The 57,671-nt window shown below is 61.1% G+C and carries 48 protein-coding genes and 2 pseudogenes (1 of these 50 running past the window's edge); 19 read left to right on the top strand and 31 right to left on the bottom strand.

All coding sequences use genetic code 11. The annotated features are described in order from the left end of the window. Positions 1 to 445, top strand: the final stretch of a protein-coding gene (gene yegS, locus OK411_RS19685; protein WP_264365572.1) for a lipid kinase YegS. Its footprint begins 473 nt before the window's first position; 445 of the gene's 918 nt are visible here — the last part of the coding sequence; the start codon falls outside the window, past its left edge; it ends in the stop codon at positions 443 to 445. On the opposite strand, the gene OK411_RS19680 is transcribed toward yegS, so the two are convergent. The 3 genes from OK411_RS19680 to OK411_RS19670 form a co-directional block, all read right to left on the bottom strand. Then, positions 429 to 1,088 carry a response regulator transcription factor gene (locus OK411_RS19680; RefSeq protein WP_016770832.1) on the bottom strand — a complete coding sequence of 220 codons (660 nt, stop codon included), beginning with the start codon at positions 1,086 to 1,088 and terminating at the stop codon, positions 429 to 431. The genes yegS and OK411_RS19680 overlap by 17 nt on opposite strands. Then, complete coding sequence (locus tag OK411_RS19675) at positions 1,085 to 1,978, bottom strand: sensor histidine kinase (protein WP_123443514.1); 894 nt, start codon at positions 1,976 to 1,978, stop codon at positions 1,085 to 1,087. Before OK411_RS19675 ends, OK411_RS19680 begins: the two co-directional genes overlap by 4 nt. Positions 1,979 to 2,441: 463 nt before the next feature. Next, a complete protein-coding gene (locus OK411_RS19670; protein ID WP_024013689.1) occupies positions 2,442 to 2,912 on the bottom strand; it encodes a hypothetical protein in 471 nt (156 codons plus the stop codon). Positions 2,913 to 3,366: 454 nt separating this feature from the next. On the opposite strand from OK411_RS19670, the gene OK411_RS19665 reads away from it, so the two are divergent. Together OK411_RS19665 and OK411_RS19660 are read left to right on the top strand one after the other, a co-directional pair. Continuing rightward, positions 3,367 to 4,302 carry a chemotaxis protein CheV gene (locus tag OK411_RS19665; RefSeq protein ID WP_122611530.1) on the top strand — a complete coding sequence of 312 codons (936 nt, stop codon included), beginning with the start codon at positions 3,367 to 3,369 and terminating at the stop codon, positions 4,300 to 4,302. Positions 4,303 to 4,489: 187 nt separating this feature from the next. Then, a complete protein-coding gene (locus OK411_RS19660) occupies positions 4,490 to 5,296 on the top strand; it encodes an MOSC domain-containing protein (RefSeq protein WP_264365571.1) in 807 nt (268 codons plus the stop codon). Between the two features lie 72 nt (positions 5,297 to 5,368). On the opposite strand, the gene OK411_RS19655 is transcribed toward OK411_RS19660, so the two are convergent. The 9 genes and pseudogenes from OK411_RS19655 to OK411_RS19620 all read right to left on the bottom strand — a co-directional run bounded on the left by OK411_RS19655 (position 5,369) and on the right by OK411_RS19620 (position 14,700). After that, positions 5,369 to 5,653: a pyrimidine/purine nucleoside phosphorylase gene (locus tag OK411_RS19655; protein WP_264365570.1), complete on the bottom strand. Its 285-nt coding sequence runs from the start codon at positions 5,651 to 5,653 to the stop codon at positions 5,369 to 5,371. A 71-nt stretch (positions 5,654 to 5,724) separates the two neighbouring features. Beyond that, on the bottom strand, positions 5,725 to 6,267 hold the full coding sequence (locus tag OK411_RS19650) for an exonuclease domain-containing protein (RefSeq protein ID WP_024013686.1): 543 nt from the start codon (positions 6,265 to 6,267) through the stop codon (positions 5,725 to 5,727). A gap of 70 nt (positions 6,268 to 6,337) precedes the next feature. Beyond that, positions 6,338 to 6,691: pseudogene (locus OK411_RS27205) on the bottom strand (acetyl-CoA carboxylase biotin carboxyl carrier protein subunit); the annotation flags it as partial. An 86-nt stretch (positions 6,692 to 6,777) separates the two neighbouring features. Continuing rightward, positions 6,778 to 8,299: pseudogene (locus OK411_RS19645) on the bottom strand (acetyl/propionyl/methylcrotonyl-CoA carboxylase subunit alpha); the annotation flags it as partial. 120 nt (positions 8,300 to 8,419) lie between these two features. Then, positions 8,420 to 9,214 (bottom strand): enoyl-CoA hydratase/isomerase family protein, encoded by a 795-nt coding sequence (locus tag OK411_RS19640; protein WP_264365568.1) that lies wholly within the window; start codon positions 9,212 to 9,214, stop codon positions 8,420 to 8,422. Beyond that, positions 9,211 to 10,368, bottom strand: coding sequence for a citronellyl-CoA dehydrogenase (atuD, locus tag OK411_RS19635; protein ID WP_264365567.1), 1,158 nt, complete (start codon positions 10,366 to 10,368; stop codon positions 9,211 to 9,213). The genes OK411_RS19640 and atuD overlap by 4 nt, the downstream gene beginning before the upstream one ends. Before the next feature lie 33 nt (positions 10,369 to 10,401). Continuing rightward, positions 10,402 to 12,015 (bottom strand): geranyl-CoA carboxylase subunit beta, encoded by a 1,614-nt coding sequence (gene atuC, locus OK411_RS19630; protein ID WP_264365566.1) that lies wholly within the window; start codon positions 12,013 to 12,015, stop codon positions 10,402 to 10,404. 3 nt (positions 12,016 to 12,018) lie between these two features. After that, on the bottom strand, positions 12,019 to 12,903 hold the full coding sequence (locus OK411_RS19625) for an SDR family oxidoreductase (protein WP_197891366.1): 885 nt from the start codon (positions 12,901 to 12,903) through the stop codon (positions 12,019 to 12,021). A gap of 12 nt (positions 12,904 to 12,915) precedes the next feature. After that, entirely contained in the window at positions 12,916 to 14,700 is a 1,785-nt protein-coding gene (locus OK411_RS19620) for an acyclic terpene utilization AtuA family protein (protein WP_264365565.1), read from the bottom strand. Positions 14,701 to 14,884: 184 nt separating this feature from the next. Here OK411_RS19620 and OK411_RS19615 point away from each other — a divergent pair, with 184 nt between their 5' ends. From OK411_RS19615 to OK411_RS19605, 3 genes are all read left to right on the top strand, one after another. Beyond that, positions 14,885 to 15,508 carry a TetR/AcrR family transcriptional regulator gene (locus OK411_RS19615; RefSeq protein ID WP_264365564.1) on the top strand — a complete coding sequence of 208 codons (624 nt, stop codon included), beginning with the start codon at positions 14,885 to 14,887 and terminating at the stop codon, positions 15,506 to 15,508. Between the two features lie 93 nt (positions 15,509 to 15,601). After that, complete coding sequence (locus OK411_RS19610) at positions 15,602 to 16,399, top strand: substrate-binding periplasmic protein (RefSeq protein WP_130927534.1); 798 nt, start codon at positions 15,602 to 15,604, stop codon at positions 16,397 to 16,399. 85 nt (positions 16,400 to 16,484) lie between these two features. After that, positions 16,485 to 17,498, top strand: coding sequence for a GNAT family N-acetyltransferase (locus tag OK411_RS19605; protein ID WP_264365563.1), 1,014 nt, complete (start codon positions 16,485 to 16,487; stop codon positions 17,496 to 17,498). Between the two features lie 136 nt (positions 17,499 to 17,634). Here the strand turns inward: OK411_RS19605 and OK411_RS19600 are convergent, their stop codons facing one another. Beyond that, the gene (locus OK411_RS19600; RefSeq protein WP_008088195.1) at positions 17,635 to 18,189 is read right to left on the bottom strand and encodes an RNA polymerase factor sigma-70; all 555 of its coding nucleotides are present in this window, start codon (positions 18,187 to 18,189) and stop codon (positions 17,635 to 17,637) included. Between the two features lie 370 nt (positions 18,190 to 18,559). Between OK411_RS19600 and OK411_RS19595 the strand changes: the two genes are divergently transcribed. Both OK411_RS19595 and OK411_RS19590 read left to right on the top strand, forming a co-directional pair. Further along, positions 18,560 to 31,558: a non-ribosomal peptide synthetase gene (locus tag OK411_RS19595; RefSeq protein WP_264365562.1), complete on the top strand. Its 12,999-nt coding sequence runs from the start codon at positions 18,560 to 18,562 to the stop codon at positions 31,556 to 31,558. 228 nt (positions 31,559 to 31,786) lie between these two features. Next, positions 31,787 to 32,602 (top strand): alpha/beta fold hydrolase, encoded by an 816-nt coding sequence (locus OK411_RS19590; protein WP_264365561.1) that lies wholly within the window; start codon positions 31,787 to 31,789, stop codon positions 32,600 to 32,602. A gap of 122 nt (positions 32,603 to 32,724) precedes the next feature. On the opposite strand, the gene dsbG is transcribed toward OK411_RS19590, so the two are convergent. The 4 genes from dsbG to OK411_RS19570 form a co-directional block, all read right to left on the bottom strand. Beyond that, the gene (gene dsbG, locus OK411_RS19585; protein ID WP_016770816.1) at positions 32,725 to 33,495 is read right to left on the bottom strand and encodes a thiol:disulfide interchange protein DsbG; all 771 of its coding nucleotides are present in this window, start codon (positions 33,493 to 33,495) and stop codon (positions 32,725 to 32,727) included. After that, a complete protein-coding gene (locus OK411_RS19580) occupies positions 33,471 to 34,352 on the bottom strand; it encodes a TlpA disulfide reductase family protein (protein WP_125917362.1) in 882 nt (293 codons plus the stop codon). Before OK411_RS19580 ends, dsbG begins: the two co-directional genes overlap by 25 nt. Beyond that, on the bottom strand, positions 34,352 to 36,085 hold the full coding sequence (gene dsbD / locus OK411_RS19575; RefSeq protein WP_264365560.1) for a protein-disulfide reductase DsbD: 1,734 nt from the start codon (positions 36,083 to 36,085) through the stop codon (positions 34,352 to 34,354). Before dsbD ends, OK411_RS19580 begins: the two co-directional genes overlap by 1 nt. A 97-nt stretch (positions 36,086 to 36,182) precedes the next feature. Beyond that, positions 36,183 to 36,875 carry a hypothetical protein gene (locus tag OK411_RS19570; RefSeq protein WP_110601462.1) on the bottom strand — a complete coding sequence of 231 codons (693 nt, stop codon included), beginning with the start codon at positions 36,873 to 36,875 and terminating at the stop codon, positions 36,183 to 36,185. Between the two features lie 253 nt (positions 36,876 to 37,128). On the opposite strand from OK411_RS19570, the gene OK411_RS19565 reads away from it, so the two are divergent. The 5 genes from OK411_RS19565 to OK411_RS19545 all read left to right on the top strand — a co-directional run bounded on the left by OK411_RS19565 (position 37,129) and on the right by OK411_RS19545 (position 41,685). Next, positions 37,129 to 37,809, top strand: coding sequence for a response regulator (locus tag OK411_RS19565; protein ID WP_016770812.1), 681 nt, complete (start codon positions 37,129 to 37,131; stop codon positions 37,807 to 37,809). Further along, on the top strand, positions 37,809 to 39,131 hold the full coding sequence (locus OK411_RS19560; RefSeq protein ID WP_038860405.1) for an ATP-binding protein: 1,323 nt from the start codon (positions 37,809 to 37,811) through the stop codon (positions 39,129 to 39,131). The genes OK411_RS19565 and OK411_RS19560 overlap by 1 nt, the downstream gene beginning before the upstream one ends. Before the next feature lie 206 nt (positions 39,132 to 39,337). Then, positions 39,338 to 39,859: a GNAT family N-acetyltransferase gene (locus OK411_RS19555; RefSeq protein WP_052269100.1), complete on the top strand. Its 522-nt coding sequence runs from the start codon at positions 39,338 to 39,340 to the stop codon at positions 39,857 to 39,859. Positions 39,860 to 39,965: 106 nt separating this feature from the next. After that, positions 39,966 to 41,378 carry an aspartate aminotransferase family protein gene (locus tag OK411_RS19550; protein ID WP_264365559.1) on the top strand — a complete coding sequence of 471 codons (1,413 nt, stop codon included), beginning with the start codon at positions 39,966 to 39,968 and terminating at the stop codon, positions 41,376 to 41,378. An 82-nt stretch (positions 41,379 to 41,460) separates the two neighbouring features. Next, positions 41,461 to 41,685 (top strand): MbtH family protein, encoded by a 225-nt coding sequence (locus tag OK411_RS19545; protein WP_016770808.1) that lies wholly within the window; start codon positions 41,461 to 41,463, stop codon positions 41,683 to 41,685. Between the two features lie 176 nt (positions 41,686 to 41,861). On the opposite strand, the gene OK411_RS19540 is transcribed toward OK411_RS19545, so the two are convergent. From OK411_RS19540 to soxR, 10 genes are all read right to left on the bottom strand, one after another. Further along, positions 41,862 to 42,767, bottom strand: coding sequence for a metal ABC transporter substrate-binding protein (locus OK411_RS19540; protein WP_264365558.1), 906 nt, complete (start codon positions 42,765 to 42,767; stop codon positions 41,862 to 41,864). Continuing rightward, a complete protein-coding gene (locus OK411_RS19535) occupies positions 42,768 to 43,667 on the bottom strand; it encodes a metal ABC transporter permease (RefSeq protein WP_007917717.1) in 900 nt (299 codons plus the stop codon). It lies immediately after the preceding gene. Continuing rightward, complete coding sequence (locus tag OK411_RS19530) at positions 43,667 to 44,380, bottom strand: metal ABC transporter ATP-binding protein (RefSeq protein WP_163012731.1); 714 nt, start codon at positions 44,378 to 44,380, stop codon at positions 43,667 to 43,669. Before OK411_RS19530 ends, OK411_RS19535 begins: the two co-directional genes overlap by 1 nt. 134 nt (positions 44,381 to 44,514) lie before the next feature. Continuing rightward, entirely contained in the window at positions 44,515 to 45,444 is a 930-nt protein-coding gene (locus OK411_RS19525; RefSeq protein ID WP_016770804.1) for a metal ABC transporter substrate-binding protein, read from the bottom strand. Positions 45,445 to 45,479: 35 nt separating this feature from the next. Then, on the bottom strand, positions 45,480 to 46,055 hold the full coding sequence (locus OK411_RS19520; RefSeq protein WP_264365557.1) for a DUF6162 family protein: 576 nt from the start codon (positions 46,053 to 46,055) through the stop codon (positions 45,480 to 45,482). Then, positions 46,052 to 46,390: a hypothetical protein gene (locus OK411_RS19515; RefSeq protein ID WP_101155631.1), complete on the bottom strand. Its 339-nt coding sequence runs from the start codon at positions 46,388 to 46,390 to the stop codon at positions 46,052 to 46,054. The genes OK411_RS19520 and OK411_RS19515 overlap by 4 nt, the downstream gene beginning before the upstream one ends. Further along, on the bottom strand, positions 46,387 to 46,929 hold the full coding sequence (locus OK411_RS19510) for a hypothetical protein (protein WP_016770801.1): 543 nt from the start codon (positions 46,927 to 46,929) through the stop codon (positions 46,387 to 46,389). The genes OK411_RS19515 and OK411_RS19510 overlap by 4 nt, the downstream gene beginning before the upstream one ends. Further along, positions 46,926 to 48,125: a PepSY-associated TM helix domain-containing protein gene (locus OK411_RS19505; protein WP_016770800.1), complete on the bottom strand. Its 1,200-nt coding sequence runs from the start codon at positions 48,123 to 48,125 to the stop codon at positions 46,926 to 46,928. The genes OK411_RS19510 and OK411_RS19505 overlap by 4 nt, the downstream gene beginning before the upstream one ends. 215 nt (positions 48,126 to 48,340) lie before the next feature. Beyond that, positions 48,341 to 48,799, bottom strand: coding sequence for a VOC family protein (locus OK411_RS19500; protein ID WP_095182163.1), 459 nt, complete (start codon positions 48,797 to 48,799; stop codon positions 48,341 to 48,343). 112 nt (positions 48,800 to 48,911) lie between these two features. Further along, positions 48,912 to 49,364 (bottom strand): redox-sensitive transcriptional activator SoxR, encoded by a 453-nt coding sequence (gene soxR / locus OK411_RS19495; RefSeq protein WP_122507474.1) that lies wholly within the window; start codon positions 49,362 to 49,364, stop codon positions 48,912 to 48,914. A 92-nt stretch (positions 49,365 to 49,456) separates the two neighbouring features. Between soxR and OK411_RS19490 the strand changes: the two genes are divergently transcribed. From OK411_RS19490 to OK411_RS19470, 5 genes are all read left to right on the top strand, one after another. Further along, positions 49,457 to 49,819, top strand: coding sequence for an antibiotic biosynthesis monooxygenase (locus OK411_RS19490; RefSeq protein ID WP_110601450.1), 363 nt, complete (start codon positions 49,457 to 49,459; stop codon positions 49,817 to 49,819). A 101-nt stretch (positions 49,820 to 49,920) separates the two neighbouring features. Then, entirely contained in the window at positions 49,921 to 50,190 is a 270-nt protein-coding gene (locus OK411_RS19485) for a hypothetical protein (protein ID WP_016770723.1), read from the top strand. Positions 50,191 to 50,291: 101 nt separating this feature from the next. Further along, complete coding sequence (locus OK411_RS19480) at positions 50,292 to 50,906, top strand: LysE family translocator (RefSeq protein WP_024013660.1); 615 nt, start codon at positions 50,292 to 50,294, stop codon at positions 50,904 to 50,906. Between the two features lie 205 nt (positions 50,907 to 51,111). Next, on the top strand, positions 51,112 to 52,278 hold the full coding sequence (locus OK411_RS19475; RefSeq protein WP_264365556.1) for an aminotransferase class V-fold PLP-dependent enzyme: 1,167 nt from the start codon (positions 51,112 to 51,114) through the stop codon (positions 52,276 to 52,278). Positions 52,279 to 52,346: 68 nt separating this feature from the next. Then, positions 52,347 to 54,155: an aminopeptidase P family protein gene (locus OK411_RS19470; protein WP_264365555.1), complete on the top strand. Its 1,809-nt coding sequence runs from the start codon at positions 52,347 to 52,349 to the stop codon at positions 54,153 to 54,155. A gap of 44 nt (positions 54,156 to 54,199) precedes the next feature. Here OK411_RS19470 and OK411_RS19465 read toward each other — a convergent pair whose 3' ends face one another. Both OK411_RS19465 and OK411_RS19460 read right to left on the bottom strand, forming a co-directional pair. After that, positions 54,200 to 54,796 carry a 2-hydroxychromene-2-carboxylate isomerase gene (locus OK411_RS19465; RefSeq protein WP_264365554.1) on the bottom strand — a complete coding sequence of 199 codons (597 nt, stop codon included), beginning with the start codon at positions 54,794 to 54,796 and terminating at the stop codon, positions 54,200 to 54,202. A gap of 41 nt (positions 54,797 to 54,837) precedes the next feature. Beyond that, positions 54,838 to 55,566 carry an SDR family oxidoreductase gene (locus OK411_RS19460; RefSeq protein ID WP_024013656.1) on the bottom strand — a complete coding sequence of 243 codons (729 nt, stop codon included), beginning with the start codon at positions 55,564 to 55,566 and terminating at the stop codon, positions 54,838 to 54,840. Between the two features lie 91 nt (positions 55,567 to 55,657). On the opposite strand from OK411_RS19460, the gene OK411_RS19455 reads away from it, so the two are divergent. Further along, positions 55,658 to 56,227 carry a TetR/AcrR family transcriptional regulator gene (locus OK411_RS19455; protein WP_071173071.1) on the top strand — a complete coding sequence of 190 codons (570 nt, stop codon included), beginning with the start codon at positions 55,658 to 55,660 and terminating at the stop codon, positions 56,225 to 56,227. On the opposite strand, the gene OK411_RS19450 is transcribed toward OK411_RS19455, so the two are convergent. Both OK411_RS19450 and rhtA read right to left on the bottom strand, forming a co-directional pair. Further along, the gene (locus OK411_RS19450) at positions 56,228 to 56,509 is read right to left on the bottom strand and encodes a hypothetical protein (protein ID WP_039759777.1); all 282 of its coding nucleotides are present in this window, start codon (positions 56,507 to 56,509) and stop codon (positions 56,228 to 56,230) included. 169 nt (positions 56,510 to 56,678) lie between these two features. Beyond that, complete coding sequence (gene rhtA / locus OK411_RS19445; protein WP_016770790.1) at positions 56,679 to 57,566, bottom strand: threonine/homoserine exporter RhtA; 888 nt, start codon at positions 57,564 to 57,566, stop codon at positions 56,679 to 56,681. Between the last annotated feature and the right edge of the window lie 105 nt (positions 57,567 to 57,671).

Raw genomic sequence — 57,671 nt, 5'->3', positions numbered from 1 at the left:
CTACCTGTTCACCGGTTTGACCCGGTTCAGCGAGCTGCATGCCGCTTATGGCGAGTTGCAGGGGCCGGACTTTCATTGGCAGGGTGAACTGCTCGCACTGGGAATCGGCAACGGACGGCAGGCGGGTGGCGGCCATGTGCTGTGCCCCGAGGCGCGAGTCGACGATGGTTTGCTGGACATCAGCATTTTGCCGGCACCGCAGGAGCTGGTCGGCACGCTGAAGAATCTGCTGAGCGAGGGCTTCGGCCTCGACAACATGTTTGTGCGGGCACGTTTGCCGTGGGTCGAGATCAAGGTCGCCGAAGGGCTGAGCATCAATCTCGATGGCGAGCCGCTGGAAGGCGACAGTCTGCGATTTGTTGCGAAACCTGCAGCGTTGCAGGTGCATCTGCCGAAGGACTCGCCGTTATTGGGCCAACAACCGTCAATCAGTCATCAAGGCTGATGATCTGTTCACGCACAGCGAACAGTACCAGACCCGCCACGTCGTAGATTTGCAGGCGTTTCATGATCTGCGCGCGGTGGGTTTCGACGGTCTTGACGCTCAAGCCCAGACCGTTGGCAATTTCCCGGGTCGATTTGCCGCGCACGATCAGCCGAAGGATTTCCAGCTGGCGCGCGGTCAGATTGTGCGAATCGGCGACGTCCGGCTGGCTTTTCTGGTTTCGCGTCAGTGCCTGATTGATCACCGTATGGGCAATGGCCGGGCTGAGGTAGCGTTCGTTGTTGCGCAGGGCTTCCAGCGCGTGCTCGAGCTCGGTGGCCGTGGTGTCCTTGAGCAGGTAGCCATGAGCGCCGGATTCCAGTGCCTGCATGATCAGCGCCGGATCGGTGTGCATCGACAGAATCAGCACTTTGCTCTGCGGCCGCACGCGCTTGAGCCGTTGCAGCGCTTCCAGGCCACCGGTTTCTCTCATCGAGATGTCCAGCAATACGATGTCCGGGCTCAATTGCTCGACCATTTCAAGCAATTGCGAACCATCACTGGCTTCGCCGATTACCGCGTAACCGGGAATATCCAGTACCAGAGCGCGCACGCCGGCTCTGATCAGCGAGTGGTCATCCACCAGAAGTAAGTTACAAGTCAACGCATAACCTTATTCGTACTGGCCCGTTCGAGTGCCCGAGGCGCCCACGGGAATAGTGCTTCGATTCGAGTGCCTTTGCCCGGCTCGCTGATAACGCTCAATGTGCCGCCCAACTGTTCGATACGCTCGGCCATTCCGGCCATGCCGCGTTGGCCTTCTCTGGCCGGGTCGGCCGCCGGGGCGAAACCCAGGCCGTCATCACTGATCAACAGCGTCAGACCTTGCGGCAATCGCTGTACTCGAATCAACAGGTTTTTTGCCTGTGCGTGCCGGAGGATGTTGGTCACGGCTTCCTGGGCAATGCGAAACGCCGCGACGGCCATTTCCTCGGGGATGCCGTTGAGCCGTTGCTGGCAATCGAGACTCCAGTTGACCGGCGTGTTGGCCAGTGTCTTGAGCAAGTGCGCACGCAGGCTGGCTTCGAGGCCCAGGCTGGTCAATTGACGTGGATTGAGAATCGCCGAGACGTCACGCACCTTGGTCAGGGTTTCATCCAGTGTGTCGCAGAGGACCTTGCATTGTTCCTGCAGATCTTCCGGCAGGCGGCGTTTGAGCCAGTCACTTTGCAGCTTCGCGGCGGTGAGCAACTGGCCGATATCGTCGTGCAATTCACGGCTGAGGCGATGTCGTTCGTTTTCCTGGACTTGCAGCAGTCGATCAGCCAGCTCTTGTGGCTGAAACTTGATCGATTTGCGCGACAAGCGATATTGCACCCAGACGCACGCGGTGGCGGCGATGTCGAGTGCCAGCAACCCCAGTGGAATGTGCGCGGAAAAAACATAGGCCAGCAGACTGCCAATAGTCGCCAGAACACACAGCACTAGTGTGAAGCGCCGGGCGTTTTCCCGCGAGGGTGGCCATGTAATAAGTGACTTGAGACTGGCGTACATAACGGATGGAGCCAATGGATGTTCGCTGCGGGCAGACCGACCGGTGACTGGCGGATCTCTGTGTGGAAATACTGTCAATTATGTTATTGATTCATACCGCATTCGTTAAGCAATCATTGACCGGCAGTAACATTGCTAATGAAACGCTGAAGTCACTGTGCCATTAAACGGCAGGTAATTAACCGGCGGCATAATACCACTTAACATACCGTTGGTCGCGGTCGCTATATATGTCCATTCAGTCAGGAAATACCGGATCGTGGACGCAAGTTCCATATTGGAAAAAGTTGGAGTTTTTGTAGTTGGACGACTTCGATTTTGCCTGGAAGTGTCTCTGGGAGCACACAGGGAAAACCCTGATGGCGGCCTCTGGAAATCAGCCGTTGGTCGGGCAGATTATTTGACCCGGATTGTCGCTGGCAGGTATGCACTATTCAATTACGACAGTTTCGCGGCCAGTTTCTCAAGCCTGGTGCGCTATCAGGGACGCAGAGAGCAAACGTTTGCTCATCATCTTCGGTTCGAACGTGTCTTGGCCCATTTGTGCCGCAAAGGCCTCAAGCAGGGCTGTCTGCTCGCTGCCATCAAGGCTCAGTTGTCCGGTTTTATGATCGACCAGCTCAAGCTGCCATGCCATCAGGGTGAAACAGTCTCGCAAGGCATCGAGGGCCTGTTCGTGCAGGTCGACGCGATCCTGGGTCAGATTCAGCAGACTGTATATGTGCAGGGAAAACTCGGAGATTGCTTCCAGCGCCAAGGCTTCGGCGCGGCCGGCCAGCTTCAGCAGAGTGCCGAGCATGCAGTCGATGGCATCCTTGTCATTGCTGATCAGTTGCAGATGGCTCAGGCATTCTTCGGACTTGGCGAGAAGCGTTTCGGCCTCGACCAGAAATTCGGGGAAGCGTTGCGCCCAGTCTTTACGGTCGATTGGCATGTTCATCTCCACCACGTCGTGTTGGTTGACGGATGGCCGTGTGTGGCGACGATCATGAATCGTCGGCAGATCGCGCCCGGCGGTGCAGGTGCACGGACCGAGGGGTTCCAGAGGGTGGGTTGCCACTGAATTGCGATCGCACACAATAGCCTGACTCCGTTCATGCAATGAGAATGGCGTCACAGTAATGGCTATTGGAAATGGCGAATATCAGGTTGGGCCTGATTGATCCTAGGGGAATCCCTTAGGCGCGGGAACCTAACGTGCAAACCGAGGTCGCGCCGCAATGAATCTAGCAGATGAAATCACGATTGCCAGTAAAGCATGATGTCAGTGTGACATCAATGGCCGTTTATGGCATTTTTAGCGGCGCGCTTTACAGCAATCAAGATTAGCTGAATGCAGCCGATAAACCCCCATAGTGAATTCATCAGAACAAGCCCAGGAGTCATTGATGGCCGGCATTCTCGACACGGTAGACCAACGCACGCAACTGGTGGGTGAGAATCGCCTGGAAATCCTCATGTTTCGCCTGGCCGGACGCCAGCTGTTCGCGATCAACGTGTTCAAGGTTCAGGAGGTGCTGCAACTGCCGAAGCTGACCCTGATGCCGCAGCGTCATCCCTTCGTCTGCGGCGTGGTCAATCTGCGCGGGCAGACCCTGCCGGTGATCGACCTGTCCCAGGCAATCGGCATGCGCCCACTGGTGCCGGGCCCGAACAGCACTATCATCGTCACCGAATACAACCGTTCGGTGCAGGCCTTCCTCGTCGGCGGTGTCGACCGCATCGTCAACATGAACTGGGAAGCCATTCTGCCGCCGCCGACCAGTGCCGGCCGCCAGCATTATCTGACCGCGATCAGCAAGGTCGACGATCAACTGGTGGAGATCATCGACGTCGAGAAAGTCCTCGCTGAAATCGTCCCGTACAACGCCAAGGTCTCGCGCGAGAAACTCGACGACCCGGTACTGGAACGCGCCCGTGGCCGCGAAGTGTTGTTGGTGGACGACTCCAACGTAGCGCTCTCGCAATTGCGCGATACCCTCGGACAGCTCGGGGTGAAAATGCACATTGCCAGCGACGGTCTGAAAGCCTTGAACATGCTCAAGGCCTGGGCCGATACCGGCGTGCACATGACCGACAAACTGCTGATGATTTTCACCGACGCGGAAATGCCGGAAATGGACGGTTATCGCCTGACCACGGAGATCCGCAACGACCCTCGCCTGCGTGGCCTGTACGTCGTACTGCACACCTCGCTGTCCGGCAGTTTCAACGACTCGATGGTGAAGAAGGTCGGTTGCGACAACTTCCTCTCCAAATTCCAGCCGGACAAATTGGTTGATGTGGTACGCCAGCGTCTGATGCTCGACGTCGTGCCGGCCTGAAACACGCACATCTTGCTTCCTGTGCGAGCCTGCTCGCGAAAGCGCAGGGTCGGACACATTGATGGTGAATGTGCCGGCCTCTTCGCGAGCAGGCTCGCTCCCACAGAAGTGTATTTACATTAATGACGGCTTTGATTCGGTATTGAAGCTCGTATAGGGTGGCGTTTTTCCTCCAAGGAAGCTGGCCATGCTGCGTCTGCGCGCGCTTTATCGTTACCCGTTGAAATCCGGCAAGGGCGAAATCCTGCAAAGCATCGAGCTGGACAAGCTCGGGCTGGCGGGCGACCGACGCTGGATGCTGGTGGACGAGGCCAGCGGGCGCTTTCTGACCCAGCGTGCCGAAGCGAAGATGAGTCAGTTGTCGGCGTTATGGAATGCCGGCGGCGGTCTGACCCTCAGCGCTCCCGAGCAGGGTTCTATCGAAGTCGCGCTGCCCGCTGCCGACGCCGAGCTGCGCGGTGTGACGATCTGGCGTGACACCCTGCGGGTGCCGGACGCCGGTGATCAAGCCGCGCGTTTTGTCAGCGACTTCCTCGGGAGGCCGACACGTCTGGTGCAAATGCCACTCGAGCGGGCACGCACCACGCAGTCGGGTTTCGGCAAGGACGACGATCAAGTGGCGTTCGCCGACGGTTATCCATTGCTGCTGATCGGCGAAGCCTCGCGGCAGGCTCTCTCGGAAACGGTAGGGCGAGACCTGGAGATGCTGCGCTTCCGTCCGAATCTGGTGATCGAAGGCAGCGCGCCCTACGCCGAGGACCAATGGAAACGCATTCGCATCGGCGATATCGAATTCCGCGTGGTCAAGCCATGTGCGCGTTGCATCATGACCACCGTCGACCCGCAAACCGGTGAGCGCAGTGCTGATCGTGAGCCGTTCGCGACGTTACAGAAACACCGCAGCACCGCCGATGGCGCGATGTTCGGGCAGAATCTGGTCAACGACGGTAACGGTCGCCTGGAAGTCGGCATGCCGGTGGAGATTCTCGAATAGGCTGTCGCTGAAACGAAAAATGCCCGGGTCTTTTGGACGCGGGCATTTTTTTGCGCGGTGAAACCGGCGGGATCAGCCGCGGTATTCGCACAGGTAAGCGGTATCCACTTCGACTTTCAGCTGGAACTTGCTGTTGGCCGGAACGTTGAACTGGCTGCCGGCGGCGAAGGTTTCCCAGTCGCTGCTGTATGGCAGTTTTACGTTCAGCGCGCCGGACACCACGTGCATGATCTCGCGCTGGCTGGTGCCGAATTCGTATTCGCCCGGGGCCATGACGCCAATGGTCGCCGGACCTTCAGCGGTGCCAAAGGCGATCGACTTGACGGTGCCGTCGAAGTACTCGTTGACTTTAAACATGGGCGGATTCCTCGAAAAGGGCTTAAAAGGGGGCGGCCAGTATGCACAAGGCTTTTCGCGCCGTCACGCGTCTAAAGCGGCAGGACCAGCGGCAATAACCGTGCAGTATTGCGGGCATCTTCCAGCGCGCGATGTTGTTGGCCGTTGAACTGCATGCCCGCCAGTTGCAACGCGCCGTTGAGCCCCAGCGGTCGTTCCAGGCGCCGAGCCTTGGCGAAGCGCTGTTTGAGGTTCATGTGCGGGACTTTGCTCAGGCCGCTGTCGATGTTCAGGCGCTGCCACTCCTGGAGCAACTGCTGGCGATCGTAACCGCCCCAACTGGCCCAGCCTTCAAGGCGAGCCTGATGCTGCGCCAGCCAACGCTCAAAGGCCGGCCAGACTTCGCTCAGCGGTTGCGCCGAATCGATGTTGGCCTGAGTGATGTGTGTCAGCTCCCGACAGAACGGCGTCAGCAATGGCCGGCGGGTCGGTTTGACGAAGCGCTGGAAGTGATCCTGCTCGCGCCCGGCGCGGTCGACCAGGGTCGCACCGATCTCGATAATTTCCATTTCCGTGACCGGCCAGCCACCCTCGTCTGTGGTGGCTTCCAGATCTATGACCAGCCAATGGGGCATCGCAGGGTTCCTGATTTCCGCGTTCTGATTTATCAGAGCGTAGTCAAACCCCGCGCTTGTGCCCGGGCGACTACTCGACCTGCAACAGAACCTGACGATTTTTTACCTGATCGCCGACCTTCACTTGCACCCGTTTGAGCACGCCATCGATGCCGGCCTTCAACGGATGCTCCATTTTCATTGCCTCCAGTACCACCAGCAATTGACCCTTGCTGACCGTACTGCCTTCGCTGACCAGCACATCGACAATGGCACCGTCCATCGGGGCTTTCAGGGTGCCGGAGGCGACGCTGGTCTGACTGTCGATCGGCGCATGAGTTCGATCCTCCAGGTGCAGGCTGCCCGGATGGGTGAACAGCCACAGCTGCCGATCGTGCAGACGATAGGCGTGACGCTGGCGCAGACCATCGACTTCGAGGGTGATCGATTGCGCGGCGTGCTCAATGATTTTCACCGCCACAGTGCTTTCGCCAGCCTGCACGACCAACTCGCCGGGTTTGCGCGCCAGCACCGCCAGCGTCCAGTCCTGCTCGTCACTGCCCAGTCGATAGTGCAACGGCACGCTGGCGTTGTTGCGCCAGCCGTTCAGCGGGGCGCGATGGGGCAGGGCGCTGGCCTGATAGAACAACACCACGGCAATCGCCAGTTGCGCCGTCGTCGGCACATAAGTGTTGAGGCAGGCATGGCTGGAAAAATGTTCTTGGATGAAGGCGGTGCTGAAATCGCCACTGATGAACTGCGGATGTTGCAGCAGGCCTTCGAGCAAGCGTTGGTTGCTTTGCACGCCAAGCAGCACCGTGTCCTGCACCGCCCGCAACAATTTGCGCCGCGCCTCTTCGCGGGTTGCGCCGTGGGCGATCAGTTTGCCCAGCAGCGGGTCGTAGAACGGGCTCACCGACTGGCCTTCAAGCAGACCGTGATCGATCCGCGCCCCGTGATCCGAAGCCGGTTGCCATGCGGCAATTCGGCCGGTTTGCGGGAGAAAATCCGCAGCGGGATCCTCAGCGTAGAGGCGCACTTCCATGGCGTGACCGTCGAGGCGGACCTGTTCCTGCGTCAGCGGTAACGGCTGGCCCTCGGCAACCAGCAGTTGCCACGCGACCAGATCGAGGCCGGTGATCAATTCCGTCACCGGATGCTCGACCTGCAGACGGGTGTTCATCTCCAGAAAGTAGAACTGCCCGCGTGCGTCGAGGAGGAACTCCACGGTGCCGGCGCCGACATAATCCACCGCGCGCCCGGCCTTGAGCGCCGCTTCGCCCATGGCCTGGCGCAGCTCGGCGGTCATCACCGGGCACGGCGCTTCTTCGATGACTTTCTGATGGCGGCGCTGGATCGAGCAATCGCGTTCGCCGAGATAGACCAGATGGCCGTGCTGGTCGCCGAACAATTGCACTTCGACGTGGCGCGGTTCGATCAATGCCTGTTCGAGAATCAACTCGTCGCTGCCGAAACCGTTCATTGCTTCGGACCGCGCGGTGCGCAGTTGCGCCGCCAGTTCGCTGGCCTCGTGCACCAGGCGCATGCCACGTCCACCGCCACCGGCACTGGCCTTGATCATCAGCGGATAGCCGATGCGCTCGGCTTCGGCCAGCAGCGTCGCGTCGTCCTGCGCTGCGCCTTGATAGCCGGCAATGCACGGCACGCCCGCGTCGAGCATGGCGATTTTCGACAGGCGTTTGCTGCCCATCAGTTCGATCGCTTCGGCGCTGGGGCCGATGAAAATCAGCCCGGCTTCGGCGCAGGCGCGAGCGAAATCGGCGTTTTCCGAGAGGAAGCCGTAGCCCGGGTGAATCGCGTCGGCGCCGCTGCGGCGGGCGGCGTCGAGGATCGCCGCAATGTTGAGGTAGGACTGCTGCACCGGCGCCGGGCCGATACGCACGGCTTGGTCGGCCATTTGTACGTGCAGCGCATCGGCGTCGGCGTCGCTGAAAACGGCGACGGTGCGATAACCCAGCGCCTGGGCCGTGCGCTGGATGCGGCAGGCGATTTCACCGCGGTTGGCGATCAGGATTTTGTGGAGGGTGGGCATGGTGGGGTTCCTGAAATGATAGCGGTGAATGGGATGGCCGCATCGCTGGCAAGCCAGCTCCCACAGGTTATTTGAGCAAATGAGAATCCGTGTGGGAGCGGGCTTGCCCGCGATGCTTTTTCAGGCCCATCCCGGTTTGCGTTTCTGCATGAATGCCATCGTCCCCTCGATTCCTTCCTCTCCAGTCACCGCCGCGCTGAACCACTGCGCCGCCTCATCAAGCAACTCACTCGACGGCTGTCCGGCACTTGCCAGCAACAATGCTTTGGTCGCGGCATTCGCTTCCGGCGCGCAGCGCAGTACCTGTTGCAAGACCTCATCCAGTCGCTCGGCCAACGCTTGGGCATCCTGTTCAACGAAATGCACCAGCCCCAATCGCTGCGCCTCGGCGCCATCGAAACGCGCCGCCGTCAGCGCGAGCCGGCGGGTTTCGGTCAAGCCGATCCGTTGCACCACAAACGGTGCGATTTGCGCCGGGATCAGGCCGAGGCTGGTTTCCGGCAAACCGAACTGCGCCTGGTGATCGCTAATCGCAATATCGCTGACGCAGGCCAGGCCGAAGCCGCCGCCGAGCACGGCGCCTTGCAACACGCAGATCAGCACCTGCGGCGTGTGCTGGGCTTCCTCCAGTAACGCGCCAAACGCCCGGTTCAACTCGCGGTAAGCGTCCGCGCCCTGAGCCCGGGCATTGGCCATGTCCTTGATGTCGCCACCGGCGCAGAAATGCCCGCCGGCACCGCTGACCACCAAGGCCCGCACTGTGCGGTCATCGCGCACCGCCGCCAGCACCGCGCGCACCTCGGCGACCATTTGCAGGCTCATCGCGTTGCGGCTGTCCGGGCGGTTGAGGGTGATGTGCAGCACGCCGCCATGCAGTTCCAGCAACAGCGTCTGGCAATCGGGCAGGCGGCTCATTTCTTTTTCCCCGGCAGGATGCCCATCAGTTTGCAGATGATCCCCAGCATGATTTCGTCGGCGCCGCCGCCAATCGATACCAGGCGCACATCGCGATAGGCGCGGGCCACCGGGTTGTCCCACATGAAGCCCATGCCGCCCCAATATTGCAGGCAGCTGTCGCTGACTTCACGGCCGAGGCGTCCGGCCTTGAGCTTGGCCATCGATGCCAGTCGGGTGACGTCCTGACCTTTGATGTATTGCTCGGTAGCCTGATAGACCAGTGCGCGCAGGCATTCGATTTCGGTCTGCAATTCGGCGAGGCGGAAGTGGATCACCTGGTTATCGATCAGCGCATTACCGAAGGTCTTGCGCTCCTTGCAGTACTCGATGGTGCTGTCGATGCAATATTCCAGGCCCTTGATCATGTTTGCCGCGCCGAACAGGCGTTCTTCCTGGAACTGCAGCATCTGCATCATGAACCCGGCGCCTTCGTGGCCGATACGATTGCGCTGCGGCACGCGCACGTTGTCGAAGAACACCTGCGCGGTTTCCGAGCTGCGCATGCCGAGCTTGTCCAGGTGCGAACTGAGGCTGATCCCGGGGGTGTTCATCGGCACCATGATCAGCGACTTATTGATGTGCGGCTTGTCGTCCGAGGTGTTGGCGAGAAGGCAGATGAAATCGGCGCTCGGCGAGTTGGTGATCCACATTTTGCTGCCGTTGATCACGTAGTCGTCGCCGTCCTTGCGCGCCGTGGTTTTCAGCCCGGCGACATCGGAGCCGGCGCCGACTTCGGAAACGCCGATGCAACCGACCTGTTCGCCCGTGATGGCCGGCCGGAGGAATTCTTCGCGCAATTCATCGGAGCCGAAGCGGGCGAGGGCGGGTGTACACATATCGGTCTGCACGCCGATCGACATCGGAATCCCGCCGCAATGAATGGTGCCGAACTCTTCGGCGGCGACAATCGAATAGCTGTAGTCGAGGCCCATGCCGCCGAATTTTTCCGGCTTGGAAATGCCCAGCAGGCCCAGCTCACCGGCCTTGCGGAAAATTTCGTGGATGGGGAAGCTTCCGGCCTTTTCCCACTCTTCGACGTGCGGGTTGATCTCGTGCGTGACGAATTGGCGGACGGTGCGACGCAGGGCTTCGTGTTCCGGGGTGAAGATCATTGTTGTTGTTCTCCGTAGGATCCGTGGCGGTCGTCAGCGGCTGACGCCGAAGCTGTTGGGTTGCAGCGTGCGCATGTCGGCTTCGTGGCAGATATCCAGCAAGTAACCGAGCAGGGTGCGGGTGTCGCGCGGGTCGATCAGGCCGTCGTCCCACAGGTTGGCGCTGCCGTACAGTGCGGTGGACTGGCTGTCGAGTTTCTGCGCGGTCATCTGTTCGAGCATGTCGAGCATTTTCGGATCGGGCTCGATGCCGTCCTTGAGCTGTTTGGCTTCGGTAACGATGCGCAAGACCTTGCCGGCCTGTGCGCCACCCATCACTGCCGTTCGGCTGTTGGGCCAGGCGAAGATGAAGCGCGGATCGAGCCCGCGCCCGCACATGGCGTAGTTGCCGGCGCCGTAGGAACCGCCGACGACGATGGTCAGTTTAGGCACCCGTGCGTTGGCCACCGCCTGGATCAGTTTCGAGCCGTGCTTGATCACGCCTTGCTGTTCCGATTCGGTGCCGACCATGAAACCCGTGGTGTTGTGGAAAAACAGCAGCGGCGTCTGGCTCTGGTCGCACAACTGGATGAACTGCGCCGCCTTGCTCGCACCTTGCGGGGTGATCGGGCCGTTGTTGCCGATGAAGCCGCAGGCGCGGCCCTGGATTTTCAGTTGGCCGCAAAGGGTTTGCTGATCGAACTCGCCTTTGAATTCGAGAAAGTCCGACTCGTCAGCAATCCGCGCGATGATTTCGCGCACGTCGTAGGGTTTTTTCGCATCGTCGGGGATCAGCCCCAGCAGTTCGTCGATGGGGTAGAGCGGTTCGTTGTATGGCGGCTCCGGCAGCCAGGGCAGCTGCTCGTTCCATGGCAGCATGCGCATGATGTCGCGGACCTGGCGTATGCCGTCAGCGTCGTTTTCAGCGAGATATTCGGCAGTGCCGGCGACCTGCGCGTGCATCTCGGCGCCACCGAGTTCTTCATCGGTGGCCACTTCGCCGGTCGCCGCTTTGAGCAATGGCGGGCCGGCGAGGAACAGCTTGGCCTTGCCGCGCACCACCACCACGTAATCCGACAACCCCGGTTGATAGGCGCCGCCTGCGGTGGCCGAGCCGTGTACCACGGTGATCTGCGGCAAACCCATCGCTGACATGCGCGCCTGATTGGCGAAACTGCGCGCGCCTTCGACAAAAATCTCCGCCGCGTAGTTGAGATTGGCACCGCCGCTTTCAGCGAGGGTGATCATCGGCAGTTTGTTCTCCCGCGCGATCTGTTGCAGGCGCAGGGATTTTTTCAGGCCGCTCGGCGAGATCGTGCCACCCTTGATTGCGCTGTTGTTGGCGACCACCATCGCACGGATGCCGCAGACATAACCGATCCCGGCAATCAGCCCGCCACCGGCCGAGCTGCCGTCCTTGTCGTCATGCAACTTGTAGCCGGCGAGGCTGGCCAGTTCGAGGAACGGCGCGCCGGGGTCGAGCAGCAGGTTCAGGCGCTCGCGGGGCAACAGTTGCCCGCGTTTGCTGAATTTGTCTTTGGCTTCGGCGGCCTTGTTCAGCAGGTTCTGTTCGAGCTGCTGCACCTGCTCGATGGCGGCGAGCATGGCCGCGCGGTTGCGCGCGAACGCTTCGCTGTGCGGATCGAGTTGCGACTGAATCTGCGCCATGGCTTATTCCTTGTCCTTGAGCACGTCGGGACGCAACACTTCTGGTAAATACGCGCGGTGAAAACCATTGAACGATTCGCTGTGGCTGGCTTTGTGCAGCGGCCAGGCGCGGCTGCCGAGGCTGGCGGCGCCGTCGATTTTCACCGTGGTGCCGCTGATGAATGCCGCTGCCGGGCTGAGCAGAAACACGATCGCCGCACTGACTTCCGATTCGGTGCCGATACGCTTGAGCGGCACATGCTCGCGCAGGGTCGGAATCACTGCTTTGAATGCGCCCTCGTAAGTGTCCATGCCGCTGGAGGCGATCCAGCCCGGCGCCACGGCGTTGACCCGGACCCCGGCGTAACCCCACTCGAACGCAGCAGTCTTGGTGAAGTTGTCCATGCCTGAACGCGCGGCGCCCGAGTGGCCCATGCCGGGCATGCCGCCCCACATATCGGCAAGCATGTTGACGATGCTGCCGCCGTGTTTGCTCATCGACTGGTTGAACACTTCGCGGGCCATCAGAAAGCCGCCGACCAGATTGGTCCGCAGCACGGTTTCGAAGCCCTTCTGATTGATCGAGGCCAAGGGCGACGGGTATTGGCCGCCGGCGTTGTTGACCAGACCGTGGATCGGCCCGTGTTCGGCGATCAGCTCTTTGACCAGTTGCTTGACCGCTTCTTCATCGCGGATATCGCAGGCCTTCCAGTGCGCGCGGCCGCCGTCCTCGGCGATTTCGGCGGCGACCTTTTCCAGCTTTTCCGGCTTGCGCCCGACCAGCAGCACATCGGCGCCAAGGGCCGCCAGTTCATGGGCGGTGCAGCGACCGATGCCGCTGCCGCCACCGGTGACAATCAGGTTCTGGCCGCTGAACAGATCGGCGCGAAAAATCGACGCGTAAGCCATGCACACCATCCTCTAGTCGAGCTGTTCGGCGATGCTCTGCGGCACCGGGATCTGGATTTCCAATAGTTGCTGGGCGAAGGCTTTGCCTTGCGGGTCGATGCGCAGACTGGCGACACCGCCACCGCCGAGGGCGTTTTCCAAAAGAAAATTGAGGCTTTGGGTGCCGGGCAGATACCAGCGTTCGACACGCCCGAGCACCGGATCGAGGACGTGGCGCATCCAGTCGACCACCACCGAAGGGGTCAGCGCTTCGGCGATCCATGGCAGGTAATCGGGATGGCGCGGCATCACGCCGATGTTGCTGTGGTTGCCCTTGTCGCCGGAGCGCGCCACCGCCAGTTTCACCAGCGGCACACTGGCATCGGCGCGGCCCTGGGGTCTGGGGGGCTGATGGGCGAGCGGCAAATCTGCGCTGTCGAGGGCCACTGGGTCGGGGAGGGTGCACGGATGGCGCTCACCGGCCATGTCGATTTGCAGCGTGCAGGCATTTTTATCTATGAGAAATGAGAACAGGCGGATGACCGGGTACACGGTCGGACGTCCGCCGACGATGCCGGTCAGACCGGGCGCCATACCGGTCGCGGCCTGGGCGATCTCTTTGGAAAACAGCACCAGCGCGCGTTTGTCAGGATGGCGCACGGCGATTTTGATCACCACTTCACGGCTGTCGCGGCGCTGGCCGTGGGGGCCGTAGGTGGCTTCGCTGCCGAGCAGTTCGACATGGGTTTCGCTGTACGGCGCCCAGCCGCGCAGGCTGAACATCTCGGCGGTCTTGTCGATGATCGCCTGACTGACCCGCCGCGCCTTGTCCACCGCGTCGATGCCGGCCATCAGGCAACTGGCGGTGCAGCGAAAACCGTCCGGGTACGTGGCGCTGACCTTGTATTTGTCGCTGGGCGGCAGGCCTTTGGCACCGTGCACCTGCACGACGTTTTTGCCTTGTTGCTGGAGTTTGACCTCAGTGAAATCGCAGATAACGTCGGGTAACAGATAGGCCTGCGGATCGCCGATTTCGTAGAGCATCTGCTCGCCAACGGTCAGCGGCGTGACCAGGCCGCCGGAGCCTTCGGGTTTGCTGACGAGGAACTGGCCATCGGCGCTGACCTCGATGATCGGAAAACCGATGTGCTCGTAATCCGGCACCTCGCGCCAGTCGGTGAAATTACCGCCGGTGCACTGCGCGCCGCATTCGATGATGTGCCCGGCCAGCGCGGCCTGGGCGAGTTTGTCGTAGTCATGCCACGACCAACCGAATTCGTGAACCAGCGCCGCACTGACCACGGCGCTGTCGACCACCCGGCCGGTGATGACAATGTCGGCACCCAGGCGCAGCGCTTCGACAATTCCCGGCGCGCCGAGGTAGGCGTTGGTCGACACGCACATGCGCGGAAGTGGCGCGCCGCTGAACATTTCGCGGATATCGGCGGGGTTTTTGAGCTGTCCTTGCAAGTCGTCGCCGAGCAACACGGCGATCTTCAGCTGGACCCCAGCCTGGTCGCAGGCTGCTTGCAGGGCCGCCGCGCAAGCCTGCGGATTGACCCCACCGGCATTGCTGATCACGCGGATCTTCTGTTCGGCCAGTTGCGTCAGCAGCGGCGCCAGCACTTCAACGAAGTCACCCGCGAACCCGGCCTGCGGGTCTTTCAGGCGCGCGCCGGCCATCAGCGACATGGTGATTTCGGCCAGATAATCGAACACCAGATAATCCAGGTTTCCGCCGGAGACAAGCTGGGCGGCAGCAGTGGAAGTGTCGCCCCAAAAAGCACTGGCGCAGCCGATTCGCACGGTGGTTGGCATTTTTATCTCCGACTCAGGGACCTGCGACAGAAGTGTCTGGAGGCTACCAAGCAAGCGCTTGGTTTGTAAACAGGCGAAACATTCTTCTGCCCAAGCGCTTGCTTGGTGCCCGCGCGCGGCTTAAATTGCGCGCAACCCTGCGGTTACAGGGGGCAACACACTGATCGACTGTAGGAGAGAACGGGTGGACGAGCAAAAAGCCCTGCGGGTCATGCGCGAACTGGTCGACCACGGCCAGTTGACCGACCCGGACAGCGCCCGTGGCAAATTGCTGCAAGTGGCGGCTCACCTGTTTCGCAACAAAGGCTACGAGCGCACCACGGTGCGTGATCTGGCCAGCGCTGTGGGCATCCAGTCGGGCAGTATTTTTCATCACTTCAAAAGCAAGGATGAAATTCTCCGCGCGGTGATGGAAGAAACCATCCGCTACAACACCGCGCTGATGCGCGCAGCTCTGGCCGAAGCCGGTGACGTGCGCGAGAAAGTGCTGGCGCTGATTCGCTGCGAATTGCAGTCGATCATGGGCGGCAGTGGCGAGGCGATGGCAGTGCTGGTGTACGAATGGCGCTCATTGTCCGAAGACGGCCAGGCTAAAGTCCTTGCTTTACGTGACGTTTATGAAGACATCTGGCTGCAGGTTCTGGGCGAGGCCAAGGACGCCGGCTATATTCGCGGCGACGTTTTTATTACCCGACGTTTCCTTACCGGCGCACTGTCCTGGACCACCACCTGGTTCCGTGCCGGCGGCAGTTTGAGCCTCGATCAGCTCGCCGATGAAGCGCTGATTCTGGTCCTCGAAGCGCGTTGAACGGTTGTCGGACCGGCCGACAAACTGGCTAAGTCGGCGAAACCGCCTAGCTTGAATGCATTGATCGCTATTTTTTTCGGGGAGTGGGGTGTTTTGAAGTCTTCGCCAATTCGGACAGCCGCCGGGCTGATGCTCGCTGCGCTGGCTGCGTTATGGGTATTGCCCGTTCAGTCAGCGCAATTGGTCCGGGTCGGCGCCGCGCATTTCCCGCCCTACACGATTCGCCCGGAAAACGGCGCCGACACCGGCCTGTTGCCGCAATTGATCGAGGCGTTGAACCGCTCGCAGAGCGACTATCAGTTCGTCCTGGTGCCGACGTCGATCCCGCGCCGCTTCGGTGATTTCAAGCAGGGCCGCATCGATATGGCGATCTTCGAGAACCCCGAGTGGGGCTGGAAGGACATTCCCCACGATGACGTCGACATGGGCCTGGAAGACGCCGAGATTTTCGTCGCGCAACGCGAGGACGGCCGCCAGCAAAACTACTTCTCGAGCCTGTCAGGCAAACGTCTGGCGCTGTTCAGCGGTTATCACTACGAATTTGCCAACTTCAACGCCGACCCGAAATACCTCGCGCACAACTACAACGCCACGCTGACCTATTCCCACGACAGCAACCTGCTGATGGTCCTGCGCGGGCGCGCCGACATTGCCCTGGTGACCCGCTCCTATCTGTTCGATTACCTGCTGCGCAACGAGAAGGTCCGCGATGAGCTGTTGGCGTCGCAGCGTACCGATCAGATCTATCACCATTACGCGATTCTGCGGCCAAGCGCTCCGATCACCGGCGACGCCTTCGGCAATCTGTTGCAGCGTCTGCGTGACAATGGCGAATTGCTGAAGATTTTCGAGCCTTACAAGATTGCCGTAGTGCCCGTGCCGCATCACTGAAGCGCTGTTTTCGTCCCGCGCTTAAATTTCCCTTCCCGGCTCACGTCACTTCGTTGAACTGTCGACGATTACGTGAGCCCGACCCATGTCCAATCTGAATGACCTGACTGCCCTGGCGTTGCCCTCGGGCAGTCGCTTGATCGCTGATGCTACCGAGAGCCGCTTGAGCCTGAGCCTGGACGGGCAACCGCTGATTCGGCTGCGCCTGGACCGCGAGGCCAATGGCCCGATTCAGCTTGATGAACGTTTTGCCCTGCCGCCCGGGCAAGCCTTGTGGGCCGCCTGTTATTGGCTGTTCGCCCGTGATCCGGTGTGCCAGCAATTGACCTGGCAACTCGATCAGCCGCCGACCGAAGCCTTGCGCAGTGGTCTGCTGATCAATACCGAAGTCGCCGGTGAGTATCGCTGCGAGCGCACGCTGTTCTGGCAACTGCCGCAGCCGTGGCTGGGCACTTCACTGACCGGCAGCTATCCGCAGCAAATGGTCATCAGCCATGGCAAGCGCCATCCGCTGCGACCGGTGAAGCCGCGTGGTGAAGTCTATCGGCGTTTCGATGCCCGGCTCGGCGCTTGGATTTCCTTGCGAACGCTGGAAATCGAGGAAGATCTGTCGCGCTTCAATCGCTGGCAGAACAGCCCGCGCGTGGCGAGTTTCTGGCAGGAGGAGGGCAGCCTTGAGCAGCATCGCGACTATCTCAACAAGCTCGATGCCGATCCGCACACGCTGACGCTGATCGGCTGTTTCGATGATCAGCCGTTCGCTTATTTCGAAGCCTACTGGGCCAAGGAAGATCGCATCGCGCCGTTCTACGATGCCGGCGATTACGACCGTGGCATTCACATGCTGGTCGGTGAGGAAAGTCATCGCGGCCCGCATAAAGTGGCGAGTTGGTTATCGGCGCTGGTGCATTACCTGTTTCTCGATGATCCACGCACCCAGCGCGTGGTCGCCGAACCGCGTGCCGACAACGCGAAGATGATCGGGCATATGCACAACCAATGCTTTCACTGCGAGAAGGAATTCGATTTTCCGCACAAGCGCGCGGCGCTGATGATTCTGGGGCGGGAGCGGTTTTTTGATCGGTGCCGGTTGGCCTGATGTATTCGGCCTCGGAATTTCGTTGGGTCAGAGGCCGCTTTCGCGAGCAGGCTCGCTCCCACACTGGATTTGTGTCGTTAATCAAACCCTGTGGGAGCGAGCCTGCTCGCGAATGGCTTGACGCAGAATCCGGATCCTAACGACGACCCGCAATCACCGCATCACGCCGACTGCCCGAGACCTTGCGGCAGTGCACCAGCGCATCACGAATCATGAAGTTGACCAGAGTGGGCGATACACCCAATTCCTTGGCGATGTCTTTCTGCGGCACGCCGTGCAAGCGGTACATCTCGAAGGCATAACGGGTGCGGCTGGGCAGTTCGGTCAGCGCATCGGCGATGTGTTCGAGGGTCGAGAAGTTGATGTGCGAAGTTTCCGGCGAAGCGCCCTGAATCACCACGTTCAAGCCTTCCTCTTCCGGGCCTGAGTATTTCTGTTCGAGCGCCTGCTTGCGGTAGTGATCGATGGCGAGGTTGCGCACGATCTGGAACAGGTAGCTCAGCTGAGCCTTGATCGACGACGTGATCGGCGGCGCCGATTGCAGTCGGAAAAACGCATCCTGAACCACATCTTCGGCACGAGACCTGCAACCGGTAATGCGGGCTGCAATCTTGACCAGAATCAGTCGATTGTCGACGAATGCCTGAAGTAGCGGTGAATCGCACCTGCTTGTGGATACTTGTTCCGTCATGGAAATCACCTTGCTGCCAATAGGTTAGTGGGAGGGCCTCGGGGGACGGCGCCGTCCTACACATCGAGCGACAAATTATGTTGAATGATAATGATTGTCAAATGAGAAAGAGAGGTATTGCTGTAAGGCGATGTGTTTTGCCAACTGCGACACGCCGCCGCACCCCAGCCCCGCTGGTAGTCGCGCCTGCCGACTAATTATTTCCCCACTCCATCCGTTCTCATTGGTGAATGGCCCGGGTGCAGATCCCCGGCCTCAGCGCATTCCGATGCCCTGCGTGGTCGGCACAGACCGCGCCCTGCACGCCTCTCGACAGGTGTGACGCAGCCACCCGATTCCACTTGCAAGCCGAATTCAGGCAGGAAACCTCATGACCGACGCGTTCGAACTCCCCAGCACCCTGGTCTATGCCCTCAAGCGTCGCGCGGCCCTGACGCCGGACCGACTGGCCTTGCGTTTTCTCGCCGAAAACCCGGAGCAGGCTGTGGTGCTCAGCTATCGCGAACTGGATCAACGCGCGCGCACCATCGCCGCTGCGTTGCAGGCTCAGGCTGGATTCGGTGAGCGTGCGGTGCTGCTGTTTCCCAGTGGCGCGGATTACGTCGCGGCGTTTTTCGGCTGCCTGTATGCCGGTGTGATTGCGGTGCCGGCCTATCCGCCGGAATCCGCGCGTCGTCATCATCAGGAGCGATTGCTGTCGATCATCGTCGACGCCGAACCCACGCTATTGCTGACCAGCGCCGACCTGCGCGATGCCTTGCAACAAATCGACGGCGCGCCGCCGCTGTTGTGTGTCGACACCCTCGACAGCGCACTGGCCGAACAGTGGGTTGAACCGAGCCTGCCAGCCGAGCACATCGCCTTTCTGCAATACACTTCCGGCTCCACCGCGCTGCCCAAGGGCGTGCAGGTCAGCCATGGCAATCTGGTCGCCAACGAACTGCTGATCCGTCACGGTTTCGGCATCGACGTCAACCCGGACGACGTCATCGTCAGCTGGTTGCCGCTGTACCACGACATGGGGCTGATCGGCGGCCTGCTGCAACCGATTTTCAGCGGCGTGCCGTGCATTCTGATGTCGCCGGCCTACTTCCTCGGCCGGCCGTTGCGCTGGCTGGAAGCGATCGCCGAATACGGCGGCACCATCAGCGGCGGCCCGGATTTCGCCTACCGTTTGTGCAGTGAGCGGGTCAGCGAATCGGCCCTTGAGCGCCTCGATCTGAGCCGCTGGCGCGTGGCCTATTCCGGTTCCGAGCCGATCCGTCTCGATACCCTCGAGCGCTTCGCGGAAAAATTCGCTGCTTGCGGTTTCAGCGACAACAGTTTCATGGCCTCGTACGGTCTGGCCGAGGCGACCCTGTTTGTCGCTGGCACACCGCGCGGCACCGGCATCCCGGCGCTGCGCGTGGACGATCAGGCGCTGGCGCAAAACCGCGCCGAGCCGGGCGATGGCAGCGCGATCATGAGCTGCGGCATCAGCCAGCCTGAGCACGCGGTGCTGATCGTCGAACCGAATACCCTCGAAGAACTCGCCGACAACGCCGTCGGCGAAGTCTGGGCCGCCGGCCCGAGCATCGCCCACGGTTATTGGCGCAACCCCGAAGCCAGCGCCAAGACTTTTGTCCAGCACGCCGGCCGCACCTGGTTGCGCACCGGCGACCTGGGTTTTATCCGTGCGGGCGAGTTGTTCGTCACCGGGCGCCTGAAAGACATGCTCATCGTCCGCGGACACAACCTCTATCCGCAGGACATCGAGCAGACCGTCGAGCGCGAAGTCGAAGTGGTGCGCAAGGGCCGCGTGGCGGCGTTCGCGGTCACTCACGACGGCGAAGAGGGCATCGGCATCGCTGCGGAAATCAGCCGCAGCGTGCAGAAAATCCTTGCGCCAGATGCGCTGATCAAAGCCATTCGCCAAGCCGTGGCCGAGGCGTATCAGGAGGCGCCAAGCGTGGTGGTGCTGCTCAATCCGGGCGCGTTGCCGAAAACCTCCAGCGGCAAACTGCAGCGCTCGGCGTGCCGCAATCGTCTGGCTGATGGCAGCCTCGACAGTTACGCGCTGTTCCCTTCGATCACAGCCGCAACGGAAAACGCGACCAGCAGCACTTCGGACCTTGAAGCGTTGATCGGGCAAATCTGGGCCGAGCAACTCAACGTCAAGCAGGTCAGTGGCGACGACCATTTCTTTCTGCTCGGCGGCAACTCGATCGCTGCCACGCAAGTAGTGGCGCGGGTTCGCGAAGCACTCGGTGTCGAGCTGAGCCTGCGCCTGCTGTTCGAAGCGCCAACCCTCTCCGCTTTCGCCGCCGCTGTGGCGCAGCTAAAACAGGACGGCGGCAGCGCTCAAGGTCCGATCAGCACCTTGTCGCGCAGTGAGCCGATGCCGCAGTCGCTGGCACAAAACCGTCTGTGGATCACCTGGCAACTCGATCCACAGAGCAGCGCCTACAACATTCCCGGCGGCCTGCGCTTGCGTGGCGAGCTGGACGAAGACGCCGTGCGCAGCAGCTTCCAGCAACTGATCGAACGCCACGAATCCTTGCGCACACGTTTCTTCGAACGCGACGGCGTGGCATTGCAGCAAGTGCTCGCCGCTGCAGAACTCAATCTGCAACTGATCGACATCAGCGACCTGCCAATTCCCGAGCGCGAAGCCCGCGCCGAGCAGATTCGCGAAGACGAGGCGCGCACTCGGTTCGATCTGGAAAAAGGCCCGTTGCTGGCGGTGACACTGGTGCGTCTCGATGACGAAGAACATCAACTGCTGGTGACCCTGCATCACATCATCGCTGACGGCTGGTCGCTGAATATCCTGCTCGACGAATTCTCGCGTCTCTACGCGGCGGCAACCCAAGGGACGCCGGCGACACTGGCAGCGATGCCCACGCAATACGCCGATTACGGCAACTGGCAGCGGCAATGGCTGGCGCAAGGCGAGGGCGAGCGGCAACTGGCGTACTGGAAAGCGCAGTTGGGCGAAGAACATCCGCCACTGGAACTGGCCACCGATCACCCGCGCTCGGCCAGACACAACCACAGCGCCGCGCGCCACAGCGTGCGCTTGAGTACCGAACTCAGCGAGGCGATCCGCCAGACTGCGCAGGCCCACCAGGCCACGCCGTTCATGCTTCTGCTCGCTGCGTTGCAAAGTTTGCTGCACCGCTACAGTGGTCAGCGCGACATTCGCATCGGCGTGCCCAACGCCAACCGTCCGCGCCTGGAAACCCAAAGCCTGATCGGCTTCTTCATCAATACCCAGGTGTTGCGTGCGCAAATCGATTCGCGCCTGACATTTGCCGAGCTGCTGAACCAGACCCGCCAGGCCGCACTCGGCGCCCAGGCCAATCAGGATCTGCCCTTCGAACAACTGCTCGAAGCGTTCCCGCAGGCCCGCGAACAGGGACTGTTCCAGGTCATGTTCAACCATCAGCAGCGCGACCTCAGTGCGCTCAAGCGCCTGCCGGGTCTGCTCGCCGAAGAACTGCCGTGGCACAGCCGCGAAGCCAAGTTCGATCTGCAATTGCACAGCGAAGAGGATCGCAACGGTCGCCTGAGCTTGTCCTTCGACTACGCCAGCGAACTGTTCGATGCCACGACCATCGAGCGTCTGGCCGAGCATTTCCATAATCTGCTCAGCGAGGTCTGCGAACAGCCACAGCAGGCCATCGGCGATCTGCGCTTGCTGACCGCCAGCGAGCAGAATCAACAGAAGGACTGGAGCGTCGCTCCGTGCACCCCGGCGCAACACTGGCTGCCGGAACTGCTCGAGCAACAATCGCGCAACACCCCGCAACGCACCGCGCTGGTGTGGGACGGCGGTAGTCTGGATTTTGCCGAGCTGCACACGCAAGCCAACCGGCTCGCCCATTACCTGCGCGACAAAGGCGTTGGCCCGGACGTGTGCGTGGCCATCGCCGCCGAGCGTTCGCCGCAACTGCTGATCGGTCTGCTGGCGATCATCAAGGCCGGCGGCGCCTATGTGCCGCTTGATCCGGATTATCCGGCCGAACGCCTCGCGTACATGCTCCGCGACAGCGGCGTCGAACTGCTCCTGACCCAGACGCAATTGCTCGAGCGTTTGCCGGCCAGCGATGGCGTCAGCGTGATCGCCATGGATGCGCTGCACTTGGATAAATGGCCGAGCCAGGCACCGGGCCTGCGACTGCACGGCGACAACCTCGCCTACGTGATTTACACCTCGGGTTCCACCGGGCAACCGAAAGGCGTCGGCAACACCCACGCCGCGCTGGCCGAGCGCCTGCAATGGATGCAGGACGCTTATCGTCTCGACGAAACCGACGTGCTGATGCAAAAAGCGCCGATCAGTTTCGACGTCTCGGTGTGGGAATGCTTCTGGCCGCTGATCAGCGGCGCGCGTCTGCTGCTTGCCGCCCCCGGCGAGCACCGCGACCCGCATCGCATCGCGCAACTGGTCCAGCAATACGGCGTGACCACGCTGCACTTCGTCCCACCGCTGCTGGCGCTGTTCATCGACGAGCCGCTGAGTGCCGAGTGCACCAGCCTGCGCCGGGTGTTTTCCGGCGGTGAAGCCTTGCCCGCCGAGTTGCGCAACCGTGTGCTGACGCAACTGCCGGCGGTGCAATTGCACAACCGTTATGGCCCGACTGAAACCGCGATCAATGTCACCCATTGGCACTGCACAACTGCCGATGGTGAGCGCTCGCCGATTGGCCGGCCGCTGGGCAATGTGGTCTGCCGCATTCTCGATGCCGATCTCAATCCAGTACCGGCGGGTGTGGCGGGCGAGCTGTGCATCAGCGGTATTGGTCTGGCTCGCGGTTACCTGGGTCGTCCGACGTTGACCGCCGAGCGTTATGTCGTCGATCCACTGGGCGAGCAGGGTGCCCGCTTGTACCGCACCGGCGACCGTGCGCGCTGGTCCTCGGATGGCGTTATCGAATACCTCGGCCGTCTCGATCAGCAGGTCAAACTGCGTGGCTTTCGCGTCGAACCGGAAGAAATCCAGGCGCGACTGCTGGCGCAAAATGGCGTCGCCCAAGCCTTGGTTCTGGTGCGGGAAACCGCTGCCGGTGCGCAACTGATCGGCTACTTCACGGCGAGCGATGCGCAGGAAAATGCCGACCAACAAATCGCTCGATTGAACAACGCTTTGGCCGCTGAGCTGCCGGAATACATGGTGCCCGCACAATTGCTGCGCCTTGATGCGATGCCGCTGAGCCCCAGCGGCAAACTTGATCGCCGCGCCTTGCCCGAGCCGCAATGGCAAGTGCGTGAACACATCGAACCGGTCAGCGAACTGGAGCAACAGATCGCCGCGATCTGGCGCGAAGTGCTGGGTCTGAAGCAGATCGGCCTGCGCGACGATTTCTTTGCTCTCGGCGGTCATTCGCTGCTGGCCACGCAGATCATTTCACGCACACGTCAGGCCTGTGACGTCGAACTGCCGCTGCGCACCTTGTTCGAGCACAGCGAACTGGGCGATTACGCCGAACAGATTCGCCTGATCCAGGTCAGCGGCCGCACCAACCAACAGTTGCCGATCGCAAAAATCGACCGCAGCCAAGCGGTGCCGCTGTCCTATTCGCAGCAGCGCATGTGGTTCCTCTGGCAGATGGAACCGGACAGCCCGGCGTACAACGTCGGCGGCATGGCGCGCTTGCGCGGCGTGCTGCATGTCGAGCATTTCGAGGCGGCGTTGCAGGCGCTGATCCTGCGCCACGAAACCCTGCGCACCACATTCCCAAGTATCGATGGCGTCGCCCGCCAACAGGTGCATGCCGAGACCGGCGTGCGCATGGGCTGGAAGGATTTCTCCAGCCTGCCGGCAGAAGTCCGGGAGCTACAAGTCCAGCAACTGGCCGATGCAGAAGCGCACCAGCCGTTCAATCTGGAAACCGGACCGTTGCTGCGTGCCTGTCTGGTCAAGACCGCCGAGCACGAGCATTACTTCGTCCTGACCCTGCACCACATCGTCACCGAAGGCTGGGCGATGGACATCTTTGCCCGTGAACTCAGTGCGCTGTATGAAGCGTTCGTCGATGAGCGCGAATCACCGCTCGCGCCGCTGCCGGTGCAATACCTCGACTACAGCGTCTGGCAGCGTCAGTGGCTGGAGTCCGGCGAGCGCCAGCGCCAGCTCGATTACTGGACCGCGCAGCTCGGTCGCGAACATCCGCTGCTGGAACTGCCCGGCGACCGTCCGCGTCCACCGGTGCAGAGCCATCAGGGCGAGCTGTTCCGTTTCGATCTGAGTGACGATCTCGCTGCGCGGGTGCGGGCGTTCAATGCGCAAAACGGCCTGACCCTGTTCATGACCATGACCGCAGCGCTCGCCACGCTGCTCTACCGCTACAGCGGCCAGACCGACCTGCGCATCGGTGCGCCGGTGGCCAACCGCATCCGCCCGGAAAGCGAAGGGCTGATCGGTGCGTTTCTCAACACCCAGGTGCTGCGTTGCCAGCTCGACGGGCAGATGTCGGTCGGCGAACTGTTCGAGCAGGTGCGCCACACCGTGATCGAAGGCCAGTCCCATCAGGATCTGCCGTTCGATCATCTGGTCGAAGCCTTGCAGCCGCCACGCAGCGCGGCTTACAACCCGCTGTTCCAGGTGATGTGCAACGTGCAGCGCTGGGAATTCCAGCAGAGCCGCACCCTCGCTGGTATGACCGTCGAGTACCTGGCCAACGATGCTCGGGCGACCAAGTTCGATCTCAATCTGGAAGTCACCGACCTCGACCATCGCCTCGGCTGCTGCCTGACTTACAGCACCGATCTGTTCGACGAGCCGACCATCGAACGCATGGCCAGGCATTGGCGCAACCTGCTTGAAGCGTTGATCGCTGATCCGCAGCAACGCCTCAGCGAACTGCCGTTGCTCGACAACACCGAGCAACAGCACCTGCTCGACAGCCTTGGCATCGATCCGGGCGAGCATCGTCTCGACCAGTGCATCCATCATCTGTTTGCCGAACAGGCACTGGCGCGCAAAGACGCGCCGGCGCTGACCTTCGCCGGGCAGACCCTGAGCTACGCCGAACTCGATGCCCGGGCCAATCGTCTGGCCTGGGCGCTGCGTGAGCGTGGGGTCGGCCCGCAAGTGCGGGTGGGTCTGGCGCTGGAGCGTTCGCTGGAAATGGTCATCGGCCTGCTGGCGATTCTCAAGGCTGGCGGCGCCTATGTGCCGCTGGATCCGGAGTACCCGCTGGATCGTCTGCATTACATGATTGAAGACAGCCGCATCGGCCTGCTGCTCAGCGATCGGGCGATGTTTCAGGCCCTGGGTGACTTGCCGTCAGACGTGGCGCGCTGGTGCCTGGAAGATGACAGTCCGGGATTGGCCGACTACCCGGCCGGCGAGCTACCGTTTATCAGCCTGCCGCAACATCAGGCCTACCTGATTTACACCTCGGGCTCGACCGGCAAACCGAAAGGCGTGGTGGTCTCCCACGGTGAAATTGCCATGCACTGCCAGGCCGTGATCGAACGCTTCGGCATGCGCCCGGACGACTGTGAACTGCATTTCTATTCGATCAACTTCGACGCTGCCACCGAACGTCTACTGGTGCCGCTGCTCAGCGGTGCGCAGGTGGTGTTGCGGGCGCAGGGCCAGTGGGACGCGGAAGAAATCTGCGGCTTGATTCGCACGCATCGAATCAACGTCCTCGGTTTCACGCCGAGCTACGGCAGCCAGTTGGCGCAGTTCCTTGCCACGCAGAATGACGTCCTGCCGGTGCGCATGATCATCACCGGCGGTGAAGCGCTGACCGGCGAGCATCTGCAGCGCATCCGCGCGGCGTTCCAGCCAGCGCTGTTCTTCAACGCCTACGGCCCGACTGAAACCGTGGTCATGCCGCTGGCCAGTCTGGCGCCGCAGGTACTGGAAGAGGGCGCCGGCAGTGTGCCGATTGGTAGCGTGATCGGGTCGCGAGTCGCCTACATTCTCGATGCCGATCTGGCCTTGGTGCCGCAAGGCGCGACCGGTGAATTGTTTGTCGGCGGCGCCGGTCTGGCTCAGGCCTATCACGACCGCCCGGGCATCAGCGCCGAGCGTTTTGTCGCTGACCCGTTTACCGCTGATGGCGGGCGCATGTATCGCACCGGCGACCTGGTGCGCCAGCGTGCCGATGGTCTGGTCGAGTATCTGGGGCGGATCGACCATCAAGTGAAAATCCGCGGTTTCCGCATCGAACTGGGCGAAATCGAAACGCGCCTGCTCGATCATTCTTCGATCCGCGAAGCCGTGGTGCTGGCGCTGGATGCGCCGAGTGGCAAGCAGTTGGTGGGTTACCTCGTTACAGAGGTCGCCGGGCAAGGCGAAGCGCAACAGGCTGAACTGCGCGAAGCGCTCAAGTCGCACCTCAAGGCGCAACTGCCGGACTACATGGTGCCGACCCAGCTGATGCTGCTGGCAAGCATGCCGCTGACCGCCAACGGCAAACTCGACCGCCGCGCCTTGCCGGCGCCGGACACGGACCTCAATCGTCAGGTCTATGTCGCGCCGAGCAACGAGCTTGAGCAGACCCTGGCGCAGATCTGGTGCGATGTGCTTAACGTCAGGCAGGTCGGCCTCAACGATAACTTCTTCGAACTCGGCGGCGACTCGATTCTGTCGATTCAGGTGGTCAGCCGCGCGCGTCAGCAGGGCATTCACTTCAGCCCGCGCGACCTGTTCCAGCATCAGACTGTGCAGACGCTCGCCGCCGTTGCCAGTCGCACCCAGCAAGTGACGGCCGAGCAAGGCCTGGTGGTCGGCGAGTCGCGCCTGACGCCCATTCAGCACTGGTTCTTCGATACGGACATTCCCCAGCGTCAGCACTGGAATCAGGCGCTGTTGCTGGAACCGACTGTGCGCCTCGAGCCGCAACGATTGCAGCAAGCTTTGCTGGCCGTGATCGAGCAGCACGATGCGCTGCGTCTGCGTTTCACTGAAACCGATGATGCATGGCAAGCGACGCATCAAGCGCTGACGAATGAGGATGTGCTCAGGCAAGTCGGCGTCGATTCGCTGGATCGGTGCGAATCTCTGTTCGCCGACGCGCAACGCAGTCTGCATCTGCGCAACGGCCCGTTACTGCGCGCGGTGCTGGTCGATGTTGCGGATGTTCAGCAACGCCTGTTCATCGCCATCCACCACTTGGTCGTCGACGGCGTTTCCTGGCGCGTGTTGCTGGATGATCTGCAAACCGCCTATCGCCAACTCGACGCTGCGCAGCCGCTGAAACTGCCGGCGAAAACCAGCGCCTTCAAGGACTGGGCCGCGCGTTTGCAGGCTTATGCCGGCAGCGATTCCCTGCGTGAAGAACTCGGTTGGTGGCAAACGCAACTGGCCGGGCCGAGCGCCGATCTGCCTTGCGAAAACCCGCAGGGCGGCAGGCAGAATCGCCATGCGCAAACCGTCAGCGTACGCCTCGATGCCGAGCGCACCCGGCAGTTGCTGCAACAGGCACCGAGCGCTTATCGCACTCAGGTCAACGACCTGCTGCTGACCGCGCTGGCCCGTGTGCTGTGCCGCTGGAGCGGCCAGCCCTCGGCACTGATTCAACTGGAAGGCCACGGTCGCGAAACCCTGTTCGACGAGATCGACCTGACCCGCACCGTCGGTTGGTTCACCAGCGCTTATCCGCTGCGCCTGACTCCGCAAAATATCGAAGAGGCCGCCGGGCAGGGTGCTTCGATCAAGGCGATCAAAGAACAACTGCGCGCCGTTCCGCATAAAGGTCTCGGTTATGGCGTGTTGCGTTATCTGGCCGATGACGGCTGCCGGCAGAGCATGGCCGCGCTGCCGCAGGCGCAGGTCACCTTCAACTATCTCGGCCAGTTCGACCAGAGCTTCGGCAGCGATGCGCTGTTCCGTCCTCTCGATGAGCCAATCGGTGCAGCCCACGATCCGCAGGCGCCGTTGCCCAACGAGCTGAGTGTCGACAGTCAGGTTTACGGTGGAGAACTGCTGCTGCGCTGGACTTTCAGTGCCGAGCGTTACGAGGCGCAAACCATTAACGATCTGGCCGCCGCCTACCTCGGTGAGTTGCAAAGCCTGATCGCCCATTGTCTGCAAGGCGAGGCCGGCGGCCTGACACCATCGGACTTCCCACTGGCGAAACTGACTCAGGCGCAACTCGATGCGCTGCCGGTGCCGGCCGCGCACATCGAAGATGTCTACCCGCTGACGCCGATGCAGGAAGGCATGTTGCTGCACACCTTGCTCGAGCCGGGCACCGGTCTGTACTACATGCAGGATCGATATCGCATCAACAGCGAGCTCGACCCCGAGCGTTTCGCCCAGGCCTGGCAAGCGGTGGTCGCTCGCCATGAAGCATTGCGCGCTTCGTTCTGCTGGAACGTTGGCGAAGACATGCTGCAAGTGATCCACACGCCGGGGCGTACGCCGATTGAGTATCTGGACTGGAGCGCCGTCGCCGAAACCGAGCAGGAACTACGGCTGCAAGCGCTGCTGAAAAGCGAGCGCGAAGCCGGGTTCGATCTGCTCAATCAGGCGCCGTTCCACCTGCGCCTGATCAAGGTCGGCGCGGCGCGCTACTGGTTCATGATGAGCAACCACCACATCCTCATCGACGCCTGGTGCCGTTCGCTGCTGATGAACGACTTCTTCGAGATCTACACCGCCCTCGGTGAAGGTCGTGAAGCGCAGTTGAGCGTGCCGCCGCGTTATCGCGATTACATCGGTTGGCTGCAACGCCAGAACTTGGCCGAGGCGCGGCAGTGGTGGCGGCAGAATCTGCAAGGCTTCGAGCGCACCACGCCGATCCCGAGCGACCGGCCGTTCCTGCGCGAACACGCCGGTGAAAGCGGCGGCATGATCGTCGGCGACCGCTACACCCGCCTCAATGTCGAGGACGGCGCACGGCTGCGGGAACTGGCGCAGGCACATCAACTGACCGTCAACACCTTCGCCCAGGCTGCATGGGCGCTGGTTTTGCGGCGCCTGAGCGGCGATCGCGACGTGCTTTTCGGCGTGACTGTGGCCGGGCGGCCAGTGGAGATGCCGGAAATGCAACGCACCGTCGGCCTGTTCATCAACAGCATCGCCCTGCGCGTGAAGATGCCTGCGGACGATCAGCGCAGCAGCGTGCGTCAATGGCTCAGTGCTTTGCTCGACAGCAACATGCAACTGCGCGAGTACGAATACCTGCCACTGGTAAACATCCAGGAACAGAGCGAATTGCCCAAAGGCCAGCCGTTGTTCGACAGCCTGTTCGTCTTCGAAAACGCCCCGGTGGAAGTCTCGGTGCTTGATCGTGCACAGAGCCTGAATGCGACCTCGGATTCCGGCCGTACCCACACCAACTTCCCGCTGACGGCGGTATGTTACCCGGGCGATGACCTTGGCCTGCACCTGTCCTATGACCAGCGTTACTTCGACGAGGCGACGGTCGAGCGCATGCTCAGTGAGTTCAAGCGCCTGCTGCTGGCGCTGGTCGACGGCTTCCATGGCGACATGGCCGATTTGCCGCTGCTGGGCGACGAAGAGCGCGACTTCCTGCTGCACGGTTGCAACCAGAGCGGCCATGACTATCCGCTGGAGCAAAGCTACGTGGCGTTGTTCGAAGCGCAGGTCGCGGCGCATCCGCAGCGCATCGCCGCCAGTTGCCTCGATCAGCAATTGAGCTATGCCGAACTGAATCACAACGCCAACCGCCTCGGCCATGCCCTGGTCGCTGCCGGTGTGCGCATGGATCAACCGGTGGCGCTGCTGGCCGAGCGTAATCTCGACCTGCTCGCCATGATCATCGGCAGCTTCAAGGCCGGGGCTGGTTATCTGCCGCTGGACCCGGGTCTGCCGAGCCAGCGCCTGAGCCGCATCATCGAGCTGAGCCGCACGCCGTTGCTGGTGTGCAGCGCAGCCTGCCTTGAGCAGGCGCAGACCTTGCTCGAAGAGTTTGGCTGTTCGAATCGCCCGCGCCTGCTGGTATGGGAAGAGGTCCAGGCATCGGTGGCAGCGAGGCACAATCTCGGCATCCACAGTGGCCCGGACAATCTCGCCTATGTGATCTACACCTCGGGTTCGACCGGGCTGCCAAAAGGCGTGATGGTCGAGCAACGCGGCATGCTCAACAATCAGTTGAGCAAACGTCCGTACCTCGACTTGAGCGCGGCCGATGTGATCGCGCAGACCGCCTCGCAAAGCTTCGACATTTCCGTCTGGCAGTTCCTCGCCGCGCCATTGTTCGGCGCGCGGGTCGACATCGTCCCGAACGCGATTGCCCACGATCCGCAAGGTCTGCTGGCGCATGTACAGGCGCAGGGCATCACCGTGCTGGAGAGTGTGCCGTCGCTGATTCAGGGCATGCTCGCCGCTGATCACATGAGCCTTGATGGTTTGCGCTGGATGTTGCCGACCGGTGAAGCGATGCCGCCGGAACTGGCCCATCAATGGCTGCTGCGTTACCCGGACGTTGGTCTGGTCAATGCTTACGGCCCGGCGGAATGCTCGGATGACGTGGCGTTCTTCCGCGTCGACATGGCGTCGACGCGCGGCAGCTATTTGCCGATCGGCACGCCGACCGACAATAACTTGCTGTACCTGGTCGATGGCGCGCTGGAACTGGTGCCTTTGGGCGCGGTGGGTGAGTTGTGTGTCGCCGGGACCGGCGTCGGTCGCGGTTATGTCAGCGATCCGCTGCGCACCGCGCCGGTGTTTGTGCCGAATCCGTTCGGCGCGCCGGGCGAACGCCTGTACCGCACCGGTGACCTGGCACGGCGCCGCACCGACGGCGTGCTGGAATACGTCGGCCGCGTCGATCATCAAGTGAAGATTCGCGGTTACCGCATCGAGCTCGGTGAAATCGAAGCGCGCCTGCATGAACAACCGGAAGTGCGCGACGCGGCGGTTGCTGTGCAGGAAGGCGTCAACGGCAAGCATCTGGTGGGCTACCTGGTCGCGGCCGATGCACCGCTCAATCCGGGCGAGCGCCTGGAGCGGATCAAGCAGCGCCTGCGCGCCGAACTGCCGGAATACATGGTGCCGCTGCACTGGCTATGGCTGGAGCAAATGCCCCTCAATGCCAACGGCAAACTCGACCGAAAAGCCTTGCCAACGCTGGAGATCGGTCAGTTGCAGAGTGCGGATTATCTGGCCCCGCGCAACGAGCTGGAGCAGACCCTGGCTGATATCTGGGCTGAGGTGCTGAAAGTGGAAAAGGTCGGCGTGCGCGACAATTTCTTCGAACTGGGCGGGCATTCGCTGCTGGCTACGCAAATTGCATCGCGGGTACAAAAAGCCCTGCAACGCAACGTGCCGCTGCGCGCAATGTTCGAGTGCAGCACGGTGGAGGAACTGGCCGAATACATCGATGGACTGGCGGCCAGTGACATTACCGAGGAGAAAGTTGATCGGTTGAATGACCTGATGGCGGAGCTGGAGGGGTTGTAGTTCTTCAGTGCCTGGGCCGGCCTCTTCGCTGGCAAGCCAGCTCCCACAGTTTTTGCGGTGAGCACAAATCTTGTGAACGACGTTGAACCTTGTGGGAGCTGGCTTGCCAGCGATGGCGTCGGTGAACTCAACACAAATCACCAGTACATGACTGTACATTTCCATCCTTGACGATCAACAACCGGCAGCTCAGTCTGCCGGTTCTGTTTTTTCTCGCGGAGGTGGTCGATGCCCTTTTTCACGGTTGACGGACAAGCACTGCACTACATTGATCAAGGCACCGGCCCCGCCGTGTTGCTGGCCGGCAGTTACCTTTGGGACCAGGCGATGTGGGCGCCACAGATCGCCGCGCTGACCCCGCATTATCGCCTCATTGCCTTGGATTTGTGGGGGCATGGCGAGTCCGGCAAGTTACCCGAAGGCACCACTTCGCTGGACGACATCGCCCGTCAGGCACAGGCCTTGCTCGATCACCTGGACATCGACCGCGTGACTCTGGTCGGGCTGTCGGTCGGCGGCATGTGGGGCGTGCGTTTGGCGCTGTCCGCACCGCAACGTCTCAACGGTCTGGTGCTGATGGACACCTACGTCGGCGTCGAGCCGGAACCGACCCGGCAGTATTACTTCTCGTTGTTCAAGCAGATCGAAGACAGCGGTACCATCTCCGAACAATTGCTCGACATCGTCGTGCCGATCTTTTTCCGCCCGGGCATCGCCCCGCAGTCGGCGCTGTATCAGGACTTCCGCGCGAAATTGAAGAGCTACTCGCCCGAGCGTCTGCGCGAAAGCATCGTGCCGATGGGCCGCATCACGTTTGGCCGCGACGACCTGTTGCCACGCCTGGGCGAGCTGAACCCGGAGACGACACTGGTGCTGTGCGGCGATCAGGACAAACCACGGCCACCCTCGGAAGCCCGGGAAATGGCTGAATTGATCGGTTGCCCGTGCGTGCTGGTACCGGAGGCGGGGCATATCTCCAATCTGGAGAATCCCGCGTTTGTCACTGAGGCACTGCTGGCGTTTCTGGCCGAGCGCAACCGCTAGACCGAGTGAGCTTCATTCGCGAGCAGGCTCGCTCCCACAGTTAATCGCATTCCTTCAGCATGAATGCAATTTCTGTGGGAGCGAGCCTGCTCGCGAAGGGGCCGGTTCAGGCAAAGGAAAAACTACTTAGGCCCGAGAATCTTCACCAGCTTGTCCGGCGATGGCGCGCCTTGCTGCTGTTGCAGTTCGCCTTTGTCGTCCATGTAGAAAATCGCCGGGGTGGCTTGCAGTTCGAGGTCTTCCATCAACTGCATGTTCGCCGCGAGTTTGGTTTGCACGGCGACCGGGATGTCTTTCATGGCCTTTAGCGCGCTGCCCTTGCCGGCCTTTTCGTGATCTTCCAGGGCCTTGGCCGGGTCTTTCGCCGCCAGCAGCGCGGCTGATTTGCCCGGGCTGTCTTCGCGGATGATGCCGACCATGATGTGGCGCAACTGCACCTTGCCGGCCTTGACCCATGGCCGCGCCTGTTCCCAGAACATGTTGCAGTACGGGCAGTTCGGATCGCTGAACAGGTACACCGTGCGCGGTGCATCCTTGTTGCCGTCCTGAATCCAGTTGCTCGCCTCGAACTTGGCCCAGACCTCCTTGGACATCGGTGCGTAGACCAGTTTCTGCAAAGGCTCGCTGCTCAGGTCCTTGCCGTCGGCGTCGTACAGATTACCCACCACGACATGCTTGCCGTCCGGGGTCAGGTACAGCGCCATGCCGCGATTCTGATATTGCGCGGCGTACCCGCGCAGGCCATCGGGGGCGTCGAACTGGCCGACGATTTTCGCGCCCTTGGCTTCGATCTTTTTGATCGCCGCAGGCAGTTCTTCAGCAGCCTGTACCGACGGCAAGTGCAGCAGGGCAGTGCCCAGGGTCAGCGTCAGCAGGTGGCGGAGGCGGGGCATGGCAGTTTCCTTGCAGAGTTGGCCGGGGCAACGGCCTGATTCGGGCTTGAAGGCGAAGTGTCGAAGGTTTCCAGGGCGCGGGCGAGGCTGGCGTTCGACAGTTCACCGAGGTGACTGGTCAGCAAGCGACCGTCCGGGCTATAGAACAGCGTAGTCGGTAACGCCATGGAACCCACGGCCTGACCGAGACGGCCGCGGGGGTCGAACAGCACGTTGTTCAGGCTCAGGCCCTGGGTTTCCAGGAACGTCGCCACGCTTTGCATGCTTTCGGCCTGATTGACGAACAGAAATGTCAGGTCAGGGCGCTGTTGCTGGGCATTCTCCAGCACCGGCATTTCTCGCCGGCACGGCGGGCACCAGGTCGCCCACAGGTTGATCACCAGCGGTCCGCCCTGATACTCACTGAGCTTGATGGTTTCGCCAGCGGCGTTGCGCAGGGATATATCCGGCAGCCGCGTACCCTGTTCGTAGATATTCAGCGACAGGCTGGCAAGCAGCCAGAACGCCACGCCACTGACCACGCCGAAGCCCAACGGTCGACGCAAAGCGGGCCGACGCCAGCCGCGATACAACGCCGCCAGCAACAGCACGATCACTCCGGGCCAGGCGAGGAAACCGCCGTCGCGCAGATCGATGATCTGCCACGGGTCATTGCGATAGTGCGACCAGTACAACGCGACAAACGCAATGCGCGCCGCGAGCATGCCCAGCAAGAACAGGCTGAACAGCGCCGACTCGGGGTTATCGCCGCCGCGCTTGGCCACCCGCCAGCCGACAAATGTCGCCAGCGCCAGAGCACTGATCAGCAGCAGGTGGTTGAGCGCGATGGCGAAGGTGCCGAGGGTGAACGTCAGCATCAGTTGGCATCTCGGGTGGCGGACCAGCGTTGCAGGAAGGTATCGGCATCGACCTCGCCGGTGATGCGCTGGCTGCGGCGTTCTTCGCCGTCAGCGCCGATCCAGATGAACGTCGGCGGCCCCGGCACTTTATAGCGACTGAGCAGCTCGCGGCTGGCAGCGTTGTCGGCGGTCACATCCAGGCGCAGCAGGCGCACATCGCTCAGGGCCTGCATGACCTTGGCTTCACCGAACACCTTCTTCTCCATGACCTTGCACGACACGCACCAGTCGGCGTAGTAATCGAGCAGTACCCACTGGCCTTGAGCCTTGGCTGCATCGAGTTCGCGTTGCAGAGCGGCAGGTTCTTTGATCGTGGTGAAGGCATCGTGACCCGTCGGCGCCGCGCTGGCGACAGGGCCGGCGCTGTAGACCTGCAATGGCTGATACGGATCATCACTGCCGCCCGCCGCACCGATCACCAACAAGCTGCCCCACAAACCGAGCAACAAGGACAGGGCGCCAAACACCTGTGCGACGCGGCCAAAGCCTGCGGATTGTTTCCAGGCGCTGTAAGCGGCGATCAACAGCAGAGCGCCGCACAGCCCCAACCACAACGAAGGGTCCAGTACCGGGCGCAGCATCAACAATGCAGTGGCAAGAAAGAGGAAGCCGAATATGCCCTTGAGCAGATTCATCCACGCCCCGGGTTTTGGCAGGAAGCGGTTGCCCACGGTGACCAGCAGCAACAGCGGCACACCGATGCCGATGCCCAGTGCAAACAGAATCAGACCGCCGTGCAACGCGTTACCGCTCTGTGCGATGTACAGCAGCGCGCCGGCCAGTGGCGCGGTCATGCACGGCCCGACCAAGAGACCGGACAATGCGCCCAGCACACCGGCGCCGATCAGGCTGCCGCCGCTGCGGCTGCGCGACGCATGTTCAAGACGATCACGCAGGGCCACCGGCAGTTGCAGCTCGAAGAAGCCGAACATCGGCAATGCCAGCACCACGAAAATGGCGGCAAATGCGCCGAGCAACCAAGGATTCTGCAACCACGCCTGCAGGTTCGCACCGAGCAGCGCAGCAACCACGCCCATCGCCGCATACACCAGTGCCATGCAGATCACGTAGCTGCTGGCCAAGGCAAACCCGCGCCGTGGTGTGGCGCCACTGCCGACGATCATCCCGGCGAGAATAGGCAGCATCGGCAGCGAACACGGGGTAAATGCCAACAGCAGGCCGAGTCCGAAGAACACCAGCAGACTCCAGCCCAGCGCCCGTTGTTGCAGACTGCTGGCCAAAGCCTGATCCGGGGCTTCAGCGCCTGTTGTTGCTGCGGCTTTGCCACCCAGGTCAATCACCCGGGTTTGCGGTGGATAGCACAGACCGGCATCGGCGCAGCCCTGATAACTGACCTTGATCTGACCGCTGGCCGCTGCCGGGATTTTCACTTCCACGCCTTGGCGGTACACCGGCTGCTCGCCGAAAAACTCATCGCTGTGGGATTCGCCTTCAGGCAACACCGGCTGCTGATCGGCGGCCAGTCCGTCGAATTTCAGGCGTTTCTGATACAGGTAGTAGCCGTCAGTGATCTGCCAGAACAGCTGGGTTTCGCCCGAGTCCAGACGCTCGGAGGTGAGTACGAATGCCTTGTCGACGGGTAAAAAGTCCGGCTTGGACTCGAACGGATTGTTTCCGGCCTGAGCCAGACCGGAAACCAGTAGAGCAAACAGAAGAAAAAAATGACGCATGGAGGAGCCTTGTCCCTGTGCAAGTGGGGTGCAGGATGGGCGGCGGCGATTAACCGATAATTAACCCTATCCTACTAGGCTCGCCGGGATTGACCAATCAGCCGCGCAGCAGGCCGGGCCAATTACCGTCATCAATGGTTCTGGGGCCGGCAACGAGTCGGTCGGACTGAATGTTGTAAGTGAGGTACTGATTGTTGGTCAGGAAGATATACCAGTAACTGTCTGCAAATGTCCGGTCATTCTGCGCCGCGGTGATTATCCGGTCCTTGTAAGGTTTCAGCGCGGCCAGCTGATATTCGCCGAAACGGTTGTACTTGACGGTCTTGGCCTTGTAGTCGAAAGACAGGTAGTGGCCGTCATCGAGGATGAATCGAAACAGGAAAGGATGGCCGGTCAGTTGAAACCAGGTGCCGGCGATGATCTTGTCAAAATATGGAAGAATCGGCTTCCATACCGAGTCGGCTACCTTGTAGAAGGCGGCAACTTTATCGCTGTCCTGATCGTATTTGCAGACCATCGGAGTTGTTCCGTCATAAAAGAAAAGCCAGGCAATATCCTCGTCACTTCCGGCGTTCCAGCCGAAGGAAGTGGTAGTCAAGCCAAAGCGCAGATCTTTGGTATACGGGGCAAAGTTGTCCCAGTTGCCTGCCGTGGCGGCTGGATAATTGGACGGGACACTATTGTCGCCAAGATCAAAGCGCGAATAGGTATCGGTGTCCTTGAAGAAAAAATAAATTCGATCAGGGCCGGAGCGCCAGTCTATGGCAACAAAGTTATTCAAGTTGGTCATGTTTAAAAGTCCATTTAAGTGTGGGGTTGAAGTTGCCAGTTGAAACTAGATGAAGTTGCGATGGCGATAAAGGCTGGAATTGTTTCTGAATGGATAGCGGGGTAATAAAGTTTGCATGGCAGGCTCGCGTGGGTTGCTGGGCTGCGACAACCTGACTGCATTCTCTTGCAGCTTTGCGAAGTCGACGTGTGCCGCCATAATTGCCCCTTAATCCTTGCCTGCTTCACTCGCCTTTTTTATTTCCGGAGCCCCTATGCACGTACTGGTTTGCGAAGACGATGAGCTGATCGCCAGCGGCATCGTCGCCGGGCTCAAGGCACAGGGCCTGACCGTCGAGCACGTCAACACCGCGTCCAAGGCGCGGGCGATGCTCAAGGTCGCCGAATTCGACGTGATGGTTCTCGATCTCGGCTTGCCCGACGAAGATGGCCTAAAGTTGCTCCAGCAATTGCGGCAGAGCGGCCTGGAAATCCCGGTTCTCATCCTCACTGCCCGTGACTCGGTGACCGACCGTGTCGACGGTCTGCAGGCCGGCGCTGACGACTACCTGCTCAAGCCTTTCGACCTGCGCGAACTGTTCGCTCGCTTGCAAACGCTGTTGCGCCGCGTGGCCGGGCGCAGTGTCAATCTGATCGAGCACGGCGCGCTGACCTACGACCCGAGCAGCCGCGAAACCCGCCTCGCCGGGCAACCGGTGGACCTGTCGCGCCGCGAGCAGTCGCTGTTGCAGGCATTGCTGCACAATCGCGGCCGGGTGCTGTCCACCGAGCAACTGAAGGACAGCGTCTACGGCTTCAACGATGAACTGGAAAGCAACGCACTGAACGTGCATATCCATCACCTACGCAGCAAGCTTGGCAAAGGCATCGTCGAAACCGTGCGTGGTCTGGGCTATCGCCTTGGGCCTGCCGATGGCGGAGAGCAAGGCAAGTGATGAGTCTGCGCCTGCGCCTGAGTCTGACGCTCGGCGCTGCCTTCGCGCTGATCTGGGCGCTGGCGGCAGCGTGGATGCTCAGCGATCTGCGCAATCAGATGATGTTCTCCCTCGACCAGCGTCTGGTCGCTTCGGCGCGCATGGTCGCCGGCTTGCTCGAGCAATTGCCGACGCTGCCGAGCAAGGGCGAGGGCACCCACTTCAGCGCTGAACAGCTGAATATTCCTGGCGGCATGGCCTGTCAGGTCAGCTCATTGCGCGGCGAGATTCTTGCGCGAAGCCATAACAACCCCGAGCAAGCGCTGGAAGCCGAGAAAATGGGCTTTCACGATCAGATGATCGACGGCGCACCGTGGCGCAGTTTCACCCTGGCCCGGGGCGATGTGCGCATCACTACGGCGGATCGGCAGATCGAGCGCGAAGCCTTGAACATGTCGATTCTGCTCGCTGCTTCGGTGCCGGTGGGTGTGGCGTTGCTGGGCTGCCTGTGTTTGTTGTGGCTGGGGATTGGTCAGGGTCTTGCACCACTCAATCGTCTGCGCGAGGCGCTGATGCGGCGCAATGCCGATTCCCTTGAGCCCTTGCAGTTGCAGGCGTTTCCCAGCGAATTAAAGCCGTTGCTGGAAACCCAGAATCAATTGTTCCAGCGCATCGGCAAGACCATCGAGCGTGAACGTCGCTTGACCGGTGACGCCGCGCATGAACTGCGCAGTCCGCTGACGGCGATCAAGACCCACCTGCAAGTCGCGCGCATGACCGACGGCAGTGCCCGCGATCAGTCGCTGGCCCGCGCCGAGGAGGGCGCCGATCGCTTGCACCGCACCCTTGAACAGTTGCTGTTGCTGGCGCGGGTCGAAGGCAGTCTGTCGTTTGATGACGGCTCGCAATGCAGCGCCGAGCAAGTGGCCCGACTGGCGATCCAGGACGCCACTGGCGGCGAGCGGCTGCGGATCAAACTGCACGTGCCGGACGACCTGTCCGCCGCACCGCTGCAAATGCCTGCGGTGCTGGCGATTGCTGCACTGCGTAACCTGCTCGACAACGCCCTGCGCCATACGCCTGAAGATTGCGCGGTCGAGGTCCATCTGGAAAACATCGGCAATCGCGTGCGTTTTGTCGTGCGTGACCATGGCCCCGGCATTGCGCCAGATGATTTGCAGCATCTGACCCAACGCTTCTGGCGCAACGGCCAGAGCACCGGTTGCGGGCTGGGGCTGGCAATTGTCCAGGCGATCGTTCAGCGCTGTGATTGTGCCCTGCATTTCGACAGCCGCCCGGATGGCTTGCGGGTCGAACTGACCATGCCGTTGCAAACCCTCTGACCGTTCCCTGTGGGAGCGAGCCTGCTCGCGAATGCGGTAACTCACTCGACATCGACGTTGACTGGTCCGACGCTTTCGCGAGCAGGCTCGTTCCCAAAAAAAACATGTTCTGGCACATCAAATGTAACTTTTCGGCGGTCGCTATCCGCCAGGGTTGGGGCTAAGGTCAACCCAGCTTTGACTCAATGGATTGAGAGAACTGCGCCATGGAAGCACCCGTCTGCATACGTCCGGCCACCCTGGCCGACACCGGCATCATCAACCGCATTGTCGAGCGCTCGATCCGCATCGGATGTGCACTCGATCACCGCAACCATCCACTTCTCGTCAGCGACTGGCTCAACCGTTCTCCCGCCGATTTCATCAGTAGCCGGCTCGCCGACCCACATTTCTATCTCTGCGTCGCTTTGCTTGAAGACAAACCGGTCGGTGTCGGCATGGCCCGGGTCAGTGGCGAAATCCTGCTGTGTTACGTCCAGCCGGAATCCTTCCGCCGAGGCGTCGGCAGAGCGCTGATGCACAATCTCGAGGGTTGGTTGCGCATTCGTGGTGTGCAGCATGTGCACCTCAACAGCACGCGCACCGCCGAGGCGTTCTATCGGCATCTGGGTTACCAACAGGCAGCGCCACCCGGCCACTCCATCGGCCTGCAAACCGTGCCGCTGCGCAAACCTTTGTCCTCACCGGCCGAACAACTCGATCAAGGGTGTAAATCCGCACCGCGCTGAAGCGTTTCCAGAACAGGAAAACCTGCAAGTGCGCCCCGCGACCGGAACGCGCACCTGTCGGTGTGCTGTTCTGGTCACTATCCATAGCGAATTGAGGGGTCGAGAGATGTCAGTCGCCACCAGTGTTATCGAAGCGTCGTCGGCCCGGGTCGCCTCGGCGCCGGCGGAAACCTTGTACGAATTCAACGAATCACCGTTGCTGGCGCGACAGAGCCGGCAGGAGTCCAACGCGCGCAGTTACCCTCGGCGTATTCCCTTGGCGCTCAAGCGTGCCAAGGGCCTGTATGTCGAGGATGTTGAAGGACGTACATTCATCGACTGCCTGGCTGGAGCCGGCACGCTGGCGCTGGGGCATAACCACCCGGTGGTGATAGAGGCGATCCAGCAGGTGCTGGCCGATGAGCTGCCGCTGCACACCCTCGACCTGACTACGCCGGTCAAGGATCAATTCGTCCAGGACCTGTTCGGACTGCTGCCGACGGAGTTGGCGGCGCAAGCGAAAATCCAGTTCTGCGGCCCGACCGGCACCGACGCCGTGGAAGCAGCGCTGAAACTGGTGCGCACCGCAACCGGGCGCAGCACCGTGCTGTCATTTTCCGGCGGTTATCACGGCATGAGCCAAGGTGCGTTGAGCCTGATGGGCAGCCTGGGGCCGAAAAAACCATTGGGTGCGTTGCTCAGCAACGGCGTGCAGTTCATGCCTTTTCCCTACGATTACCGTTGCCCGTTCGGTCTGGGCGGCGCAGCGGGCGTCAACGCCAATCTGAGTTATCTGGAAAGCCTGCTCAACGATCCCGAGGCCGGCGTGCAATTGCCGGCGGCGGTGATCGTTGAGGCGGTACAGGGTGAGGGCGGGGTGATACCGGCGGACATCGAGTGGTTGCGCGGCTTGCGCCGGATCACCGAGAAGGCCGGTGTGGCGTTGATCGTTGATGAGATCCAGAGCGGTTTCGCCCGTACCGGCAAGATGTTTGCCTTTGAACACGCGGGTATCGTTCCGGATGTGGTTGTACTGTCCAAAGCCATCGGTGGCAGCCTGCCGTTGGCGGTGGTGGTTTACCGCGACTGGCTCGACACCTGGCAACCCGGCGCCCATGCCGGCACGTTCCGCGGCAATCAGATGGCCATGGCCGCCGGTTCAGCGGTGATGCGCTATCTGGTGGAGCACAAGGTTTGCGAGCACGCCGCCGCCATGGGTGATCGACTCAGCGAGCATCTGCACATCCTGCAACGCGACTTTCCGCAACTCGGCGATATTCGTGGTCGCGGCCTGATGCTCGGCGTTGAGCTGGTCGACCCGAACGGCGCGCCCGACGCGCTCGGTCATCCGCCAGCGTTTGCGCGTCTGGCGCCGCTTGTGCAGCGTGAATGCCTCAAGCGTGGCCTGATTCTGGAGCTGGGCGGTCGCCATGGCGCAGTGGTGCGCTTCCTGCCGCCGCTGGTGATCACTGCCGCGGAAATCGACCGGGTGGCCGAGATCTTCGGTCGCGCATTGGCCGCTGCCACCACCGCGCTGTAAATTTTTCCGCGCGGCGAACGTTCTTTCTACATACCCGGCTGCATTCTTTGTGCAGCCGACCTTACAACGATGGAGAACCAGCATGACGTCAGTATTCGACCGCGAGGACATCCTCTTTCAGGTCGTGGTCAACCACGAAGAGCAATACTCGATCTGGCCCGATTACAAAGCTGTGCCGCAAGGCTGGCGCACGGTGGGCAAGAGCGGCCTGAAAAAGGAATGCCTGGCCTATATCGAAGAAGTCTGGACCGACATGCGCCCGTTGAGCCTGCGCCAGAAGATGGATGCGCAAGTCGCGGCGCAATAAGCGACCGGGCAAAAGAAACCCGCTGGACCAGTGATGGTCAGCGGGTTTTTTCATGTCTGGAGAGTGACGTTGTGGGTGCGGGCCTCTTCGCGAGCAGGCTCGCTCCCACAGTTGAAACGCGATCCCTTGTGGGAGCGAGCCTGCTCGCGAAGAACGATTACGCGGATTTACTGAAACTACGCTCCGCTCAACCCCTTGAGCAACAAATCCACATTCCCCTCCAGCTCCGCCAGCGGATCTGCCGCATCGGTACTCAACACCACCAAGCGGCTGCCGGATTCGGCAATCGCCGCTTTCACCGGCTCCGCGGGCTGGCGATGGTGCAGCACCACCGCCACGTCATTGTCCTTGAGCGTCGCTGTCAGCTTCTTCAACTCCTCTGGCGTCCAATCGGCATCGGGACGCGCATCCTGTCCCGCCAGTTCAAGGTTGAGGCTGCCAATCAGATAGCCGAAGTGATCGCTCAGGCTCATCACGCTCAGGTTGTCCGCCTCGGCCAGACGCGCTTCGGTGTCCGCGCTGAGTTTCAGCAAACGCTGTTTCAACGCCGCCAGGTTGGCTTCGATTGCAGGCTTGGCGCTCGGCGCCAGGCGCACCAGGTCTGCAGCCATCACATCGGCCATGCGCCCCATGTTGTTGCTCGCCAGCCATGGCTGACTGTTCAGACCATCAACCTGCAGGGCCGGCTGCACGGCGATGCCGGGCAGGGCGCCGTCGACCGGTCGCGCAGCGTCGACTTCGACGATACGGATATTGCTGCGCCGCGCGATCGGGTACAGCGGATCATCGGCCCACAGCGAACGCAGACCGATTACCGCGTCCGCGTCGGTGGCCAGTTTGCTCAGCGCCGGAGCGCCACGGCCGGTGAAATACGCAGTCTGACGGCTACCCGGAAGGTTGGCCGGCGCCGCACGTTCGAGTTTGACGTCGGTACCCTTGAGCAATGCTTCGCCCAATCCATAGGTGATCGGTAACGAGGCCAGAACGCGCAACGGTTTCGCAGTTTCAGCCGCCAGCAACGGAGTGCAGACCACGGCACACAGGGCCATGGCCAGAGTCAGGTTACGTAGTGAAAAAGCCATTTATCCAAGGTTCCCTTTCAGGCTGGGGACGACGCCGCGCGCAATGGCGGCGAGGGCGAAAGCGATGCCGGCGACCAGAATGATCGCGGCGCCGGACGGGATCGGCAGATCGAATACGATCGGCGCAAGAATCCCGCACAGGGTGCTGACGGTAGCGATCAGCACCGAGCACCAGAAAAACCCTTTCAGCGACTGACTGAGCAAGCGCGCCGCTGCCGCCGGAATCACCAGCAAGGCACCGACCAGAATCGCGCCAATCACCTTCACTGCCGCGACGGTGATCAAGGTCACCAGGATCACGAACAGGTAATCCAGGGTCTTCACCGCTACGCCACGCACCGCCGCCAGTTGCGGATTGAAACTGGCGAGCATGATGCGGTTGTACAGCGGCAGGGCGAGGGCCATGACCAGCGAACCGACGATGGCCAGCACCGCCAGATCATTGCCGTTGACGGTCAACACCGAACCGAACAGCACGTTTTCCAGAATGTGCACGTTGATTTTGCCGGCAAGAATCAGCAGCAGGCTCGCGCCCAGGGCCAGCGACACCGAGAGAAACACGCCGATCAGCGTATCCGGTGCCAGCCCTGTGCGGTTGCGCAAGTAATTGAGCAGGATGCCGAACAGCAGGCAGTAGCCAAACAGGCTGCCGTACGGGCCGGTGTAGGGTTCGCCGAGCAGAATGCCGATGGCAACACCGGTCAACGCGGCATGGCCGACTGCTTCGGAAAAGAACGCGAAGCGCTTGACCACCACCAGCGTACCGAGCCCGCCCAGCACCGGGCCGATCAGTAGGCCGGCGAGCAAGGCGTTGACGACAAAACCGTAGGCCAGCGCTTCCGGCAGATAACCGGAAGACGCCCAACCCTGGACCATCAAACGAAAGGCTTCGTAGCTCATCAGACCGCGCTCCGTGGATGGGTGGAAAACAGCGTCAGCAGACGTTCCGGAGTCAGCGCCTGTTGCGGTGTGGCATCGAACAGCACGCGGCGGTTGAGACCGGTAACCCGATCGGCCAGCCGACCCACCGCCTCCAGGTCATGTTCGATCCACAACACCGTGATGCCCGCCGCGCGCCAGTCAGTCAGCAGACGTTCGAACACCTGGATCCCGGCCTCATCGAGGGCCGACATCGGCTCGTCGAGCACCAGCAATTGCGGCGCCGGAATCAAGCCCTGCGCGAGCAGCACCCGCTGCCGCTCGCCGCCGGACAGCGCGCCCATGCGGCGCTTGCGCTTGTCCTGCATGCCGACCCGCTCCAGTGCCTCGCCGATGGTGCCGGCGTAGTGTTTGCTCAAACCGAGAAAGGCTGGGCGGCGCTGACACATGGCAGCCATGAAATCGTCGACGGTCATCGGCAAGCCGCGATCGAACTCCAGCGCCTGCGGAACGTAACCAATGGTGCCGGGCTCGCCGGGCCAGTGCAGGCTGAGCTGGCCCTGATGCGGCATCTGCCCGAGCAGGGTCTTGATCAGCGAACTCTTGCCACCGCCGTTGGGGCCGACCAGCGCATGCACGCTGCCGGGCTGCACCTGGAAAGTGACCTTGTCGAGAATCGTCGTGCGCCCCAGCGTCAGGCTCACTTCCGTAAACTCCAGCGATGGCCCGGTCATCCCCTGTGGGAGCGAGCCTGCTCGCGAATGCGGAGTGTCATTCAGCGGAGATGTCGCCTGATCCGGCGCCTTCGCGAGCAGGCTCGCTCCCACAGGCGGTTCAGCGTGATCGGCGATCAAGGTTTCCTTCGATGTCATGCCCCCGACTCCTGAATCGCCCGAACCACGGTGTTGAGGTTGCCGGTCATTTCCTTTTCGTACTTGTCGGCGGTGTATTCGCCGTAGGAAATGTGCGACAGCGGGTACAGCTTCACCCCGGATTCGCGCTGGATGGTGTCGACGTAGCTGGACGGGAAATCCATCTCCGAGAAGATCACTTTGACGTCGAGTTCACGCAACTGGTCGATGGTCTTTTTCAGCTGACTCGGGCTTGGCTCGATGCCGTGGGCGGGCTCGACCACGGCCGTCACTTCCAGACCGAATTCACGCAAAAGATAGTCGTAAGCCGCATGCACTGTGGCCACGCGCAGTTCGGCGTTGGGTGCCTGGGTCAGTTTGGCCAACGCGTCGGCGCGCATCTGCCGCAGGCGTTTGCCATAGGCGCGCGCGTTTTGCGTGTAGATCTTGGCGTTGTCCGGATCGATCTTGCCCAGCTCGCGGGCGATGTTGTTGACCTGGGCGATGGAGGCGCTGATCGACAGGAACGTGTGCGGATTGACCACTTTGCCGGCGCCGCGCGCAGCGACACCGGTGGCCGCCAGCAATGGCACGTTTTCGTTCGCTTCGATGGTTTTGACGTTGGGTGTTTCGCTGGCGGCGATCATCCGGTCTGCGAAGTCGTCATGGCCGACGCCGTTGAGCACGATCACGTCCAGTCCGCTGATGCGCTTGATGTCTTCGGCGCGCGGTTCGTAGGCGTGCGGATTGAAGCCCGCAGGAATCAGCGGCACCACTTCGGCCTTGTCGCCGACGATGTTGGCGACGTAGCTGTAATACGGATGCAGAGTGATGCCGATACGCAGGCGTTTGCCTTGCTCGGCGCTGGCCAACGGGCTCAGCAGGCAGGCGCACAGGCCAAGCAGAAACAGGCGTAACAAGGGGCGGCGAGGAGATGAAATGGACATGGGCAAGCAGTCTTCTCTCGGATAAAGGCGAGGAATCAATGGCGATGTTCGCGGGTAACCCCGGCATCGAATTGCGCGACGATCTGTTTCCAGCCAGCGGCGGACAGCGCGGCGTCAGACAGATCCTCAGCAGCTGCGGAATCGGCGCTGCGGTTCAGCCAGATGTCCGGCGCCGCGTTGGCGTCGGTGCCGACACGCATCAGAAACGAGCCGGCGACGTCAGGCGTCGCACTCCGACCGAAATAGGCGCGATCGGCGAACATCTGCCATGCGTGACCGCCACGGCTGACCGAACTGGCATCCTGCGCGAACGGCGCAAAGCCTTCGTCGGCGAGCATTTGTGGCGTCGGCAGGGCTTGTTGCTCTTCGCGCAGCAAGCGGATTTCGTCGAGGGTCACTCGCAGGTCGGCATAGATGCCTTGCTCGGCGGCGCTGAGATCGCGGCGGGCGTCGTACTGGTTGCTCGCGACCGGCTCCGGATCATGGGAAACCCCGCGCCACGCCACCACCGAGCCGGCGACCGCGAGGATCAGCAGGCACAACAGCAGCACGTTGAGGGTTTCATGGCCGGCGCCGGCCGGGCGTACCACTTGCGTCGTCGGGCTACTCATGGGGCTTCGATATCCGCCTGGTCGATTTCCACAACGTGGCCTGGGCCGGCATCGAACAGCACATAGAACTCACTGCCGGGCTTCTTGAACGTCAGCGTCGAGTCATCACCCAATTTGCCCGGCACCAGAATGGTTTCGTCGTAGCCGATCACGTCGAGGGTCACCCCCGGCGCACCGCTGCCGTCGGAGAAACCGCCGGTGCATTTGATCTGTTCGGCATCGATGGCTTTGCATTCGCACATCGGGTTGTGCGCCAGGGCGCTGGCGCTGAAACCGGCGCTCAGCAGCAGCGCGGCGCTGGCGAGCAAACGGGTGTGAAGGGGTGAGCGAGTCATGGTTTGGCTCCTTGTTTGTTCAGCCACGCAACCGTGGCGGGGGAGGCTTGGCTCAGGGGAATCGCGGCCTGGTGCATGCTGCCGTCCCAGCCTTCCATGGTGATCCACAGCTCGGCGTCAGGTTTGGTCTTTGCCGGGATCGGCATTTGCGTGCCCATGCGATAAGGCGTACCGAAGAAGATCGTGCCAGCGGCGCGCAGACTGCGCGGCTTGCCGATGCGCAGGTAAGTAGCCTTGACCTGTTCGACGCAGGTATCACAAACGGCGGCAGTGAAATCCTTCATATAGCCGGCCGGACCGCTCAGGTGCGGTGCCTCGTCGCGCAGTTCGGCCAGGCGCAGGCTCCACGGGCCGACCTGAACCGTGCCTATTTCTCGTTGGCCCAGGCCACTGTCGCCGCGAAACAGCGAGGCATCGGCAAAGTATTTCGGCATGAAGCCCAGCGGGATCAGCAACAGCAGGACATTGATGTGGAAACGCCACTTGTGCCAGAAACGCGACAGGCGCGAGGGCGGTGTGACCGAGATGGCTTTGTTCACAGGCTCGCCTCCGAAGGTTCACGGCGCAGCGCCGGTTGGGCGGTGACGCGGTTTTTCTTGTCCTCGCGTTTCAGCGCATTGGCGGTGGCCAACGCGGTGCGCTTGGTCCAGATCAGCAGGCCGCTGAGGATCATCATGCTCAGCAACAGACCGAAGAAGAACCAGATCAGTTTGATCCAGATGCCGCCGAAGTCGCCGGTGTGCAGCGGGCGCATGGATTCGGTGACGAATTCCAGCGAGGAGCGATCGGACAGCAACCGTGAGGAGGCCATTTCGCCGTTGTACGGGTTGAGAGTCGCGGTCTGATACATCAGCGGATACCAGCCACGGCCGCTGACGCTCATGTGCGAGTAGGCATTGCCCGGCAGGTTGACGTAGCTGGCTTCCAGCCCCGGAATCTTCTGCTGGGCGATTTCGATGGCGCGGTCCAGGCTGATGCGCGGCGGCGGGGTGCCGGCGGCCGAGATCGGCACACTTTCGCGGGACATCGCCGGAATGATCGGTTCGCTGGAAATGGAAATCTGGTTATCGAACAGGATCGCCTTGATCAGGAACCAGATGCCGGTGATGGAAATCACCGCGATGAACCAGATCGACCAGATGCCGCACAGGCGATGAAAGTCGCCCCAGAAAATCCGCGCGCCGTGGCGCACGCGCAGTGTCGGGCGCAGGAAACCTTTCCAGAAGCGCTTGTACACCACCAGCCCGGTAATCAGCGACACCAGCATCGGCACGCCGAGCAGCGACACCAGATACCAGCCCCAGCTGTAACCATTGGTGAACGGCACCAGCCACCAGCCATGCAGGGCGCGGGTGAACGCTTTGAAATCAAAGGCCGGCGCGGTGCCCTGGATGACCCCGGTGTACGGATTGACATAGACCGTCAACGAGCGCCCGTCGGGGTAGCTGACTTCGACATCGAGGGCAAAGTGCGACTCGTCCGGACGATTGATGCTCTGCACCAGGGTTTGCGGCTCGGCCTGTTTGATCGCGGCGAGAATCTGGTCGTAGCTCAGTCGCGGCGCGTCGTCCGACGGCTGACTGGCGCGCATTTGCGGGTTGGCCAGCCAGACAATCTCCTGGCTGACCACCGCCAGCGTGCCGGTGACACAGACGATCAACACAAAGAACCAGATCGGCAACGCCAGCCAGCTATGCACCAGGAACCACAGTTTGGAACGGGATTTCTTCGACATGATTGCGCGTCTTGATTGCGGTGGAAGGGGCCGGGCTACGGGCTTCGCAGCACGGAACTCCCCGGGAGGCCGTTCGTGGCTTTTGCCTACGCGAACGGCCTGCATTCCTATAAGACGGATGAGCGAAGAAAATCCCGAAAGCGTATATGAAAGTAAATGTTTCGCAATTACATCGCCAGTGCATTTTTTGCCGGTCGATCCGAGGCAAAAAGCCCTCAGCCTTGGCTGAACATCTCCATCGCACGCTGGCGAATCTGCTCTTCGCTCAGATCCTCTTTGTGCGTGGCGAGAAACCACAGATGGCCGAACGGATCTCTCAGCGTGCCGCTGCGATCACCGTAAAACTGGTCTTTGACCTCGGAGACGCTTTGCGCCCCGGCATCCAGTGCTTGTTGAAAGGACTGGTCGACATCGGTGACATACAGATGCAAACCAATCGACACCGCTTGCTGCGGATTACTCAGCGGTCCTTGATCGCAAGGCGTGCCGAGCATGATCGCGCTGTCGCCGATGCGCAGCTCGGCGTGGCCGATGTTGCCGTCGGGCATGGTCAGGCGCATGACTTCGCTGGCATTGAAGGCTTTCTTGTAGAACTCGATGGCCTCGGCGGCCTGTTGGATGCCGAGATACGGGGTAATGCTGTGATACCCCTCGGGAATGGGTTTGACGCTCATGACGTTCTCCCTGTTTTTGTTTTCAACAGACGTGGTTACACCGGATTTACCCGGAGCAATCACTATAGAACCGTCCTTACTGCACATGTTTTCCGCCGACGAGCAGCAATCATTACTCATCGCGAAAGTGCGGGCCTGGCCCTCGGTCACCGAGCATGTCGCCTTTATTGCGTAACGGACACGCCTCCATGGACAGACAGCCGCAGCCGATGCACCCGGTGAGCTGATCGCGCATCAGCGTCAATTGCCTGATTCGTTCATCGAGTTCGCGCTGCCATTGTTCAGATAGCGTTTTCCAGTCAGCTGCAGACGGCGCGCGATCCTGCGGCAGGATTTTCAGCGCTTCGCCGATTTCCGCCAACGGTATCCCCAGCCGTTGCGCGACTTTGATCAACGCCACCCGGCGCAGGACGGCGCGCGGATAGCGGCGCTGGTTGCCGGCATTGCGTTCACTCTTGATCAAACCTTTGGCTTCATAAAAATGCAGCGCCGTGACCGCGACGCCACTGCGCGCCGCAACCTCACCCACGGTGAGAGGCTTGTGCACCTGCTCCTTGCTGATCATGCGGAAAATACTCTTGACCTTGACTTAACTAGAGGTTTTACCCTGCAGCTCTTCGGGTCGCAAGGCTCGCTTCAAGATGAGTGGGGCTTTCCATGAGCAATCGCAGCTTTACCCAATTGATCGAATTCGAAATCGAACCCCGCCAGCAAGCAGCGCTGGTCACGGCACTGGCCACGCAGACCGAGGGGCTGGCCCAGCGTTACGACGGGTTTCTCAGCGCCAGCGTGCAGGCCAGCGACGACGGCCGCCGCGTGCTGAGCTTTTTGCAATGGCAGAGCCGCGAAGCGGGGGAGGCGGCGTTTCGCAGTTTCGAAAGCGGCGAGGAGGATTTCTGGCAATTGATCCGTACCCATCGGGCGAAAACCGTGACCTTCAACTCGTTCCAGGTGCACAGCAGTATCGCCCGCAGCCACGACGACGCGCTGCACTGCCGTTTGCCGGTCAGCCAGTATTAGCGCAAAGCTGATAGCCACTATTGAGAGCGTTGATTTCTGCGCGAGCGTGCCCGGGCGTAGCCTTTCTCCATCGACCCCACATTGCTCGCCAGGACGCTCCCATGAACCGTTTACTGACTGTTTCGCTGATGCTCGCTGTTTCCGTACTCGCCGGTTGTGCCGGCCATGTTTCGCCCGAGCTGCGCCCTTACACCGCTGAAGAATCCCGCGAACTGGCGCTGGAAGCGCTGAACCGCAGCGGCTTGTCATTCGACGAATACCACGCGAAAAAAGCCCAATTGCTCGGCCAGCCGCAGAAGACTTTCGGCTTCGACCAACAGGGTGAGATGAGCGCCGAACGTGCCATACAGCTGCACGGTCGTCCGAGCTGAAAGCAAACTGTACTGCTTGAAGTTTTCCCTAACTGTCCGTGGGTTTGCCGGGCCGTGTGGGATAGGGTCAACAGCTGAACGACCCTGGATGGACTGCCTCGATGAACCTCTCGCTTGATCTGCTGTTGGGCTTTGCCCTTTTTGCCCTTGTCACCTCTATCACACCGGGGCCGAACAACACCATGTTGCTGGCGTCCGGAGTGAATTTTGGTTTCAACCGCACCATTCCGCACATGCTCGGCATCAGCTGCGGCTTCTTCCTGTTGGTGGTAGCGGTGGGCTTTGGCCTTGGCGCCGTGTTTCAGGCCTATCCGATTCTGTATACGGTGCTGCGTTATGTCGGCGCGGCGTATTTGTTGTATCTGGCGTGGAAGATCGCCCACTCCGGCCCGGTCGGCGACAGTGCCCACGGCGAGGCGAAACCGATCAGCTATCTGGGCGCCGCGGCGTTCCAATGGGTCAATCCCAAAGCGTGGATCATGGCAATCGGTGCCATCAGCACGTACACGCCGATGCAGGGTTATTTCTATAACGTCGTGATCATCGCGGCTGTGTTCGCCATCATCAATCTGCCCAGTGTCGGCCTGTGGGCGGCGTGCGGCACGCTGTTGCGCAATGTGCTGAAAGATCCGCGCTGGTTGCGCGTGTTCAATTGGGGCATGGCGGCGCTGTTGGTGATCTCGCTGTATCCGTTACTTCTCGAAAGCTTTCACTGACGCATTGCTTCAATCGCCGGCCCGTTGCCTGTTAAGCTCGGTTTCAGGAGCGTTCCTACGCACTTTTAAATGAAGCCCTACTTCTTTAACGGCATCCGATCAGGTATTGATGACGCTCTCGAACCCATGCACAGCTCACGAGGCTGTGCATTGTCGTTTGCAGACACGAGCCTCCTGATCCCGGAACACGCTCTGCGAGTCCTTTATGAACACACGTCCGTTGTATTTCGATTACGCCGCCACCACCCCGGTGGACGAGCGGGTCATCCAGGTGATGATCGAATGTCTGGGCTTTCACGGTAACTTCGGTAACCCGGCGTCCAGCTCCCACGCTTTCGGCCAGCAGGCCCGGCAGACGGTCGAGCAGGCACGTCGGCAAGTCGCCGATCTGGTCGGCGCGCAGCCTGAGCAGATTGTCTGGACCTCCGGTGCCACCGAATCCAACAACCTCGCCCTCAAAGGCGTCGCTCAGGCCCGTGGCATTCCCGGCGGCCATATCATTACCAGTCAGATCGAACACAAGGCCATTCTCGACACCGCGCGGCAATTGCAGGACTCGGGCATTGCCGTGACCTATCTGGTGCCGGACGCCCAAGGCTCGATCACGCCGCAAGCGGTCAGCGAAGCGATGCGTGACGACACCTTTCTGGTCTCGCTGATGCTGGTCAACAATGAGTTGGGCACGGTCAACGATGTCGAGGCGATTGGCGAAGTGGTGCGCACTCGGCAGGCGTTGTTTCATGTTGATGCGGCGCAAGGCGCCGGCAAAGTCGCGATCGACCTGAGCCGCTGGCCGGTGGATCTGATGTCGTTTTCCGCACACAAACTCTACGGCCCCAAGGGCATCGGCGCCTTGTATGTCGGCCCGCAGGCGCAGCGACGCTTGCAGGCACAGATCCACGGCGGCGGTCATGAAGGTGGCCTGCGCTCCGGAACCCTGGCGACTCATCAGATTGCCGGGATGGGCGCTGCTTTCGCTTTGGCCGCCGACGCATTCGATGAAGAGAAAAAATCCATCATCGCTTTGCGCGAACGCTTGCTCGAACAGCTTTTGAAGTTGCCCGGCGTGCGCCTCAATGGCAGTGCCTCGCAACGTATTCCGCACACCCTGAGCCTGACCTTCAGCGAGGGCGAGTTCAACAGCGCCGCATTGAGCCATTCGATCGCGTTTTCCGCGACGTCGGCGTGTAATTCCGCAAGTAATGCGCCGTCCCACGTGCTGCTCGCGCTCGGACACGATGCGCGGCTGGCGGGGCGCACCATTCGCTTGAGCCTCGGGCGGTTTACCACCGTTGAGGATGTCGACAAGGCCGTTGACCTGATCACCACCGCCTGTGCCAGTGCCCCGGCATTCTGGGCGGCAGGGCTCTAAACAGCAGACGCTTTCCATGGCCGCGAAGGCTACGAACAATAACGATGACGCGATTAGCAGGAGACATGATGAGTTCCCACACCTTGACCGAAGGATCGGTGCCTCAGCGCCTGGCGCATACCCGTGAACTGATGCGCCGCGAAGGCATCCATGCGCTGCTGGTGCCGTCCGCCGACCCGCATCTTTCGGAATACCTGCCGGGGTACTGGCAGGGCCGACAATGGCTGTCGGGTTTCCACGGTTCGGTCGGTACGCTGATCGTCACTGCGGATTTCGCCGGTGTGTGGGCCGACAGTCGTTACTGGGAACAGGCGACGAAAGAGCTCAACGGCAGCGGCATCGAACTGGTCAAGCTGCAACCGGGGCAACCGAGCCCGCTGGACTGGCTGGCCGAGCAAACCCCCGAGGGCGGCGTGGTTGCCGTGGATGGTGCGGTAATGGCGGTGGCTTCGGCGCGCACGCTGAGCAGCAAACTTGAAGTACGCGGCGCTCGCCTGCGCACCGATACCGACCTGTTGCAGGAAGTCTGGCGTGATCGCCCGAGCCTGCCGAACGCGCCGATCTATCAGCATCTGCCGCCACAAGCGACCGTCAGCCGTGGCGAGAAACTCGCGAAATTGCGCGAAACCTTGCAAGAGCGTGGCGCCGATTGGCATTTCATCGCCACCCTCGACGACATCGCTTGGCTGTTCAACCTGCGTGGCGGTGATGTTTCGTTCAATCCGGTGTTTGTTTCGTTCGCCTTGATCTATCAGCAACAGGCCACGCTGTTCGTGGCGCTGAGCAAGGTCGATGCCGATCTGCGCGCTGTGCTCGAACAGGATGGCGTAACGCTGCGTGACTACAGCGAAGTGGCCGATGCGTTGCGTGCTGTGCCGAGTGGCGCGAGCCTGCTGGTCGATCCGGCGCGAGTGACCACGGGGTTGCTGGATAACTTGGACAGTGGCGTGAAACTGGTCGAAGGCCTCAACCCGACCACGCTGGCCAAGTCGCAGAAAAGCGAAGCCGACGCGCAGCACATCCGTAAAGCCATGGAGCAGGATGGCGCGGCGTTGTGCGAATTCTTTGCCTGGCTGGAGTCAGCGTGGGGGCGCGAGCGCATCACCGAACTGACCATCGACGAGAAACTTACCGCTGCCCGTGAGCGGCGTCCCGATTACGTTTCGCTGAGCTTCAACACGATTGCCGCGTTCAACGCCAATGGTGCGATGCCGCACTATCACGCTACTGAAGAGGAGCATGCGTTGATCGAGGGTGATGGTCTGTTGCTCATCGATTCCGGTGGTCAATACCTCGGCGGTACCACAGACATCACGCGCATGGTCCCGGTGGGTACGCCGACTCAGGAGCAGAAACAGGATTGCACGCGCGTGTTGAAAGGCGTGATTGCGCTGTCGCGGGCACGATTTCCGAAAGGCATTCTGTCGCCGCTGCTCGACGCCATCGCTCGTGCGCCGATCTGGGCTGACAACGTCGACTACGGTCACGGCACGGGTCATGGCGTGGGCTATTTCCTCAACGTTCACGAAGGTCCGCAAGTGATCGCTTATCAAGCGGCACCGGCACCGCAGACGGCGATGCAGCCGGGGATGATCACGTCGATCGAACCCGGCACTTATCGCCCGGGCCGCTGGGGCGTGCGCATCGAGAACCTGGCGATGAACCGCGAGGCCGGCAGCAGCGAATTCGGCGACTTCCTCAAGTTCGAAACCCTGACGCTGTGCCCGATCGATACTCGCTGCCTGATTGCTGACCTGCTGACTCAGGAAGAAAAGCAGTGGCTCAATGCTTATCACAGTGAAGTACGCGAGCGTCTGAGCCCGTTGCTGGATGGCGCGGCGCTGAGCTGGCTGAACGAGCGCACTGTGGCCATTTGATCGATTTACCCAAGGCACCGCTCGCGGTGCCTTGGGTCTCGGCTTCAATCCTGGCGCAATGCCTCTTCCAGGAAGTCGAGTCGATCCTGACCGAAGAACAACTGATCGCCAATGAACATGCTTGGGGCACCGAAAACGCCGCGCTTGATGGCGGCTTCGGTGTTTTCCTTGAGTGCGGCTTTTACTGATTCATCATTGGTCAGCGCCATTATCTCTTGGGGGTCGAAGCCGTTTTCAGTCAGCACGGCGGCAACGGTTTGGGCATCGTTGAGGTTACGGCCTTCTACCCAAAGCGCCTTGAACAGGCAATCGACGAACTCGGCGAAACGCTGCGGCTGGCGCATCTGCATGCCAGTGACGGCACGCATCAGTATCAGCGTGTTGATTGGAAAGTGCGGATTGAATCTGAGCTGTACGCCGTAGCGTTTGGCGAAGCGATCGAGGTCCTGAAACATGTAGCGGCCCTTGGCCGGAATCATTGCCGGCGAAGCGTTGCCGGTGGCTTTGAACACGCCACCCAACAGCATCGGGATGTAGTTCAGTTCGCTCTGGGTATCGGCGCAGATTTTCGCTAGCTGGGTGTGCGCCAGATAGGTGGTGGGGCTGCCGAGGTCGAAATAGAATTCCACGGTTTTCGTCATGATCAAATCGCTCTCTTATTGTTGTAATGAGGGGGGAGGGCTTACCAGCGTTCGTTCCATGGGCGCAGGTCCAGCTCGAAGGTCCAGGCATCCCGTGGCTGACTGTGCAGATACCAATAGTTTTCAGCGATGTGCCCTGGATCGAGAATGCCGTCCTGATCCTTGGTCGCGTATTTCTCGGGAAAGCTGTCGCGGATGAAGTCGGTATCGATCGCACCATCAACTACGACGTGGGCGACATGAATGTTCATCGGCCCCAACTCTCTCGCCATGCTTTGCGCCAGTGCGCGGATGCCGTGTTTGGCTCCGGCGAAAGCGGCAAATCCAGAAGCACCGCGCAGCCCGGCCGTGGCACCAGTGAACAGAATCGTGCCGCGCTGCCGAGTGACCATGCGCTTGGCCACTTCACGGGCATTGAGAAAACCGGAGAAGCAGGCCATCTCCCAGATCTTGAAATATTTGCGCGCGGTTTCTTCGAGAATGCTGCAGGGCACGTTGGCGCCGATGTTGAAGACAAAGGCCTCGATCGGGCCGACGCGGGTTTCGATATCTTCGATCAAGGCGATGACGTCATCTTCCTTGCGCGCATCGCAGGCAAAACCATGGGCCTCACCGCCCTCAGCGATGATTGCGTCAACCAGAGGCTGCAATTTGTCGGCGCTGCGCCGGGTCACGCAGGCTATAAACCCCTCACTGGCAAAGCGCTTGGCAATTGCCCCGCCGGTGGCATCACCGGCACCGACAACCAACACGACCTTCTTGTTATTCATGGGTGAATCCCTTTGGGTTAACGATCGTTTAGTTAACGAACGTTATGCTAGGATTCGGGCAGCGTCAAGGCGATCTACTTCAGGAGATGACATGCGTTATTCGGCCGGACACAAATCGGAAACCCGCGAACGATTGCTGCAAAGCAGCGCGCTGTCGGCAAAGAAATCGGGGTTTTCCACGGTGGGCGTGGATGGCCTGATGAAAGCCATCGGTTTGAGTGGCGCCGCGTTCTACAGCCACTTTTCATCCAAGGATGCGTTGTTCGCTGCCATCGTCGAGCGAGAGTTGAGTGAAAGTCTTGAGCGCCTTGGTGGCCAGGGCGGTGCAGATCGGCAGCGGCTGGAGCGTTGTCTGAAGCAGTACCTGAGCATGGCCCACGTCGAGCAACCCGAGGCCGGTTGCGCGCTGCCGACATTGGGCGCGGAGATTGCCCGTGCCGATGTACTGGTGCGTGAGCAGGCTGAAGAATGGATCTGCCGCCTTCAGCAGGGCTGGGCCGAGATACTGGAAAGCGAGAGTCTGGCCTGGTCGGTGCTGTCGCAATGCGTGGGTGCATTGGTGGTCGCGCGGATGCTGGCAACACCGGACGTGCAGCGTACGGTGTTGCGCTCGAGTCACGAGGAAATTACGCGTCAGCTCGCTTTGCCACGAGCCGAGTAGTTATTTGCAGATGACGATCATGCTGCGGCTGGTATAACCGGCGGGGTTCAGGCCGAACGGATAATCGCCAGGTTCTTCCACGGCGTCCCCGGATTTGGCGATCACCTTGTAGCCCTTGGGCGCGCAGGAATTGGCGGCGCTGGTGTAGCACTTGTCCCATGAGGAGGAAAGTCCGGAACAGTTGATGTGCAGCCCCTTCTTGCCGCGTTTGACCTGGGTTTCCGAGGTCGCTGCGCAACTCGCGATCGCCAGCAGGGCGATCAGTAGCAAAATTCGTTTCATTACCATCCTTAATAGCGGCCGCGAGTCTGGTGCTCGGGTCTGCCTGTATTCGCTCGCGTTTGCAGCGTTGTGCCGTCCTTTGCGAAAAAATCCATGCCTGGCGATGGGTTACGAAGCTAAACATGGCCTAAATGAGCGCCAATTACCAGACCCCACTTTCTATAACGCTTCAGTCGGCCGCGACAGCAGGCTTTGCTCCGCTGCCCATGGTCATGGTTGCGCCCACTGACGCCAGAATAATGCACAGGATGGCCAGCCATTGTGACAATGAAAGGTATTCCTGGAGAAAAAGCAGACCTGACAATGCTCCGAAGGCCGGTTCGATACTCATGAGCGTGCCGAAGGTGCGCGCGGGCATACGCGTCAGGGCGACCATCTCCAGGGTATAGGGCAGGGCGGTGGACAGAATGGCGACGCCGATAGCGATCGGAATCAGCGATGGTGTAAGCAGCGCAGCGCCGGCATGAACAATGCCGATTGGCGCCACAAACAGCGCGGCGATCATCACGCCGAGGGCTGCCGTCGTCACCCCGTTGTCGGCGCCGGCCTTTTGCCCGAACAAAATGTACAGCGCCCAGCAGACCCCGGCGCCCAGCGCGTAGCCCGCTCCGACCAGGTCAATACCGGCAGTGGTTGCCCCGGTGGGTATCAATAGAAGCAAGCCGGCGGCAGCAAGCGCAATCCATACAAAATCGATGGCGCGGCGAGAGGCATATATAGCTACAGCCAGAGGGCCGGTGAATTCCAGCGCAACGGCGATACCTAGCGGCACTGTGCGCAGCGACATATAGAAGAGGAAGTTCATTCCGCCCAATGCCATTCCGTAGACGATCACGGTACGAAGAGACTTGGCGGTCAGCTTTGCACGCCATGGGCGCAGTATCAGCAGCATGATCACGCTGGCAAAGATCAAGCGAAGAGTGGTTGTTCCTTGCGCGCCGATAATGGGGAACATGCTTTTGGCCAGAGAAGCGCCCGACTGGATGGACGCCATAGCTATCATGAGCAGGCAAACCGGAAACAATGTGGAAGCAAGGGAGCGAGGTTGATCATTCATTGCGCGGCAGCATCCAAGGCAAAAACACAGTATTGTTGTGGTAGTGGGCAATATACTGCGCATTGGATGGGGGCGCGTCTATATATAGAAAGCGTTTTTGCTGAT

It is taken from the genome of Pseudomonas sp. RG1 (assembly GCF_025910115.1).
GTDB classification, from domain to species: Bacteria; Pseudomonadota; Gammaproteobacteria; order Pseudomonadales; family Pseudomonadaceae; genus Aquipseudomonas; species Aquipseudomonas atacamensis.
The sequence above is the reverse complement of the archived record's forward strand: the minus strand, read 5'-3'. Positions and strand labels throughout refer to the sequence as shown.

Excerpts from the sequence above, each read along its gene's own strand:
- OK411_RS19675 (WP_123443514.1), bottom strand. The coding sequence starts at position 1,978 with ATGTACGCCAGTCTCAAGTCACTTATTACATGGCCACCCTCGCGGGAA.
- OK411_RS19670 (WP_024013689.1), bottom strand. The coding sequence starts at position 2,912 with ATGCCAATCGACCGTAAAGACTGGGCGCAACGCTTCCCCGAATTTCTG.
- OK411_RS19665 (WP_122611530.1), top strand. The coding sequence starts at position 3,367 with ATGGCCGGCATTCTCGACACGGTAGACCAACGCACGCAACTGGTGGGT.
- OK411_RS19660 (WP_264365571.1), top strand. The coding sequence starts at position 4,490 with ATGCTGCGTCTGCGCGCGCTTTATCGTTACCCGTTGAAATCCGGCAAG.
- OK411_RS19655 (WP_264365570.1), bottom strand. The coding sequence starts at position 5,653 with ATGTTTAAAGTCAACGAGTACTTCGACGGCACCGTCAAGTCGATCGCC.
- OK411_RS19650 (WP_024013686.1), bottom strand. The coding sequence starts at position 6,267 with ATGCCCCATTGGCTGGTCATAGATCTGGAAGCCACCACAGACGAGGGT.
- OK411_RS19640 (WP_264365568.1), bottom strand. The coding sequence starts at position 9,214 with ATGAGCCGCCTGCCCGATTGCCAGACGCTGTTGCTGGAACTGCATGGC.
- atuD (WP_264365567.1), bottom strand. The coding sequence starts at position 10,368 with ATGATCTTCACCCCGGAACACGAAGCCCTGCGTCGCACCGTCCGCCAA.
- atuC (WP_264365566.1), bottom strand. The coding sequence starts at position 12,015 with ATGGCGCAGATTCAGTCGCAACTCGATCCGCACAGCGAAGCGTTCGCG.
- OK411_RS19625 (WP_197891366.1), bottom strand. The coding sequence starts at position 12,903 with ATGGCTTACGCGTCGATTTTTCGCGCCGATCTGTTCAGCGGCCAGAAC.
- OK411_RS19620 (WP_264365565.1), bottom strand. The coding sequence starts at position 14,700 with ATGCCAACCACCGTGCGAATCGGCTGCGCCAGTGCTTTTTGGGGCGAC.
- OK411_RS19605 (WP_264365563.1), top strand. The coding sequence starts at position 16,485 with ATGTCCAATCTGAATGACCTGACTGCCCTGGCGTTGCCCTCGGGCAGT.
- OK411_RS19600 (WP_008088195.1), bottom strand. The coding sequence starts at position 18,189 with ATGACGGAACAAGTATCCACAAGCAGGTGCGATTCACCGCTACTTCAG.
- OK411_RS19595 (WP_264365562.1), top strand. The coding sequence starts at position 18,560 with ATGACCGACGCGTTCGAACTCCCCAGCACCCTGGTCTATGCCCTCAAG.
- OK411_RS19590 (WP_264365561.1), top strand. The coding sequence starts at position 31,787 with ATGCCCTTTTTCACGGTTGACGGACAAGCACTGCACTACATTGATCAA.
- dsbG (WP_016770816.1), bottom strand. The coding sequence starts at position 33,495 with ATGCCCCGCCTCCGCCACCTGCTGACGCTGACCCTGGGCACTGCCCTG.
- OK411_RS19580 (WP_125917362.1), bottom strand. The coding sequence starts at position 34,352 with ATGCTGACGTTCACCCTCGGCACCTTCGCCATCGCGCTCAACCACCTG.
- dsbD (WP_264365560.1), bottom strand. The coding sequence starts at position 36,085 with ATGCGTCATTTTTTTCTTCTGTTTGCTCTACTGGTTTCCGGTCTGGCT.
- OK411_RS19570 (WP_110601462.1), bottom strand. The coding sequence starts at position 36,875 with ATGACCAACTTGAATAACTTTGTTGCCATAGACTGGCGCTCCGGCCCT.
- OK411_RS19565 (WP_016770812.1), top strand. The coding sequence starts at position 37,129 with ATGCACGTACTGGTTTGCGAAGACGATGAGCTGATCGCCAGCGGCATC.
- OK411_RS19560 (WP_038860405.1), top strand. The coding sequence starts at position 37,809 with ATGAGTCTGCGCCTGCGCCTGAGTCTGACGCTCGGCGCTGCCTTCGCG.
- OK411_RS19555 (WP_052269100.1), top strand. The coding sequence starts at position 39,338 with ATGGAAGCACCCGTCTGCATACGTCCGGCCACCCTGGCCGACACCGGC.
- OK411_RS19550 (WP_264365559.1), top strand. The coding sequence starts at position 39,966 with ATGTCAGTCGCCACCAGTGTTATCGAAGCGTCGTCGGCCCGGGTCGCC.
- OK411_RS19545 (WP_016770808.1), top strand. The coding sequence starts at position 41,461 with ATGACGTCAGTATTCGACCGCGAGGACATCCTCTTTCAGGTCGTGGTC.
- OK411_RS19540 (WP_264365558.1), bottom strand. The coding sequence starts at position 42,767 with ATGGCTTTTTCACTACGTAACCTGACTCTGGCCATGGCCCTGTGTGCC.
- OK411_RS19535 (WP_007917717.1), bottom strand. The coding sequence starts at position 43,667 with ATGAGCTACGAAGCCTTTCGTTTGATGGTCCAGGGTTGGGCGTCTTCC.
- OK411_RS19530 (WP_163012731.1), bottom strand. The coding sequence starts at position 44,380 with ATGACCGGGCCATCGCTGGAGTTTACGGAAGTGAGCCTGACGCTGGGG.
- OK411_RS19525 (WP_016770804.1), bottom strand. The coding sequence starts at position 45,444 with ATGTCCATTTCATCTCCTCGCCGCCCCTTGTTACGCCTGTTTCTGCTT.
- OK411_RS19520 (WP_264365557.1), bottom strand. The coding sequence starts at position 46,055 with ATGAGTAGCCCGACGACGCAAGTGGTACGCCCGGCCGGCGCCGGCCAT.
- OK411_RS19515 (WP_101155631.1), bottom strand. The coding sequence starts at position 46,390 with ATGACTCGCTCACCCCTTCACACCCGTTTGCTCGCCAGCGCCGCGCTG.
- OK411_RS19505 (WP_016770800.1), bottom strand. The coding sequence starts at position 48,125 with ATGTCGAAGAAATCCCGTTCCAAACTGTGGTTCCTGGTGCATAGCTGG.
- OK411_RS19500 (WP_095182163.1), bottom strand. The coding sequence starts at position 48,799 with ATGAGCGTCAAACCCATTCCCGAGGGGTATCACAGCATTACCCCGTAT.
- soxR (WP_122507474.1), bottom strand. The coding sequence starts at position 49,364 with ATGATCAGCAAGGAGCAGGTGCACAAGCCTCTCACCGTGGGTGAGGTT.
- OK411_RS19490 (WP_110601450.1), top strand. The coding sequence starts at position 49,457 with ATGAGCAATCGCAGCTTTACCCAATTGATCGAATTCGAAATCGAACCC.
- OK411_RS19485 (WP_016770723.1), top strand. The coding sequence starts at position 49,921 with ATGAACCGTTTACTGACTGTTTCGCTGATGCTCGCTGTTTCCGTACTC.
- OK411_RS19480 (WP_024013660.1), top strand. The coding sequence starts at position 50,292 with ATGAACCTCTCGCTTGATCTGCTGTTGGGCTTTGCCCTTTTTGCCCTT.
- OK411_RS19475 (WP_264365556.1), top strand. The coding sequence starts at position 51,112 with ATGAACACACGTCCGTTGTATTTCGATTACGCCGCCACCACCCCGGTG.
- OK411_RS19470 (WP_264365555.1), top strand. The coding sequence starts at position 52,347 with ATGAGTTCCCACACCTTGACCGAAGGATCGGTGCCTCAGCGCCTGGCG.
- OK411_RS19465 (WP_264365554.1), bottom strand. The coding sequence starts at position 54,796 with ATGACGAAAACCGTGGAATTCTATTTCGACCTCGGCAGCCCCACCACC.
- OK411_RS19460 (WP_024013656.1), bottom strand. The coding sequence starts at position 55,566 with ATGAATAACAAGAAGGTCGTGTTGGTTGTCGGTGCCGGTGATGCCACC.
- OK411_RS19455 (WP_071173071.1), top strand. The coding sequence starts at position 55,658 with ATGCGTTATTCGGCCGGACACAAATCGGAAACCCGCGAACGATTGCTG.
- OK411_RS19450 (WP_039759777.1), bottom strand. The coding sequence starts at position 56,509 with ATGAAACGAATTTTGCTACTGATCGCCCTGCTGGCGATCGCGAGTTGC.
- rhtA (WP_016770790.1), bottom strand. The coding sequence starts at position 57,566 with ATGAATGATCAACCTCGCTCCCTTGCTTCCACATTGTTTCCGGTTTGC.